At 67.3% G+C, this 56924-nt stretch carries 46 protein-coding genes, 1 other RNA gene and 2 pseudogenes (1 of these 49 running past the window's edge); 20 read left to right on the forward strand and 29 right to left on the reverse strand.

All coding sequences use genetic code 11. From position 1 onward, the window contains the following. On the reverse strand, positions 1 to 752 hold a 752-nt coding region (locus OMP44_RS21360; protein WP_280311083.1), incomplete at its 3' end, for a pyridoxal-phosphate dependent enzyme. A gap of 124 nt (positions 753 to 876) precedes the next feature. Between OMP44_RS21360 and rpiA the strand changes: the two genes are divergently transcribed. Continuing rightward, positions 877 to 1551, forward strand: coding sequence for a ribose-5-phosphate isomerase RpiA (gene rpiA, locus OMP44_RS21365; protein ID WP_187981062.1), 675 nt, complete (start codon positions 877 to 879; stop codon positions 1549 to 1551). A gap of 269 nt (positions 1552 to 1820) precedes the next feature. Here rpiA and serA read toward each other — a convergent pair whose 3' ends face one another. Then, on the reverse strand, positions 1821 to 3050 hold the full coding sequence (serA, locus tag OMP44_RS21370; RefSeq protein WP_017639986.1) for a phosphoglycerate dehydrogenase: 1230 nt from the start codon (positions 3048 to 3050) through the stop codon (positions 1821 to 1823). Positions 3051 to 3288: 238 nt separating this feature from the next. Here serA and OMP44_RS21375 point away from each other — a divergent pair, with 238 nt between their 5' ends. The 3 genes from OMP44_RS21375 to OMP44_RS21385 all read left to right on the forward strand — a co-directional run bounded on the left by OMP44_RS21375 (position 3289) and on the right by OMP44_RS21385 (position 5992). Further along, entirely contained in the window at positions 3289 to 3954 is a 666-nt protein-coding gene (locus OMP44_RS21375; protein ID WP_133862247.1) for a fumarylacetoacetate hydrolase family protein, read from the forward strand. 138 nt (positions 3955 to 4092) lie between these two features. After that, entirely contained in the window at positions 4093 to 4998 is a 906-nt protein-coding gene (locus OMP44_RS21380) for an SdiA-regulated domain-containing protein (RefSeq protein WP_263259571.1), read from the forward strand. A gap of 70 nt (positions 4999 to 5068) precedes the next feature. Beyond that, positions 5069 to 5992, forward strand: a complete 924-nt coding sequence (locus OMP44_RS21385) for an SdiA-regulated domain-containing protein (RefSeq protein WP_280311087.1) — start codon at positions 5069 to 5071, stop codon at positions 5990 to 5992. Positions 5993 to 6779: 787 nt separating this feature from the next. Here the strand turns inward: OMP44_RS21385 and OMP44_RS21390 are convergent. Next, positions 6780 to 7304, reverse strand: a complete 525-nt coding sequence (locus OMP44_RS21390) for a gamma carbonic anhydrase family protein (RefSeq protein ID WP_187981057.1) — start codon at positions 7302 to 7304, stop codon at positions 6780 to 6782. 304 nt (positions 7305 to 7608) lie between these two features. Between OMP44_RS21390 and OMP44_RS21395 the strand changes: the two genes are divergently transcribed. The 4 genes from OMP44_RS21395 to OMP44_RS21410 all read left to right on the forward strand — a co-directional run bounded on the left by OMP44_RS21395 (position 7609) and on the right by OMP44_RS21410 (position 12430). Continuing rightward, positions 7609 to 9060, forward strand: coding sequence for an anion permease (locus tag OMP44_RS21395; RefSeq protein WP_280311090.1), 1452 nt, complete (start codon positions 7609 to 7611; stop codon positions 9058 to 9060). A gap of 250 nt (positions 9061 to 9310) precedes the next feature. Continuing rightward, positions 9311 to 10846, forward strand: coding sequence for a succinyl-CoA:acetate CoA-transferase ScpC (gene scpC / locus OMP44_RS21400; RefSeq protein WP_280311092.1), 1536 nt, complete (start codon positions 9311 to 9313; stop codon positions 10844 to 10846). A 242-nt stretch (positions 10847 to 11088) separates the two neighbouring features. Beyond that, positions 11089 to 12000 (forward strand): D-alanyl-D-alanine endopeptidase, encoded by a 912-nt coding sequence (pbpG, locus tag OMP44_RS21405; protein WP_037006760.1) that lies wholly within the window; start codon positions 11089 to 11091, stop codon positions 11998 to 12000. Positions 12001 to 12187: 187 nt separating this feature from the next. Further along, a complete protein-coding gene (locus OMP44_RS21410) occupies positions 12188 to 12430 on the forward strand; it encodes a hypothetical protein (protein ID WP_133862253.1) in 243 nt (80 codons plus the stop codon). A 12-nt stretch (positions 12431 to 12442) separates the two neighbouring features. On the opposite strand, the gene OMP44_RS21415 is transcribed toward OMP44_RS21410, so the two are convergent. The 9 genes and pseudogenes from OMP44_RS21415 to OMP44_RS21445 form a co-directional block, all read right to left on the reverse strand. Next, positions 12443 to 12868, reverse strand: a complete 426-nt coding sequence (locus OMP44_RS21415; RefSeq protein ID WP_280311095.1) for an NUDIX hydrolase — start codon at positions 12866 to 12868, stop codon at positions 12443 to 12445. After that, the gene (locus OMP44_RS21420) at positions 12868 to 13878 is read right to left on the reverse strand and encodes an AI-2E family transporter (protein WP_133862255.1); all 1011 of its coding nucleotides are present in this window, start codon (positions 13876 to 13878) and stop codon (positions 12868 to 12870) included. The genes OMP44_RS21415 and OMP44_RS21420 overlap by 1 nt, the downstream gene beginning before the upstream one ends. A gap of 292 nt (positions 13879 to 14170) precedes the next feature. Next, positions 14171 to 15109 (reverse strand): diguanylate cyclase domain-containing protein, encoded by a 939-nt coding sequence (locus OMP44_RS21425; RefSeq protein ID WP_273807146.1) that lies wholly within the window; start codon positions 15107 to 15109, stop codon positions 14171 to 14173. Next, on the reverse strand, positions 15106 to 19962 hold the full coding sequence (locus tag OMP44_RS21430; protein ID WP_280311098.1) for a PAS domain S-box protein: 4857 nt from the start codon (positions 19960 to 19962) through the stop codon (positions 15106 to 15108). Before OMP44_RS21430 ends, OMP44_RS21425 begins: the two co-directional genes overlap by 4 nt. Positions 19963 to 20306: 344 nt before the next feature. Continuing rightward, positions 20307 to 21071: a methyl-accepting chemotaxis protein gene (locus OMP44_RS25155; RefSeq protein WP_374941207.1), complete on the reverse strand. Its 765-nt coding sequence runs from the start codon at positions 21069 to 21071 to the stop codon at positions 20307 to 20309. A gap of 93 nt (positions 21072 to 21164) precedes the next feature. Further along, positions 21165 to 22229: pseudogene (locus OMP44_RS25160) on the reverse strand (HAMP domain-containing protein); the annotation flags it as partial. 87 nt (positions 22230 to 22316) lie between these two features. Beyond that, a complete protein-coding gene (locus OMP44_RS25165) occupies positions 22317 to 23081 on the reverse strand; it encodes a methyl-accepting chemotaxis protein (RefSeq protein ID WP_431312669.1) in 765 nt (254 codons plus the stop codon). A gap of 93 nt (positions 23082 to 23174) precedes the next feature. Then, a pseudogene (locus OMP44_RS25170) lies at positions 23175 to 24209 on the reverse strand (HAMP domain-containing protein); the annotation flags it as partial. 183 nt (positions 24210 to 24392) lie between these two features. Further along, complete coding sequence (locus tag OMP44_RS21445; RefSeq protein WP_405046460.1) at positions 24393 to 25334, reverse strand: AEC family transporter; 942 nt, start codon at positions 25332 to 25334, stop codon at positions 24393 to 24395. A gap of 333 nt (positions 25335 to 25667) precedes the next feature. Between OMP44_RS21445 and OMP44_RS21450 the strand changes: the two genes are divergently transcribed. The 9 genes from OMP44_RS21450 to OMP44_RS21490 all read left to right on the forward strand — a co-directional run bounded on the left by OMP44_RS21450 (position 25668) and on the right by OMP44_RS21490 (position 36563). Further along, positions 25668 to 28100 (forward strand): glucose/quinate/shikimate family membrane-bound PQQ-dependent dehydrogenase, encoded by a 2433-nt coding sequence (locus OMP44_RS21450; protein WP_280311104.1) that lies wholly within the window; start codon positions 25668 to 25670, stop codon positions 28098 to 28100. A 440-nt stretch (positions 28101 to 28540) separates the two neighbouring features. After that, a complete protein-coding gene (pqqF, locus tag OMP44_RS21455) occupies positions 28541 to 30925 on the forward strand; it encodes a pyrroloquinoline quinone biosynthesis protein PqqF (RefSeq protein ID WP_280311106.1) in 2385 nt (794 codons plus the stop codon). Positions 30926 to 31109: 184 nt separating this feature from the next. After that, positions 31110 to 31181 (forward strand): pyrroloquinoline quinone precursor peptide PqqA, encoded by a 72-nt coding sequence (gene pqqA / locus OMP44_RS21460; protein ID WP_003243383.1) that lies wholly within the window; start codon positions 31110 to 31112, stop codon positions 31179 to 31181. A gap of 55 nt (positions 31182 to 31236) precedes the next feature. Then, positions 31237 to 32148 carry a pyrroloquinoline quinone biosynthesis protein PqqB gene (gene pqqB / locus OMP44_RS21465; protein ID WP_280311108.1) on the forward strand — a complete coding sequence of 304 codons (912 nt, stop codon included), beginning with the start codon at positions 31237 to 31239 and terminating at the stop codon, positions 32146 to 32148. Between the two features lie 5 nt (positions 32149 to 32153). Continuing rightward, positions 32154 to 32903: a pyrroloquinoline-quinone synthase PqqC gene (gene pqqC / locus OMP44_RS21470; RefSeq protein WP_187981046.1), complete on the forward strand. Its 750-nt coding sequence runs from the start codon at positions 32154 to 32156 to the stop codon at positions 32901 to 32903. Beyond that, on the forward strand, positions 32900 to 33175 hold the full coding sequence (pqqD, locus tag OMP44_RS21475; RefSeq protein ID WP_133862265.1) for a pyrroloquinoline quinone biosynthesis peptide chaperone PqqD: 276 nt from the start codon (positions 32900 to 32902) through the stop codon (positions 33173 to 33175). Before pqqC ends, pqqD begins: the two co-directional genes overlap by 4 nt. A 22-nt stretch (positions 33176 to 33197) precedes the next feature. Next, on the forward strand, positions 33198 to 34349 hold the full coding sequence (pqqE, locus tag OMP44_RS21480; protein WP_280311249.1) for a pyrroloquinoline quinone biosynthesis protein PqqE: 1152 nt from the start codon (positions 33198 to 33200) through the stop codon (positions 34347 to 34349). 163 nt (positions 34350 to 34512) lie between these two features. Further along, positions 34513 to 35037 (forward strand): GNAT family N-acetyltransferase, encoded by a 525-nt coding sequence (locus OMP44_RS21485; protein WP_280311124.1) that lies wholly within the window; start codon positions 34513 to 34515, stop codon positions 35035 to 35037. Positions 35038 to 35156: 119 nt separating this feature from the next. Further along, positions 35157 to 36563, forward strand: a complete 1407-nt coding sequence (locus OMP44_RS21490) for a YncE family protein (RefSeq protein ID WP_280311126.1) — start codon at positions 35157 to 35159, stop codon at positions 36561 to 36563. A gap of 965 nt (positions 36564 to 37528) precedes the next feature. On the opposite strand, the gene pcaC is transcribed toward OMP44_RS21490, so the two are convergent. From pcaC to OMP44_RS21530, 8 genes are all read right to left on the reverse strand, one after another. Then, positions 37529 to 37924, reverse strand: a complete 396-nt coding sequence (pcaC, locus tag OMP44_RS21495) for a 4-carboxymuconolactone decarboxylase (protein WP_280311128.1) — start codon at positions 37922 to 37924, stop codon at positions 37529 to 37531. Positions 37925 to 37935: 11 nt separating this feature from the next. After that, positions 37936 to 38724, reverse strand: coding sequence for a 3-oxoadipate enol-lactonase (gene pcaD / locus OMP44_RS21500; RefSeq protein WP_280311130.1), 789 nt, complete (start codon positions 38722 to 38724; stop codon positions 37936 to 37938). A 16-nt stretch (positions 38725 to 38740) separates the two neighbouring features. Beyond that, positions 38741 to 40099, reverse strand: a complete 1359-nt coding sequence (locus OMP44_RS21505; protein WP_280311132.1) for a 3-carboxy-cis,cis-muconate cycloisomerase — start codon at positions 40097 to 40099, stop codon at positions 38741 to 38743. Between the two features lie 23 nt (positions 40100 to 40122). Continuing rightward, positions 40123 to 40198: non-coding RNA, sX9 sRNA (locus tag OMP44_RS21510), on the reverse strand. Positions 40199 to 40259: 61 nt separating this feature from the next. Then, positions 40260 to 41552 carry an MFS family transporter gene (locus OMP44_RS21515; protein WP_158891708.1) on the reverse strand — a complete coding sequence of 431 codons (1293 nt, stop codon included), beginning with the start codon at positions 41550 to 41552 and terminating at the stop codon, positions 40260 to 40262. Between the two features lie 264 nt (positions 41553 to 41816). Next, the gene (gene pcaF, locus OMP44_RS21520; RefSeq protein WP_187981042.1) at positions 41817 to 43031 is read right to left on the reverse strand and encodes a 3-oxoadipyl-CoA thiolase; all 1215 of its coding nucleotides are present in this window, start codon (positions 43029 to 43031) and stop codon (positions 41817 to 41819) included. Then, the gene (locus tag OMP44_RS21525) at positions 43028 to 43813 is read right to left on the reverse strand and encodes a CoA-transferase subunit beta (RefSeq protein WP_280311136.1); all 786 of its coding nucleotides are present in this window, start codon (positions 43811 to 43813) and stop codon (positions 43028 to 43030) included. The genes pcaF and OMP44_RS21525 overlap by 4 nt, the downstream gene beginning before the upstream one ends. Before the next feature lie 3 nt (positions 43814 to 43816). Then, positions 43817 to 44665: a CoA transferase subunit A gene (locus OMP44_RS21530; RefSeq protein WP_280311138.1), complete on the reverse strand. Its 849-nt coding sequence runs from the start codon at positions 44663 to 44665 to the stop codon at positions 43817 to 43819. A gap of 207 nt (positions 44666 to 44872) precedes the next feature. Here OMP44_RS21530 and OMP44_RS21535 point away from each other — a divergent pair, with 207 nt between their 5' ends. Continuing rightward, the gene (locus OMP44_RS21535) at positions 44873 to 45112 is read left to right on the forward strand and encodes a VF530 family protein (RefSeq protein ID WP_280311139.1); all 240 of its coding nucleotides are present in this window, start codon (positions 44873 to 44875) and stop codon (positions 45110 to 45112) included. On the opposite strand, the gene OMP44_RS21540 is transcribed toward OMP44_RS21535, so the two are convergent. The 3 genes from OMP44_RS21540 to OMP44_RS21550 all read right to left on the reverse strand — a co-directional run bounded on the left by OMP44_RS21540 (position 45109) and on the right by OMP44_RS21550 (position 47893). Next, positions 45109 to 45963, reverse strand: coding sequence for an SPFH domain-containing protein (locus OMP44_RS21540; protein ID WP_158891698.1), 855 nt, complete (start codon positions 45961 to 45963; stop codon positions 45109 to 45111). The genes OMP44_RS21535 and OMP44_RS21540 overlap by 4 nt on opposite strands. A 27-nt stretch (positions 45964 to 45990) precedes the next feature. Beyond that, positions 45991 to 46434 carry an NfeD family protein gene (locus OMP44_RS21545; protein WP_158891696.1) on the reverse strand — a complete coding sequence of 148 codons (444 nt, stop codon included), beginning with the start codon at positions 46432 to 46434 and terminating at the stop codon, positions 45991 to 45993. 511 nt (positions 46435 to 46945) lie between these two features. Next, positions 46946 to 47893 (reverse strand): class I SAM-dependent methyltransferase, encoded by a 948-nt coding sequence (locus tag OMP44_RS21550; protein WP_280311143.1) that lies wholly within the window; start codon positions 47891 to 47893, stop codon positions 46946 to 46948. 233 nt (positions 47894 to 48126) lie between these two features. Between OMP44_RS21550 and OMP44_RS21555 the strand changes: the two genes are divergently transcribed. Further along, a complete protein-coding gene (locus tag OMP44_RS21555) occupies positions 48127 to 50253 on the forward strand; it encodes a TonB-dependent siderophore receptor (protein ID WP_280311145.1) in 2127 nt (708 codons plus the stop codon). A 156-nt stretch (positions 50254 to 50409) separates the two neighbouring features. Here OMP44_RS21555 and OMP44_RS21560 read toward each other — a convergent pair whose 3' ends face one another. The 5 genes from OMP44_RS21560 to OMP44_RS21580 all read right to left on the reverse strand — a co-directional run bounded on the left by OMP44_RS21560 (position 50410) and on the right by OMP44_RS21580 (position 55851). Next, the gene (locus tag OMP44_RS21560) at positions 50410 to 51207 is read right to left on the reverse strand and encodes an ABC transporter ATP-binding protein (protein WP_133862279.1); all 798 of its coding nucleotides are present in this window, start codon (positions 51205 to 51207) and stop codon (positions 50410 to 50412) included. Then, entirely contained in the window at positions 51204 to 52262 is a 1059-nt protein-coding gene (locus OMP44_RS21565) for a FecCD family ABC transporter permease (protein WP_280311147.1), read from the reverse strand. Before OMP44_RS21565 ends, OMP44_RS21560 begins: the two co-directional genes overlap by 4 nt. Next, positions 52259 to 53377 (reverse strand): ABC transporter substrate-binding protein, encoded by a 1119-nt coding sequence (locus OMP44_RS21570; RefSeq protein WP_280311148.1) that lies wholly within the window; start codon positions 53375 to 53377, stop codon positions 52259 to 52261. Before OMP44_RS21570 ends, OMP44_RS21565 begins: the two co-directional genes overlap by 4 nt. A gap of 125 nt (positions 53378 to 53502) precedes the next feature. Beyond that, positions 53503 to 54879 (reverse strand): 4-hydroxybenzoate transporter PcaK, encoded by a 1377-nt coding sequence (gene pcaK, locus OMP44_RS21575; RefSeq protein WP_252977260.1) that lies wholly within the window; start codon positions 54877 to 54879, stop codon positions 53503 to 53505. A gap of 117 nt (positions 54880 to 54996) precedes the next feature. Then, on the reverse strand, positions 54997 to 55851 hold the full coding sequence (locus tag OMP44_RS21580; RefSeq protein WP_280311150.1) for an IclR family transcriptional regulator domain-containing protein: 855 nt from the start codon (positions 55849 to 55851) through the stop codon (positions 54997 to 54999). A 143-nt stretch (positions 55852 to 55994) separates the two neighbouring features. Here OMP44_RS21580 and OMP44_RS21585 point away from each other — a divergent pair, with 143 nt between their 5' ends. Next, positions 55995 to 56513, forward strand: coding sequence for an Mpo1 family 2-hydroxy fatty acid dioxygenase (locus OMP44_RS21585; protein ID WP_280311153.1), 519 nt, complete (start codon positions 55995 to 55997; stop codon positions 56511 to 56513). On the opposite strand, the gene OMP44_RS21590 is transcribed toward OMP44_RS21585, so the two are convergent. Beyond that, positions 56498 to 56924 carry the 3' portion of an ABC transporter ATP-binding protein gene (locus tag OMP44_RS21590; RefSeq protein ID WP_280311154.1) on the reverse strand. Its footprint extends 338 nt past the window's final position, so only the last 427 of its 765 coding nucleotides appear in the window; its start codon lies off the right edge, out of view — the gene reads right to left on this strand; it ends in the stop codon at positions 56498 to 56500. The two genes, OMP44_RS21585 and OMP44_RS21590, sit on opposite strands and share 16 nt — an antisense overlap.

Below are 56924 nucleotides of genomic sequence, written 5' to 3' on the forward strand. Positions count from 1 at the left end.
TCATCGACATAACGCCGGCAGATCTCGAAGGTATGGTGGCCGATCTGGGCCACGGCCACGCCATCGGCGAACAGTCCTACCCGCGGCAAGACCACTCGCTCACCCGCCGCCATGGCCTGCTGCAGGCAGTTGGAGTCGTCCGGTTCGACGCCGATGACCCTGATCTCGGGCCGCAGGTATTTCACATAGGCGGCGATACCGGCGATCAGGCCACCCCCGCCCACGGGGACGAAGATGGCGTCGAGCCGCCCCGGATGCTGGCGCAGGATCTCCATGGCCACGGTGCCCTGGCCGGCGATGACGTCCGGATCGTCATAGGGCGGCACGAAGGTGTAGCCCTGCTCCTCGACCAGGCGCAGCGCCTCGGCCAGGGCCTCGGGAAAGGCGTCGCCGTGCAGCACCACTTCGCCACCGCGCGATTGCACGCCGATGACCTTGAGCTCCGGCGTGGTGCGCGGCATGACGATGATCGCCCGCACGCCCAGCTCGCGGGCCGCCAGGGACAGGCCCTGGGCGTGGTTGCCGGCGCTGGCGGTGATCACCCCGCGGGCCTTCTCGCTGGCCGAGAGGCTGGCCAGCTTGGTGTAGGCGCCGCGGATCTTGAAGGAAAACACAGGCTGCAGGTCTTCGCGCTTGAGCAGCACCTGGCAGCCCAGCCGCTCGGACAGCGCCCGCGCCGGTTGCAGGGGCGTTTCGATCGCCACGTCGTAGACGGGGGCGAGCAGGGTCTTCTTCACGTACTGTTCGAGCATCGGCGGTGCGATCCGGTAGGTGCGGCGGGGGCGAAAAGTCTACTACGGGCACCCCCGGGTGGGTTAGCCAGGCCGTCCGAGCGGCTATAATCGGCGACCCTCCACCCGTTTCGCGGATACCCCCATGAATCAGGACCAGCTCAAGCAGGCCGTCGCCCAGGCCGCGGTCGACCTCATCCTTCCCCAACTCTCCCGCGACAGCGTGATCGGCGTGGGCACCGGCTCGACCGCCAACTTCTTCATCGACCTGCTGGCCAAGCACAAGCTGGAATTCGATGGCGCCGTGGCCAGCTCCCAGGCCACCGCCGACCGGCTGAAGAGCCATGGCATCACCGTCTATGACCTCAACGGTGTCAACCACCTGGAATTCTACGTGGACGGTGCCGACGAAGCCGACGGCCACCTCAACCTGATCAAGGGCGGCGGCGCGGCCCTGACCCGCGAGAAGATCGTCGCCGCCGTGGCGCGCACCTTCATCTGCATCGCCGACGCCAGCAAGCGCGTCGAGGTGCTCGGCGAATTCCCGCTGCCGGTCGAGGTCATCCCCATGGCCCGCAGCTATGTGGCCCGCGAACTGGTCAAGCTGGGCGGCGACCCGGAATACCGCGACGGCGTGGTGACCGACAACGGCAACGTCATCCTCGACGTGCACAATATGCACATCGTCGATCCAGTGGGCCTGGAAGCCAAGATCAACAACATCGTCGGCGTGGTCGCCAACGGCCTCTTCGCCGCCCGCCCGGCGGACGTGCTGCTGCTGGGCACCGCCCAGGGCGTGGAGCGCCTGGAGCGCAGCTAAGCCACCCGTAGCGTGGAAAACCGCGCCAGCGTTTTCCACAGGTGAGCTCAAGCACGGCCAGTGGATAAGGCTGCGCCGTTATCCACGCTACGGCGTTTATCGCGGCCATGGCGGTCCGCCGATGCGGCCGCTCCTACAAAAGTATCATCCCTGTAGGAGCGGTCGCTACGACGCACCGGCATGGCCGCGATGAAACCTCCGCCAGCACGAAAGCAAAAAAGCCCCGGTCAGGCGAACCCGACCGGGGCTTTTTCATGGTGCATTAACGCTTAGAACAGCACGCGGCAACGGATGGTGCCCTTGATGTTCTGCAGCTTTTCCTGGGCCAGGTCGGAGTAGTCGGCGTCGACGTCGATCACCACGTAGCCGACCTTCTCGTCGGTCTGCAGGTACTGACCGGAGATGTTGATGCCGCTCTCGGAGAAGACGCGGTTGATCTCCGACAGCACGCCCGGCACGTTCTGGTGGATGTGCAGCAGGCGGTGCTTGCCCGGGTGCGACGGCAGGGCCACTTCGGGGAAGTTGACCGAGGACACCGAGGTGCCGTTGTCGCTGTACTTGACCAGCTTCTCGGCCACTTCCAGGCCGATGTTGGCCTGGGCCTCGGCGGTGGAGCCACCGATGTGCGGGGTCAGGATGACGTTGTCCAGGCCGCGCAGCGGCGAGACGAACTCGTCGTTGTTGGAGCGCGGCTCCACCGGGAAGACGTCGATGGCGGCGCCGATCAGGTGCTCGTCCTTGATGGCGGCGGCCAGGGCGTCGAGGTCGACCACGGTGCCGCGGGCAGCGTTGATCAGGATGCCGCCCTTCTTGATGGCGCGGATCTCGCGCTCGCCCATCATCAGCTGGGTGGCGGGGGTTTCCGGCACGTGCAGGGTGACGATGTCGCTCATGCCGAGCAGTTCGGTCAGGGAGCCGACCTGCTGGGCGTTGCCCAGGGGCAGCTTGGTGATGACGTCATAGAAGAACACCTGCATGCCCAGGCCTTCGGCCAGCACCGACAGCTGGGTGCCGATGGAGCCGTAGCCGATGATGCCCAGCTTCTTGCCACGGATCTCGAAGGAATTGGCCGCGCTCTTGATCCAGCCGCCCCGGTGGCAGGAGGCGTTCTTGGCCGGGATGCCGCGCAGCAGCAGGATGGCCTCGGCCAGCACCAGCTCGGCGACCGAACGGGTGTTGGAATAGGGCGCGTTGAACACGGCGATGCCGCGCTCGCGGGCGGCCTGCAGGTCGACCTGGTTGGTGCCGATGCAGAAGCAGCCGACGGCGACCAGCTTCTTGGCGCAGTCGAACACCTCTTCGGTGAGCTGGGTGCGCGAGCGGATGCCGATGAAGTGGGCGTCGGCGATCTTTTCCTTGAGCTGGGCATCCGGCAGGGAGCTGGTGACGTACTCGATGTTGCTGTAACCCGCGGACTTCAGGATATCCACGGCGGACTGGTGGACGCCTTCCAGGAGAAGGAAGCGGATCTTGCTCTTGTCGAGGGAAGTCTTGCTCATCTGCGTTGAATCCAGAGTGTCCAGGGAGAAGGATGCCGGCGCGGCGCAGGCCAGTTCAGCCAGCGGCAAAGGGGGCGCTATCTTAGCATGAGCCGTCGCATGCAGGTCCGGTTGCGACCTGAAGCTTTCTCAGGGCGACCATGAGCGCCTTGCGACCAGGACCGCGCCGCGGTCCGCGCTTTTGGTTAAGATCGTGAGGTCAAGATCGCCCGCAGACGCCACTCACCAGGAGCACCAGATGGCCTACCAGCACCAGTACCTCGATGGCACCAAGATCCACTTCCCCCTGGGCAAGGTCGTCTGCATCGGCCGCAACTACGCCGAGCACGCCAAGGAGCTGAACAATCCGGTTCCCACCGAGCCCCTGCTGTTCATCAAGCCGGCCAGTTGCGTGGTGCCGGTGGCCGAGGGCTTCGCCATCCCCACCGATCAGGGTTCGGTGCACTACGAGGCCGAGATCGCCGTGCTGATCGGCAAGCCGCTGTCGAAGAAGCCGTCGACCGAAGAGGTGCGCGACGCCATCTCCGGCTTCGCCCCTTCCCTGGACCTGACCCTCAGAGAGGTGCAGAGCCGGCTCAAGGAAAAGGGCTATCCCTGGGAGATCGCCAAGAGCTTCGACGGCGCCTGCGTGCTCGCGCCCTTCGTGCCGGGCGATGCCTTCGAGGACCTGGCCGACATCCCGGTGCGCCTGACCATCAATGGCGAAGTGCGCCAGGACGGCAACAGCCGCGACATGCTCAATCCCATCCTGCCGCTGATCCAGGCCATCGCCGGGCATTTCTCTCTGCAACCGGGCGACGTCATCCTCACCGGCACGCCGGTGGGTGTCGGACCTCTCAACGTGGGCGATGACCTGGTACTGGAGCTGCCGGACGTTAGCCGCTTCGAAACGCGCGTGCTATAACCCCGCCACCCACCGTCTCCCGGCCGGTGCCGGGCGACGGTGTGCCGGCGCGGCCACGACGCTCCAGGCCTTGCCTGAAAAGTGCCTACGCTCGGCGACTTTGCAGACAAGCCATAACAAGAAGCCGTACGAGCCCGCATGTCCAGACTCCCCCGCCTCATCCTGTCGCGCCTCCTTCCCGCCTTCGTCCTGCTGGTGCTGATCGTCCTCACCTTCGTCTGGCACTGGAACGACCGGGCGCTGCTCTGGTGGCAGGAATACCGCACGCCGCCGGAAATCCGCGCCCAGGCGGTCTGGCTGCCGGACTACCAGGCGGTGATCCAGGGCAAGCAGCTGCCGGGGCTGGCCGAAGCCGAGACCTCCGATCTCACCTACGACCCCCGTACCCGCACCCTCTTCGCCGTTACCGGCAGCACCCCCTACCTGGTGCAGCTGAGCCTGACCGGCGACATCCTCAGACGCATCCCGATCCGCAACGTCTCCAACCTGGAAGGCGTGACCGCCCTGGAAGACGGGCGCCTGGCCATCGTCGACGAACGCCAGCGGCGGCTGTCGCTGTTCCAGCTGAAGGACGACACCCGGGAGCTGGATGCCAACACCTTCGAGCACCACGACCTGGGCTTTCCCGACGCCGGCAACAAGGGCTTCGAAGGCATCGCCTGGGACCGGCGGCACCAGCGCCTGATCCTCAGCAAGGAGCGCGACCCGGCCGCCCTCTTCACCCTGGCCAGCGACGGCCGCGGCGTTACCGGCAGCCTGCAACCCTTTCCGCTGAAGCAGCTGGTGATCGACTACTCCGCGGTGGCGGTCGATCCGCGCACCGGGCACCTACTGGCGTTGTCCGACCAGTCCCATACCCTGGTGGAGCTGACCGCCGAGGGACAACCGGTCAGCTTCATCAGCCTGAGACGTGGCCTGCACGGCCTGGACGCGACCATGGAGCAACCGGAAGGCGTGGCCCTCGACGAAGCCGGCAATCTCTACCTGATTGGTGAACCCAATCTCTTCCACGTGTTTCACAAGGTGTCCAAAGCGGCGCAATGAGCGCCTATTCAGCTTGAATTCAGGGTGGCGCCCTTAGGCTGCGCGGCATTACCGCCTCAGGACCCTGTCGATGTTTCCGCTGTTTTCCCCTCGCACCCTGGGCGCCTTGCTGAGCGGCGCCCTGCTGCTGGCCCTAACCCTGGTGGCCCAGCAGCACCGGCTATTCGAGCGGCTCCTGTTCAACGTCCAGAGCCAGCTTCAGGCCGAGAGCCGCCAGGCCCGTTCGCTGTGGCTGCCGAGCTACCGGGTCACCGTCGAAGCCCGCCCCATTGGCGAGGGCATCACCGATGTCTCGGCACTGAGCTTCGATCCGGATCGCCGCACCCTGGTCAGCGTCACCAACAAGCCGGCGCGCTTTCTCGAACTGGACCTGGACGGCCGGCTGCTGCGCCAGGTGGAGCTCAGGGGCTTCAGCGATCCGGAAGCCATCGAGTACATCAAGCCGGGTGTCTACATGATCAGCGAAGAGCGCCGCCAGCGCCTGGTGCGGGTACGGATCGGCGCCGACACCCGGGTGGTGGACGTCGACGACCGCCAGGTCAGCCATCCCTTCAGCCTCAGCGACGTGCAAAGCGACAACCGCGGCAACGAAGGCCTGGCCTATGACGCGGCCCGCGAACGCTTCTTCGTCGCCAAGGAAAGCGATCCGGTACGCATCTACGAGATCGACGGCCTGGGCAGCGAAGCCTTCGAAGGCCTGCAGGCGCTGTCGCTGCGCACGGATCCACAGCGTGATCGCCGCCTTTTCGTGCGCGATCTCTCCAGCCTGCAATTCGACCCCGGCACCGGCCACCTGCTGGCGCTCTCGGATCAGTCGCGCCTGGTGCTGGAACTGGACGACGACGGCAAGCCGATCAGCTCGCTGTCGCTGCTGCGCGGCCAGCACGGTCTGAGCCGCAGCGTGCCCCAGGCGGAAGGCGTCGCCATGGACGACCAGGGCCGGCTGTACGTGGTCAGCGAGCCCAATCTGTTCTATCGGTTCGAGAAGCCGTGAGGGTGGGGCTATTGCTGGAGCCATAGGCCTGCGCGGACAGCCCCCTCTCCCTCCGGGAGGGGGTTGGGGTGAGGGCACGTCTGGCAACGAATGCCCCTGTGGAAAAGGCTGCGCCGTTTTCCACGCTACGCAGCCGGTATTGGGTAGAACGCAGTGAAGCCCAACGAACCGGAGCGGCTTTTCCCTCACCCCAGCCCTCTCCCCGAGGGAGAGGGGGTGGTTCTGCACTAGCGGATGGGGTGGCGACAACGGATCGCGGCCCATCTGGACCGTTAGACCCAAACGCTTGCTCGGACAGCCCCCTCTCCCTCCAGGAGAGGGTTGGGGTGAGGGCACGCCTGGCAACAACTCTTTAGGTGGAAAAGGCTGCGCCGTTTTCCACGCTACGGCTTCGGCCGGGGCGCTCTGCCTACCTTGTAGGTTGGGTTGAACGCAGCGAAGCCCAACGGACCGGCGCGGCTTTTCCCTCACCCCAGCCCTCTCCCAAGGGGAGAGGGGGTGGCTCTGCGCTAACGGATAGCCGGGCGACAACGGATCGCGGCCCGTCTGGACCGTTAGACCCAAACGCTTGCTCGGACAGCCCCCTCTCCCTCCGGGAGAGGGTTGGGGTGAGGGCGCGTCTGGCAACAACTCTTCAGGTGGAAAAGGCTGCGCCGTTTTCCACGCTACGCAGCCAGTATTGGGTTGAGCGTAGCGAAGCCCAACGGACCGAAGCGGCTTTTCCCTCATCCCAGCCCTTGCTCGGAGGCAGAAGGTCATCCAGCGCGGGGCGCGGCTCCCGATCGCCCTACTCCCCCTGCTCGAACAACTCTTCCAGATAGCGCCGCGCATTGGCCACATAGACCTGGGCGTTGGCCGCCAGCTGCGCCTGCTGAGCCTCGCTCAGGGTGCGCACCACCTTGGCCGGCGAACCGAGCACGAGAGAGCCGTCGGGAATCACCGCGTTCTCGGTGACCAGGGCATTGGCGCCCACCAGGCAGTTGCGCCCGATGCGCGCGCCGTTGAGCACCACGGCGTGGATGCCGATCAGGCTGCCGTCGCCGATTTCGCAGCCATGCAGCATGGCCTGGTGGCCGACGGTGACGCCACGCCCCAGGGTCAGCGGCGAGCCGGGATCAGTGTGCAGCACGGCGCCGTCCTGCACATTGCTGTCCGGGCCGATATGGATCAGCTCGTTGTCGCCACGCAACACCGCGCCGAACCAGACGCTGGCGCCCTCTTCCAGGCGTACCTTGCCGATCACCGCAGCGGTAGGCGCGACCCAGCTGTGCGGATGGGCGTCGACACGGTGTTCTCCCAGGCGGTACTTCATGGCGGTCATCCTCGTGTTATCAGGGTTGGCGGAAAGTCCGATTGTTCGCCGAGGTGAACGACGGGCGCAATCGGCAACGACCGGCGTCTTCGCGTTGTTGCAAGTCATTCTCGATAGCGAAAGAATGCCCTCAGGGAACCTAAGACCGCAGGACTGCGACGAATGACCACGGCCAGAGCGCTGGGAAAGCAGCCCGGCCTTTGCAAAGCTGGCTGCCGCTGACCGCGCAGCCCTCTGGCACAGTACCGTCAGCCATCCCGGCCCAGGCCGGTTTCCCGAGACCACCGGAATCTGCGAGCGCCCGATGCGTACCACCTGGAAATTCCTGCTGCCCCTCGCCGTCACCGGACTGCTGGCGCTGCTGCCGGCACCGGAGGGCCTGCCCGCTCATGCCTGGCTGTACTTCGCCCTCTTCGCCGGCGTGGTGGTGGGACTGATCCTCGAACCTCTGCCCGGCGCAGTGGTCGGCCTGATCGGGGTGGCCGTGGCGGCGCTGCTGGCGCCCTGGGTGCTGTTCAGTCCGGCGCAGCTGGCGACACCGGGCTTTCGCGCCCCCCAGGAGGCGCTGAAATGGGGTCTGGCGGGCTTTTCCAACAACACCGTCTGGCTGATCTTCAGCGCCTTCATGTTCGCCCTGGGCTACGAGAAGACCGGGCTCGGGCGACGCATCGCCCTCTTGCTGGTCAAGGCCATGGGCCGTCGCACCCTGACCCTGGGCTACGCGGTGATGCTGGCCGATCTGGCCCTCGCGCCCTTCACTCCGTCCAACACCGCCCGCAGCGGCGGTACCGTCTACCCGGTGATCCGCAACCTGCCGCTGCTCTACGATTCCAAGCCCAACGATCCCAGCGCCCGGCGCATCGGTTCCTACCTGATGTGGGTGGCGATCTCCTCCACCTGCGTCACCAGCACCCTGTTCCTCACTGCCCTCGCCCCCAATCTGCTGGCCGCCGCGCTGATAGAGAAGACCGCCCAGGTGCACATCAGCTGGGGCCAGTGGTTCATCGCCGCCGCGCCCATGGGCATCTTGTTGCTGGCCCTGCTGCCGCTGCTGGCCTACTGGCTGTATCCGCCGGAGATCAAGCGCAACGATCAGGTGCCGCTGTGGGCGGCCAAGGAACTGGCCGCACTCGGCCCGCTGACCCGCGATGAAAAGCTGCTGCTGGCCCTGGTGATCGGTGCCCTGGCGCTGTGGATCTTTGGTGCCGCCTGGGCCGATCCGGCGCTGGTGGGCATCCTGGTGATCGTGCTGATGCTGCTGCTGAAGGTCATCACCTGGAACGACGCCCTGGGCAACAAGGCCGCCTGGAACACCTTCGCCTGGTTCGCCACCCTGGTAGCCCTGGCCGACGGCCTGACCCGGGTCGGCTTCGTCGCTTGGTTCGGCCAGTGGGTCGCCGGCCACCTGGGCGGCTTCCACGCCGGTACTGCCATGGTGGTGCTGGTGGCGGTCTTCTATCTCGCCCACTACCTGTTCGCCAGCTCCACCGCCCACACCACGGCGCTGCTGCCGGTGATGCTGGCCGCCGGCATGGGCATCCCCGGCATCGACCTGCCGGTATTCGCCCTGCTGCTGGGCACCTCGCTGGGGCTGATGGGCATCATCACGCCCTACGGCACCGGGCCGAGCCCGGTGTACTACGGCAGCGGCTACCTGCCTAGCGCCGACTACTGGCGACTGGGGACCCTTTTCGGCGCGCTGTTCCTGCTGGTTCTGCTGGGGATCGGGGTGCCGTGGATCATGATGGTGGTGTGAGGCCGAGGCCCGGGCGGAGTACCATAGGCTGGGCTTCGCTACGCTCAGCACCAACCTACGAATGCCGATGTTTGGGATGACCAGGCACCGTTGGGCTTCGCTGCGCTCAACCCAACCTACCGAACCCAACCTACGCCCCACTCCCAAAGATTTCCCCGCCCACCCGACCTTTTGCTTAGGGACCTAAGCATCCCTTCGGCGTAGAATCCACATTCTTAGTGTGCTTTCGATAACACCCGCAGAGGTCGTCATGTCCCACCGTATTCGCCATCCCGGTTTCGCCGCCAAGCGCCAGAGCGCCGAGCAGGCCGCGCAGTTCATTCGTCACGGCATGACCGTGGGCATGAGCGGCTTCACCGGGGCCGGTTACCCCAAGGCCGTGCCGGGCGCCCTGGCCCAGCGCATCACCGCCAGCCACGGCGCCGGCGAGCCCTTTCGCATCAAGGTGCTGACCGGCGCGTCCACCGCACCGGAGCTGGACGGCGCCCTGGCGCGGGTCGATGGCATCGAGTTGCGGGTGCCCTTCCAGTCCGATCCGGAGTTGCGCAGTCGCATCAACGCCGGTGGCCTGGAGTACATGGACATCCACCTGGGCCAGCTGGCGGAAAAGGTGCGCTATGGCTTCTTCGGCAAGATCGACGTGGCGGTGGTGGAGATCGCCGCCATTCGCGAAGACGGTCTGCTGGTGCCCTCCTCCTCGGTGGGCAACAACAAGACCTGGCTGGACATGGCCGATGCGGTGATTCTCGAGGTCAATCGCTGGCAGCCCGACGCCCTGGACGGCATGCATGACATCTACACCGACGGCGCCCTGCCGCCCCGCCGCACGCCGATTCCCCTGGCGCATCCCGGCGACCGCATCGGCTCGCCCTATCTGGAAGTGCCGCTGGACAAGGTGGTGGCCGTGGTGGAGACCGATGCCCCCGACCGCAACAGTCCGTTCAAGGCCCCGGACGCCGCCTCCCAGGCCATCGCCGCGCACCTGCTGGACTTTCTGCGCTTCGAGGTACGCCAGGGCCGTATCCCGGCCAATCTGCTGCCCATCCAGTCGGGGGTCGGCAACATCGCCAACGCCTTCATGCAGGGTCTGGCCGAGAGCGAGTTCGCGGGGCTGACCGCCTTCACCGAGGTGATCCAGGACGGCATGCTGGAGCTGCTCATCAGCGGCAAGATGGAGCTGGCCTCGGCCACCTCCTTTTCCCTGAGTCCGGCGGGCATCGAGCGCTTCGTCGAGCACGCCGAGTCGCTGCGCCAGCGCATCATCCTGCGCCAGCAGGGCGTGAGCAATCATCCGGAACTGGTGCGGCGGCTAGGCTGCATCGCCCTGAACGGCATGCTCGAAGCCGACCTCTATGGCAACGTCAACTCCACCCACCAGATGGGCACCGGGATGATGAACGGCATCGGCGGCTCCGGCGACTTTGCCCGCAACGCCTATCTGTCGGTGTTCATGGCGCCGAGCATGGCCAAGAATGGGCTGATCTCGACCCTGGTGCCCATGGTCAGTCACGTCGATCACACCGAGCACGATGTCTCGGTGATCGTCACCGACCAGGGCCTGGCCGACCTGCGCATGCTCAGCCCCAAGCAGCGCGCCCGGGCCATCCTGGAGCACTGCGTGCACCCGAGCTTTCGTCCGGCGCTGGAAGATTATTTCGAACGCGCCCTGGCCGGCAGCCACGGCAAGCACACCCCGCACCTGCTGCCCGAGGCTCTGGCCTGGCACGAACGCTACCTGGTCACCGGCAGCATGCTCGGCCCCACCGCCCAGGAAGCCCACGACTGAAAGGCAAGGCGTCCGAGGCCTCTCGGGCGCCCTTTCGCTCCGCCATCCCCGCCGTCCGTCGCCCATATGCAACTTATTGTGACTTTTTGCCAGCGCGCTGTGTAAAAAGCTGCCTTGTCGGATTCCCAGCCGACATTCCGGGTGATAAAAGACGTGAAATCTCTGAGCAATGTCCTTGATCTGCAAGGGGCATTGCCGTTCGCGGTTGTTCTAACCCCGCCCCCCTTTTGAGAGCTGCCACCGTGAAGATCTGTCATCAACTTGCTGGCCTGTTGCTGGCTGGCTTGGTCGGGCTGAGTCCGGCCGTCCTGGCCCAGACCCCACCGAAGGTCAAGGCCGCGGCTGCCGCCACCGCCCAGCGCCTGGCTTCGAACCACGCCCTGGTCGTCGACCTCAAGACCAACCAGGTACTCTTTTCCCAGAATCCCGACCAGGTCGCCCCCATCGCTTCGGTGACCAAGCTGATGACCGCCATGGTGGTGCTCGATGCCCGGCTGCCGCTGGAACAGACCATCGACATCGACATCAGCGAGAATCCGGCCATGCGTGGCATCTTCTCGCGGGTGCGCCTGGGTAGCCAGCTGACCCGGCGCGACATGCTGCAACTGGCGCTGATGTCCTCGGAAAACCGCGCCGCCACCAGCCTCGCTCATCACTATCCGGGTGGCCAGCGGGCCTTCGTCGCCGCCATGAATGCCAAGGCCCGCGCCCTGGGCATGAGAAACACCCGCTACGCCGAACCCACCGGCCTGTCGCCGCTGAACGTCTCCACCGCGCGTGACCTGGTCACCCTGCTCAAGGCCACCGAGCACTATCCGCTGCTCGGCCAGCTCAGCACCACCCCGGAAAAGACCCAGGCCTTCCACAACCCCAACTATGTGCTGGGCTTTCGCAACACCAACCACCTGGTCTACAACGCCGACTGGAGCGTGCAGCTGACCAAGACCGGCTACACCGACAAGGCCGGTCACTGCCTGGTGATGCGTACCGTGATGGCCGGTCGTCCGGTGGCCTTCGTGGTGATGGACGCCTTCGGCAAGTTCACCCACATGGCCGACGCCACCCGCGTGCGCCGCTGGCTGGAAACCGGCGCGCTGAGCCCCCTGCCGGGCGCGCCCAAGGCCGGTCGCAGCACGGTGCTGGCGCGGCAGTAAGTCCTGTCTGGCACGCCAGGAAGCCGCGTCTCGACGCGGCTTCCTGCTGTCCAGCACCTGGCGCTCGAAGAGCAGCGGACGCCTGCCGCCCCCGGCGAATGGGCCTCCTGGACTCCTTTGACCGCCGAGACGGGCACCCCGGGCGTAAGGCGCGGTCTAGGGCTGTATCCCCTACCTGGAACGCCCTATGAGCAAAGACGCGATCGCCCACGAGTACTACGAAACCATCACCGGCCGCTGCTGGCTGGATGACGTGCGCGAATGGCGCCGCCTGCAGGCCGAGGCCCAGGCCGCCGCCGACCGCTACCTGGCCTGCCCGGAGGACCTGGGCACGCCCGAGCGCGAACGCTTGGAGCAGCGCTGGCGCGCCATCAATGAGGAGGCCGGTGCCTTCTGGCAACGCATGTGGGCGAATCTGGATCGTCAGTGAGGGGCCGCGGCTTCAGGCGAGAAGCGCCAGCAGGCCTTCGGGTACCAGCCGACAGCTGTCGTCGAAGGAATCGAGCGAGCGCCAGGTAGCCATGAAGGCCTCACCATCGCTCTCCTGACCAGGCAGCTCGGTCTGCGCATAGAGCTGCCGATCAACGAATTCGGCGGCGTAGACCAGCACCACCTCGTGGCCCGGCCGCCCGGCGTAGCTGAACAGCGATTCCAGGGTGCCCAGCAGCCTCACCTCGGCCAGTTCGACGCCCAGTTCCTCGCGCATCTCGCGCCGCACGGCCGCCAGACTGGTTTCGCCGAATTCCACGCCACCACCCAGGGGCCGACAGAAGCTTCGGCCATCCTGCGGATCCTGCGTCTCGCGCACCAGGATGCGCTTGCCCTGACGCAGGATGCAGAGTGCCAGGACGCGAATCTGACCGCTCATCAAACCAGCCCTTCCGCCCTCAACTCGCTCTTGAGATAGGCGTAGTACACCGGCGCCGCCACCAGCCCGGGCAGGCCGAAGGCCGCCTCGAACACCAGCATGGCCACCAGCAACTCCCAGGAACGGGCGCTGATCTGGCCGCCGACGATACGGGCGTTGAGGAAGTACTCCAGCTTGTGGATGGCGATCAGGTAGCCCAGCGCCGCCACCGCGACCCAGATCGACAGCGACAGGCCGGCGATGAAGATCAGGGTGTTGGACATCAGGTTGCCGATCACCGGCAGCAGGCCAAGGATGAAGGTGAGGATCACCAGGGTCTTGGCCAGCGGCAGATGGACATCGAACAGCGGCAACACGCCGAGCAGGAAGATGCCGGTCAGGGTGGTGTTGAGCAGCGAGATCTTGATCTGGGCGAAGACTATGTTGCGAAAGGCCTGGGCCACCAGGCCGAGACGCACCAGCAAAGCGCCGGACAGCGGGCGCAGGCGCTCGGGATCGGGGGTGGGCTGCAGGGCAACGATGGCACCGAGGATCATGCCGATCAGCACGATGACGAAGGTCCGTGCCGCGTCGCGACCGAACAGCTGCAGTTGCGCCACATGGGCGCGCACCCATTCCACCAGCTCCTGCTTCATGCTGTCGGCGTTGGCCGGCAGGTAGGCATCCAGCGAAGGCGGCAACTGGGCACGGGCGCGCTCGGTGAGCACCATGAACTTGTCCAGCAGGCGTCCGGGGTTCTGGACTTCCTGGATGATGAAGCTGGTGAACCAGACGAAGAACAGCGTCAGCAGGCTCACCACCAGGGCGCCGAGCAGGGCCACGGCGAGCCAGCGCGCGCCGCCGCCGGGCATTTGCCGCTGCAGGCGCCCGGCCAGGGTGTTGACCAGTTCGTACACCAGCAGGCCGGCCAGCAGGCTGGGCAGGAGCTTGAGCGGGAGAACCAGATAGAGCGCGGTGAAGACGATGATCCAGCTGGCCAAGATGGCCTGGCGTTGCGTGAAGGCGTACATAGATTACCGGCGGCAGAATCCCTGCCCGCAGTCTGACAGTCTGCCGCCTCGCCGCCCAGCCTAGTGTGGTGTTTCAAAAGTTATCTAGGCAATTTTGCCGGCGCCTTTTATCCCTGGACGTCGTTGCCCCTGCTCGCCATAGCCCTGCCATGACTCGTCCCGGCGCCTAGCCCATGAACAAAAAGCACTCGCCAATTCCTGCGCGAACTTCTGAAACACCATACTAGACAGCGAATAAAGGCCGGACCTCTGTTACCCGGCGTTACCCGAACGGGCCTTACGAAGGATGGCCTCAGCCAGCCAGTTCCGCGGCACAGACCCGGGCGCGGCCCTGGTGCTTGGCCGCATAGAGCTGGGCATCGGCGGCGGTGATCAGGGCGGCCGGATCGACGGCGGTGGGCGGTAGCGCGGTGGCCACGCCCAGACTCAGGGTGACGTAGCCGGTCACCGAGGAATAGCCGTGGGTCAGGCGCTGGTCGTGCACCTGCTGCAGCAGCCGCTCGGCGACCTGGGTGGCGCCTTCCAGGTCGGTCCCGGGCAGCAGGCAGCCGAATTCCTCGCCACCGTAGCGCGCCAGCAGGTCATAGGGACGGAACAGGCCCTGCCCCAGCGCCTGGGCGACCTGGCGCAGGCACTGGTCGCCGGCCAGGTGGCCATAGTGGTCGTTGTAGGCCTTGAAGTGATCGATATCCATGAGGATCAGCGAAAACGGCGTGCCTTCGCGCTGACTCTGGCGCCAGCCACGCAGCAGTGCTTCGTCGAACTGGCGGCGATTGGCGACGCCGGTGAGGCCATCGACCAGGGCGATGCTGCGCAGGGCGTCGCGCTGCGCCTTGAGGGTCAGCTGGGTGCGCACCCGGGCGCGGACGATGACCGGATTGATCGGCTTGCTGATGAAGTCCACCGCGCCGAGTTCCAGGCCGGTCACCTCTTCGTCGGGGCCTTCCTGGCCGGTGACGAAGATCACCGGGATGGCGGCCGTGGCGGGCTCGGCCTGCAATCGCCGCAGGACCTCGTGGCCGTCGAGCTGGGGCATCATCACGTCGAGCAGGATCAGATCCGGCTGCTGGGCCAGGGCCAGTTGCAAGGCCTGGGCGCCGCTGGTGGCCATCAGCGTCTCGCAATCCTGGCGAAAGAGTTCGTGGAGGATGCGGATGTTCAGCGGTTGGTCGTCGACGATCAGCAGCTTGGGCTTGCTGCGTCCGGCGGCCTGCGCGGTCGGCGGAGTCATAGGGCTTCCTTCAGATCAGGCAGGGTGATGAGCGCCGCGGTGAAGTCGAGGGTCTCGACCTGGGCGCGCAAGAGGTCGTAGCGCACCTGAGCTTCGGCGCGACAGTGCACGGGCAGCTCGGCGATCAGTTCCAGGGCGTCGAGATTGCCCTGGCTGAGCAACTGTTCGAGTTCGTCCAGGCGGGCGCGCCAGTCGACCTGGGGGTCGGTGTGGGTTGCGCTTGCGGTTGCGGCAATGGCGGGCGGTGGCAGGAGCTCGGCCAGGGCGCTGCGCAATTCGACCAGGGCTTCGTCGAGCAGCTGTCGCAGGGTCGTCAGTTCCATCGCCACCTCCGGGGGGACACCCGCTCCGGCCTTGCCGGCGCGTTCGCCCTCGGCGGCGCGCGCGGCCAGGCGCTGCGCACCCATGGTGCCGGCGCTGCCCTTGAGGGAGTGTAGTACGGCCACCGCTGCCTCGCTGTCGGCGGCGTGCCAGGCTCGGGCGAGTCCTTCCAGCAGGCTGACGGAGTCCTCGGCAAAGCGTTCCAGTAGCGAGCCGAACAGCCGGGCATCGCCACCGAAGCGGCGCAGGACGAGACTCAGGGGTTCCACCTGGCGATCCTCGCCGACCGGCGCGGCAACGGGCGCGACGCTGACCTCCTGGCCGGTCAGGCGCTGCAGGCGGGCGACCAGCAATTCCAGGTCGATGGGCTTGCCGATATGGTCGTCCATGCCGGCGGCCAGGCAGGCGTCGCGGTCGGTATGGGAGGCATTGGCGGTCATCGCCAGGATCGGCAGGGTACGGAAACGCCCGTCGGCGCGGATGCGGCGGGTGGCTTCCAGGCCATCGATGTCGGGCATCTGCATGTCCATGATGACCACGTCCAGCGGCGCGCCGGAGAGCACCCGCTCGACGCCTTCCAGTCCACCCTCGGCCAGTTCCACCTGGGCGCCCTGGGCCAGCAGCAGCTCGGCGGCCACCTGGCGGTTGAGGGCATTGTCTTCCACCACCAGCAGGCGCAGGCCGGCCAGCCGGTGGCTCTCGTCGACCACCGCGGCGGCGTGCACCCCGGCCGGGATCTTGGCGCCCAGGGCCCGCTCCACCACCTCGACGATCTGCGCCGGGGTCACCGGCTTGGTCAGGTAGTCGTCGAAGGGCGCATCGGCGCTCTGCTGGGTTTCGGACAGGAAGTCGCGGCCGAAGCCGGTGAGCATGATGACCTTGGGTCGGTTGTCGGCCTGCCGCTCGCGCAGCTGTCGGGCCGCCAGCAGGCCATCGCCGTCAGGCATGCGCCAATCCATGAGCACTGCCTCATAGGGCTGTGCCTGCTGCTGGGCCTGGACGACCCGCGCGAGGGCGGCGGCGCCGCTGGTGACCAGGTCCACCTGCCAGCCGAGGGCGGCCAGGGTTTCCACCAGCACCTCGCCGACCAGGGTGTTGTCGTCGGCCAGCAGCACCCGCCGGCATACCGGCGCCAGCTGGGTCTCGCCCTGGCTGTCCACCGCCAGGGCGGCATCGAACCAGAAGCGGCTGCCCACCCCCAGCTCGCTTTCCACCTGCAACTGGCCATCCATCAGCTCCACCAGGCGCTTGCAGATGGCCAGGCCCAGCCCGGTCCCGCCAAAGCGCCGGCTGATCGAGGCCTCGGCCTGGGTGAAGCCCTGGAACAGCTGCTCCTGGTGCGCCGGGCTGATGCCGATGCCGGTGTCCTGCACCGAGAATTCCAGGCGCAGTTGGCCGCCGTCCCGCGACAGCTGGCGCACGCTGACCAGCACCTGCCCCGCCTCGGTGAACTTGAGGGCGTTACCGGCCAGGTTGATGAGGATCTGCTGCAGGCGCAGGCTGTCGCCGATCAGGGCGGTGGGCAGCCCGGCATCCAGGTGGTAGTTGATCTCGACGTTCTTCTCACCGCTGTTGCCGGAGAGCACCACGCCCAGGTTGCGCAGCACCTGCTCCAGGCTGAAGGGATGGACATCCAGCTGCAGCTTGCCGGCTTCGATCTTGGAATAGTCCAGCACGTCGTTGAGCAGCCCCAGCAGCGAACGCGCCGCCTGCTGGGCCTTGGTCAGGTAGTCGCCCTGGCGCGCATCGAGCGTGGTGCGCTGCAGCAGCTGCAGCATGCCCAGCACGGCGTTCATCGGGGTGCGGATCTCGTGGCTCATGTTGGCCAGGAAGGACGACTTGGCCTGGCTGGCCAGGTCGGCGCGGGTACGCTCCTCGCGCAACCGGTGTTCCAGCTCCAGCTGTTCGGTGATGTCGCGGTTGATGCCCACCACCCGCAGCACCCGGCCGCGCGGATCGCGCTCGGTGCGGGCGCCAGCGATGATGTGCCGCAGCGAGCCATCCCGACGGCGGATGCGGAACACCGGATCGAACACCGCGCGTCCGGCCATGGCGGCGCCCAGGCGCTCTTCGGCGCTGCCCAGGTCGTCGGGGTGCACGCGGTCGCGCCAGTCGTTGTAGGTGATGCCGCGAGTGCGCTGCTCCTCGTTCCATTCGTAGAGATCGAACATCCGCTCGTTGCACTGCACCTGGCCGGTGTCGGGCTGCCAGCACCAGATGCCGAGCTGGGCGACGTCGGCGGCCATGGTCAGCTGATCGCGGGTCTGCACGAGCGCCTGGCGCTGGCGACTCTGTTCGGTGATGTCGGCGATGATGGCCACCGCCAGGCGCTCGCCATCGGTCCACATCACCCCCAGGCTCAGGGTGATCGGGAAGACACTGCCGTCCGCCCGGCGCCCCTCCATTTCCTGGCCCTGTTGAGCGGAATTGTCGTCGGGCACCGCCTGCGAGCAGCTGAACAGCGCCTCGTAGCCGGCCAGATAGCCGGGAATCAGCCGGCGGACGGGTTGACCGATCACCTCGGCCGCGCGATAGCCGAAGATGCGTTCGCCGGCCGGGTTGAAGGAGCGCACCAGGCCATTGCTGTCCACGGTGACGATGGGGCTGACCGCGGTGTCCAGGATCGCCCGGGTCAGGGCGAGGCTGGCAGCCAGCTCCTGCTCGGCGGCCTTGCGCTCGGTGACATCGGAGGCGATGCCCAGATAGCCGCTGACCTGGCCAGAGACATCGCGCATGGTGGTCACCACCAGGCTGACGTCGCGGTGTTCGCCGTCGCGCCGGACGAAGGTCCACTCGCGGGCGTCGGCACCGGCGCGTTCGGAGCGCTCCACGAGCACCCGGAAGCCGGCGACCGGCAGCCCGTATTCGGCTTCCAGGGCCGCGCCCTGAGTCGCCAACTCTTCCGGCAGATGGAAGTCGCTGGCCTGCCAGAGCCCCACCACCTCGGCGGCGCGGTAGCCCAGCAGGCGCTCGGCGCCTTCATTGAACAGGGTGATGCGACCTTCGTGGTCGGTGGCGATGATGCCCACCTCGGAGGCCGCGCGCAGCACGTCGCCGAGCAGGCGGTTGGTCTGGCTGAGTTCGACGGTGCGCTGGGCCACCTGCTCTTCCAGCCGGGCATTGAGCGCCAGGATCTCGGCCTGGGCGGCCTTCTGCAGCGAGATGTCGCGCACCGTCTTGGAGGCGCCGATGATCCGGCCGTCACGGCCGCGCATGGGCGAGACGCTGACCAGGACATCGATGAGGCGGCCGTCGCGGTGCTGACGACGGGTCTCGAAGTGCGGCACCGGCTCGCCGCGGCCGATGCGGGCGAGCACCGACCATTCCTCGTGCTCCAGCTCGGTGGGCACCACCAGGTCGAGCAGGCGCTGGCCCACGGCTTCGCTGGCGCTGTAGCCGAACAGCTCTTCCGCCGCGTGGTTCCAGCTCAGCACCACGCCCTGGAGGTCCTTGCTGATGATGCCGTCGGACGAGCTTTCCACCACCGCGGTGAGGTTGGCCTGGTCCTGCTGATACTGACGGCGCCGCTGGCGCGTGGTCATCACGGCGAAGGTGAGGCCGGCGGCCAGCAGGCTGAACAGCTTGCCGAACAGATGCACCAGCGGCACCGAGACGAGGTGCTGGGCGGCGACGAAGGTCGGGGTGGCGGTGAGCGCCAGTTGCCATTGGCGGCCATAGACCTCCTGCACCAGCCGCCGCTCGGTCGGCGCCTCGGCGCCCTGCTCCTCTTCCTCACCCTGGCGATAGAACAGGCTGGGGGCCTCGGGAACGGTCACGTCGCTCAGCCGGATGATCAGCCCCGGGATGTTCAGGCGCATGCTGCCGAACATCTCATCGATGCTCAGGGGCACATAGGACCAGCCGATGGTCGCCGCCTCGCGGGCCATCGGATCGGCCGGCGCCTGCCCGCCCTGGTAGATGGGCAGCAGCATCAGAAAGCCCGGTTCCGGGGGCTGGGAGGCCTGCAGCTGCAACGGACCGGTCAGGTGGATGTCGGCATGCCGCATGGCCAGCACGGCGGCCTCGCGGCGGGTGGGATCGGAGGCCGTATCCAGGCCGATGGCCTTCAAATTGCGCCAGGCGGGTTCGAGATACTGGACGACGTAGCGATCGCCGTCGTGCGGCGCGAAGGCGCGGATGCTGAAGTTGGGCCAGCCGTCGGCACGGGCCTCACGCAGAAAGCGGGCCTCGTCGGCCTGAGGCACACGGCGAATGAAGCCGACGCCACGGGCACCGCGAAACTCCTGGCCCAGGTCATGGACCCGCCCGTAATCGCCGAGCAGCTCGCGCGACAGGTTGCCGCCGGCGACCACCACCACATCACGCATGCCGATCAGGCTGTATTCGTAGATGCGCAGCCGATCCAGCACCTGATCGCGAACGTCATCGGCGACGTCGTCCAGGGCGCTGCGCAGCTGCTGTTCATTGCGCTCGGTCAGATGGCGCATGGTCAGGCTGGTCAGCAGAACGCCGAACAGAAAGACGCCGAGACTCCAGCGTACGCGAGAGGATTTGCACAGCCTGCTGAACATGAAGCCCCTGGTGGCAAAGGGTGCCACGCCGTAGGTTAGGCGGTGCCAGGAGCGGGAAGCGCGGACGGAGCAGGGCCTCCACCAGACCTGGCGGTAACAGCTAGCCCATCGGCGGGAAAAAAGGCTTTCTTGATACCGCGGATCGGTCGTCGGGCCGAGGCGCAGTGGGCGATCCGCGCAAAGCGGCAGGCCAGAGCAAGTTCACGCGCTAATCAGTTTTACTGTTTCTGACGAGTGGTCTAGGCCCAATCAGTGTCCGGGGGCGATTTGCTGACCTGTCGGACAGCAAAAAGGGAGCGCCGACCTGACGTCGGCGCTCCCTTTTCAAGGACCTGTCGCGCGGACTAGATGCGGAAGCCGCCCACCAGCCGCTGCAGGCGACCGGCCTCGGCTTCCAGGGCGGTACAGGCCGCCAGGGTGGCCTGGAGGTTGTCGACACCCTGCTGGTTCAGCAGGTTGATCTCGCTGATGTCCATGTTCAGGGTCTCCACCACCGAGGTCTGCTCCTCGGTCGCGGTGGCCACCGACTGGTTCTGGCCGTCGATCTCGCCGATGCGCTCGGTCACGCTGCCCAGCCGTTCGCCGGCGCTCTTGGCCACCTGCATGCTGTGGGCGCTCTGCCGCTGGCTTTCCTGCATCAGCGCCACGGCGTCGCGCGAGCCGGTCTGCAGTTCCTCGATCATCTGCTGGATCTGCTGCGCCGAACTCTGGGTGCGGCTGGCCAGGGAGCGCACCTCGTCGGCCACCACGGCGAAGCCGCGCCCGGCCTCACCGGCGCGGGCCGCCTCGATGGCGGCATTGAGCGCCAGCAGGTTGGTCTGCTCGGAGATGCCACGGATGACTTCGAGGATCTGGCCGATGTTGGCGGTCTTGCCGTTGAGTGCCTCGATATGCTCGCAACTGGTGCCGATCTTGGCCGACAGCGCCTGCATGGCGTGCAGGGCCTCGTCGAGCACCTCGCGACCCTCTTCACCCTGGGCACGGGCGGTGCTGGCCTCGCCCGAGGCATGGGCGGCATTGCGGGCGATCTCCTGGGCGGCGGCGCCCAATTCGTTGATGGCGGCGGCCACGCTGGTGGTGCGCTGGGCCTGCAGATCCGACTGCTGCATGGAGGATTGCGATGACTCCAGCACCCGGCGCGTGCCCTGATTCAGCTCGCCGGTGCTCTGGGCCACGTCGCGGATCGAGGTGTGGATGCGCGCCACGAACTTGTTGAAGGCCTCGGCCAGGGCGCCGAATTCGTCGCGGGCCTGCACCGGCAGGCGGCGGGTCAGATCGCCCTCGCCTTCGGCGATGTCGGCCATGGCGCGGGTCAGGTCGTGCAGCGGCCGCAGCAGCACGCGGATCAGCAAGCCCAGCAACAGGATGATGGCGACCACCGCCACCAGGGTGGCGACGATGGCCAGGTTGCGCGCCTGGGTGACCGGGGCATAGGCCTTGGCCTGGTCGATGGACAGGCCCAGGTACCACTTGACCGAGGGCAGGCCCGCGACCGGGGTGAAGCTCACCAGGCGCTCGCTGCCATTCTGGGTGACGGCATGCAGGCCCGGCTGCAGGGACGGCGTCTGCTCGGGGAAGACGTCCTTGAGGGTCTTGAGCACCTGCTCGGGATGGCTGCTGACCAGCACCTTGCCGTCGCCGTCGACCAGGAAGGCTTCGCCCAGGCCGCCGACGTTGAGCGAGGTGATGATCTCCACCAGCGCCGAGAGGTTGAGGTCGCCGGCCACCACACCGGCCAGTTGGCCGTCGCGCTGCAGCGGGGTGGCGATGGTCACGCCCAACTGGCCGGAAGAGGCGAAGATATAGGGCGGGGTCAGCACCGTGGCGCCGGCGGCGGTGGCGGCCGCGTACCAGGGTCGCTTGCGTGGATCGTAGCCGGCCGGCAGGGTGCGCAGCGGACGGGTGGTGTAGGTACCGTCCACCTCGCCCAGGTAGGTGGAATCGAAGGTACCGGTGTAGATCTTCTGATCCAGCAGACCGACCAGGCCGTCGGGCGAACGATCGCGTGCCAGGGTCTGGGCTTCGCCTTCGATGAGCTTGACCCGCGCATCCAGCCAGTAGGCGACGTTGCCGGCGGTGACCCGGCCGGTTTCCGCGAGGTTGGCACTCAGGCTCTGGTCGATGGCCTGGCGTTGCAGATAGGCATTGAAACCGGCGGAAGCGGCCAACGCGGTGGTGATCACCAGCGCCGCGACCAGCAGGATCTTGTGGCTGAATTTCAGGTGTCGCTTCATACAGGTCTGCGTCCGTGGCCAGGGTGGAGCCATGCCGGATTCAGGGCATGGCGGTCACTCGTTATCGGGCACGTACGTTACGACTTGAGCGGAGCGGCAACCTCTTTTCGGGGGCCCGCGCTAGATGCGGAAGCCACCCACCAGCCGCTGCAGGCGACCGGCCTCGGCTTCCAGGGCGGTACAGGCCGCCAGGGTGGCCTGGAGGTTGTCGACGCCCTGCTGGTTCAGCAGGTTGATCTCGCTGATGTCCATGTTCAGGGTCTCCACCACCGAGGTCTGTTCCTCGGTCGCGGTGGCCACCGACTGGTTCTGGCCATCGATCTCGCCGATGCGCTCGGTCACGCTGCCCAGCCGCTCGCCGGCGCTCTTGGCCACCTGCATGCTGTGGGCGCTCTGCCGCTGGCTTTCCTGCATCAGCGCCACGGCGTCGCGCGAGCCGGTCTGCAGTTCCTCGATCATCTGCTGGATCTGCTGCGCCGAACTCTGGGTGCGGCTGGCCAGGGAGCGCACCTCGTCGGCCACCACGGCGAAGCCGCGCCCGGCCTCACCGGCGCGGGCCGCCTCGATGGCGGCATTGAGCGCCAGCAGGTTGGTCTGTTCGGAGATGCCGCGGATGACTTCGAGGATCTGGCCGATGTTGGCGGCCTTGCCGTTGAGCGCCTCGATATGTTCGCAACTGGTGCCGATCTTGGCCGACAGCGCCTGCATGGCGTACAGGGCCTCGTCCAGCACCTCGCGGCCCTCCTCGCCCTGGGCGCGGGCGGTGCTGGCCTCGCCGGAGGCATGGGCGGCATTGCGGGCGATCTCCTGGGCGGCGGCGCCCAGTTCGTTGATCGCCGCGGCGACGCTGGTGGTGCGCTGGGCCTGGATATCGGACTGCTGCATGGACGACTGCGAGGCTTCCAGCACCCGGCGCGTGCCCTGATTCAGCTCGCCGGTGCTCTGGGCCACGTCGCGGATCGAGGTGTGGATGCGCGCCACGAAGTGGTTGAAGGCTTCCGCCAGGGCGCCGAATTCGTCGCGGGCCTGCACCGGCAGGCGGCGGGTCAGGTCGCCCTCGCCTTCGGCGATGTCGTCCATGGCGCGGGTCAGGTCGTGCAGCGGCCGCAGCAGCACGCGGATCAGCAAGCCCAGCAGCAGGATGATGGCGACCACCGCCACCAGGGTGGCGACGATGGCCAGGTTGCGTGCCTGGGTCACCGGGGCATAGGCCTTGGCCTGGTCGATGGACAGCGCCAGGTACCACTTGACCGAGGGCAGGCCCGCGACCGGGGTAAAGCTCACCAGGCGCTCGCTGCCGTTCTGCAGCACGTGATGGAAACCGGGGGCCAGGCTCGGCGTCTGCTCCGGGAAGACCTCCTTGAGCGATTTCAGCACCTGGTCGGCGTGGCTGCTGACCAGGATCTTGCCGTCACCGTCCACCAGGAAGGCTTCGCCCAGACCGCCGGCGTCCAGCGAGGTGATCATCTTCATCAGGCTGTCCATCACCAGGTCGCCAGCCACCACGCCGATCAGCTTGCCGTTCTGCAGGACCGGCGCGGCGATGGTGATGCACAGGAAGCTCTGCGGCGGCGCGGTGAGATAGGGCTCGGTGAGGATGGGGCCGCCGGCGCTGACCGCAGCCTTGTACCAGTCGCGCTGGCGGGCGTCGTAGCCGGCCTCCATGGGGGTATGGGGGCGGTCGGTGAAGGTACCGTCGACCTCACCCAGGTAGGTGGAGTCGAAGTTGCTGGTATAGAGCTTCTCTTCCAGCAGGCCCACCACGTTGGCCGGGCTGCTGTCGCGGCTGAGCGCCTGGGCCTGGCTGTCGATCAGCTTGACCCGCGCGTCCAGCCAGTAGGCGATGTTGCCGGCGGTAATGCGCCCGATCTCGCCCAGCGAAGCTTCGAGACTCTGGGTGATCGCCTGACGCTGCAGATAGGCATTGAAGCTGGCGAAGCCGGCCAGGGCGATGGTCACCACCAGGGCGGCCGCCAGCAGGATCTTGTGGCTGAATTGGAGCGAGCGTTTCATGGATACCACGCGTAAGGCTTGGGTAGTGAGCAGCCGCTCTCCTCGCAAGTAGATAGTGCGATAATTATAGAGAGGGCAAGACGACCTGGGACGGGCGACGTCGCACTATTACGCTCAAATCTGACTTTTAGCTGGCGCCAACCGATAAACGTTCTCACAACGCCGATGTCTGGCCGGCGCGCCCTACAGCAGGCTGAATGCTTTCAGCAGGAGCAGGCCCAGGTTGGTGGTCAGCATCCCGCCGAGGGTACTGAGCACCACGATGGTCGCCGCCAGCTGGGCATTGCTGCCGGCGGCGCGGGCCATGACGAAGCTCGAGGCGGCCGTCGGGCACCCCAGGTAGAGAAAGAGGATGCCCAGTGCCGGTCCCTGGATGCCCAGCGCCAGGGCGCCCAGCACGCCCAGCAGCGGAATCCAGACGATCTTCCACAGGCTGGCGCCCAGCGCCAGGCCGCTGCTCTCGCGCAGCGAGGTCAGTGACAGGGTGGCGCCGATGCACATCAGCGCCAGCGGCAGGGTGAGACCCGCGAAGTAGCGCGCCGAGGTGTCCAGCCAGCGCGGCAGCTGCCACTGGAAATAGGCGAAGGGAATCGCCAGCAGGATGCCGATGATCAGCGGATTGCCGAGGATGCTGCGCAGGAGGGTGCGCCAGTTGGCTTCCAGGTGCGGACTGTAGATCGCCAGCACGATGGCCGAAAGCACGTTGTAGAAGAGGATGACCATGCCGGCCATGATCCCGCCCACCGACAATCCATAGTCGCCGTACTGGGTCGTCGCCAGGGCCAGGCCGACGATGCCGCAGTTGCCGCGGAAGGCGCCCTGCACATAGACCCCGCGATCGGCATGGGGACAGCGCCAGATCGCCCAGCCCCAGGCGGCCAGGAAACTCGCCACCGTGGCCAGGGCGAAATAGCCCAGCAGCAGCGGCTGCAGCGCCTCGCCGAGATCGGCCTTGAGGATGCCGAGAAACAGCAGGGTCGGCATGGTGGCGCGAAACACCAGCGCCGAGGCGGTGTTGATGAAGGGGGTGTCGATCCAGCCCAGTCGCCTGAGCACGCAGCCCAGCAGCACCAGGGCGAAGACCGGAGCGGTGACGTCGAAGGTCGCCTGGACCAGGGCAAGCACGTCGGACATGGCAGGAGGCATCGCGGAAACGGCTCGCGATGTTAGCAGGCACGGCGCGCCACGGGTCCCTTCCTTCCGTCATCGCGAAGTGACATCAGTCAATGCTTAGCTTACTATCTACCCGCCCGATTCAGACGACGCCCCCGATCCATCCCCCGCTTCGCCTCAGCGCGACCGCTCTAGCTTCCTGCCAGGGAAGCCGGCGAAGGGGTGGAACAATAAGACAGACAACAGGTTCAGACGTAGCAGACGACAGATCCGCATGCGGTTCCGATTTGCGATGTCGTCGATCGAGTCGAAGTCTCTTTTCACGATTGCATTGCGAGCGCTGCCATGACTGTCACTTCCAACGCGAGACCGGGAGGCCTGCCTGCCAGGTTACTCGGCATCCTGTTCATCCTCCTGGGCCTCGCCCTGCTGGGGCTGGGCATCAAACTGGCCACCCTCGGGGGCTCCCTGTATTACCTCGGCGGCGGCGTGCTGCTCGCCCTGAGTGGTTACCTGCTGTGCATCCGGCGGGCCAGCGGGGTCTGGGTCTATGCCTTCTTCCTGGTGGTCTCCACCGCCTGGGCCGTACTGGAAGTCCAGTTCGACTGGTGGCAACTGGTGCCGCGCCTGGCGCTCTGGTTCGTCCTCGGCCTGGTGCTGCTGATCCCGGTGTTCCGCCGTCCGCTGGACAGCCGTAGCGGCGGCCTGCCGCTGGTCGGCTCCCTGGTAATCGCCGCGGTCGTCGCCCTGATCGCCCAGTTCGTCAACTACAACCGTCTGGACGGTGACCTGGGCCGCGATACCGCTGGCGTCGAAAGCGCCGCCCCGACCGCCGCCGATGGCGACTGGCCGTCCTATGGCCGCACCGCGTTCGGTGATCGCTACTCGCCGCTCAAGCAGATCGACGTCAACAACGTGAAGGAGCTGCAACCGGCCTGGACCTTCCGTACCGGCGACATCCCCGGCCCGAACGATCCCCAGGAGACCACCGCGGAAAACACCCCGCTCAAGGTCAACGGCAAGCTCTATGTCTGCACGCCGCACAGCCAGGTGATCGCCGTGGACCCCGACAGCGGCAAGGAAATCTGGCGCTTCGATCCCAAGCTGAGCACCCAGCACGCCGACAGCTTCAAGGGCTGGGCGCACATGACCTGCCGCGGCGTGGCCTACCACGACGACGCCACCTACGCCGGCACCACCACCGCAGGCCAGAGCCCGGCTACCGGCAGTGCCGTCCCGGTCGACGAGCAGAGCACCCCGGCCGCCAGCAGTTGCCCGCGCCGCCTGTTCCTGCCCACCGCCGACACCCGCCTGATCGCCATCAACGCCGACACCGGCAAGGTGTGCAGCGACTTCGGCGACAACGGCCAGGTCGACCTGACCGCCAACATGGGCAGCTTCACGCCCGGCGGCTACTACTCCACCTCGCCGCCGGCGGTGACCCGCAACCTGGTGATCATCGGTGGCCACGTCACCGACAACGTCTCCACCGACGAGCCGTCCGGCGTGATCCGCGCCTACGACGTGCACACCGGCAAGCTGGTGTGGAACTGGGACAGCGGCAATCCGGACGCCACCGCGCCCATCGCCGCCGATGGCATCTACACCCGCAACTCGCCCAACATGTGGTCGATGATGGCCGTCGATGAAAAGATCGGCATGGTCTATCTGCCCATGGGCAACCAGATGCCCGACCAGTGGGGCGGTGACCGTACCCCGGCCTCCGAGAAGTACAGCGCCGGCGTGGTCGCCCTCGACATCGCCACCGGCAAGGTGCGCTGGAACTACCAGTTCACCCACCATGACCTCTGGGACATGGACGTGGGCGGTCAGCCGACCCTGGTGGACATCAAGACCGAAGGCGGCGTGAAACCCGCGCTGATGGCCTCGACCAAGCAGGGCAGCATCTATGTGCTGGACCGCACCAACGGTCAGCCCATCTACCCGATCAAGGAAACCCCGGTGCCCCAGGGCGCGGTGGAAGGCGACCACACCTCGCCGACCCAGCCGGTCTCCTCGATCAACCTGGCCGCGCCGACCCTCAAGGAAAGCGACATGTGGGGCGGTACGCCCTTCGACCAGGCGCTGTGCCGCATCGCCTTCCGCGAGCACCGCTACGAGGGCATCTACACCCCGCCGTCCACGCAAGGGTCGATCGTCTACCCGGGCAACTTCGGCGTGTTCGACTGGGGCGGCCTCTCGGTCGATCCGGTGCGCCAGATCGCCTTCCTCAACCCCAGCTACATGGCCTTCACCTCCAAGCTGGTGCCGCGTGAAGAGATTGCCAACCAGCCGGCGCGCAAGAGCGAGACCGAGGGCATCCAGCCCAACAAGGGCGCGCCCTACGGCGTGATCCTGTCGGCCTTCCTGTCGCCGCTGGGCCTGCCTTGCCAGGCACCCGCCTGGGGCTATGTGGCAGGTCTCGACCTGACCACCGGCAAACTGGTCTACAAGCACAAGAACGGCACCGTGCGCGACAACTCGCCGGTTCCGCTGCCCCTGCCCATGGGCGTGCCCAGCCTGGGTGGCACCGTCACCACCGCCGGTGGCGTGGCCTTCCTGAGCGGCACCCTGGACCAGTACCTGCGTGCCTATGACGTAAAGAACGGCAAGGAATTGTGGAAAGGCCGCCTGCCGGCCGGTGGCCAGACCACCCCCATGACCTACACCGGCAAGGACGGTCGCCAGTACGTGCTGGTCTATGCCGGCGGCCATGGCTCGCTGGGCACCAAGCAGGGTGACTATGTGATGGCCTTCGCCCTGCCCGAGAAGAAGTAAGGGCGCCCGCGCCTGAGCTCCCCTCTCCTCTGGGAGAGGGTAAGGGGCGAGGATGCTTCGAGCATTTTTGACATCCTGTTGGAACCCCCCTCGCCCCACCCCGAAATCCCGGCCCAGCCGGGATTTTTTTCGCCCGGGTTTTTTCTTTCTATGAAAAGAGCCCCCTGGCACCCAGGGCCCAGCGGAAAAGGCTGCGCCGTTTTCCACGCTACGGGGTCAAGACCGTGCCTCGAACGCTCCCTCTCCTCCCGGCAGAAGGCCAAGGTTAGGACCAACCCGGGCACCCCACCCGCTCCTCCCCCTCTCCCTCGGGGAGAGGGCCGGGGTGAGGGCCAAACCAGGCACGGCTCTCGCTCTTCCCCCTCTCCCCCAGGGAGAGGGTCGGGGTGAGGGCACGCTCCGCTCCATCACCCTCCCCTGGACTCGGTTAAGCTATCCCCATGCCCAGCTCTCTTTCCCAACACCGCCGACTGCGCCTGGCCAATGGCCTGGCCGTCGCCCTGCTGCACGATGCCGAGCTGCCCCAGGCGGCCGCCCTGGTGCGCATCGGCGCCGGCAGCCATCAGGCACCGCGGGCCTTTCCGGGGCTGGCGCACTTTCTCGAACACCTGTTCTTTCTCGGCAGCCATAGCTACCCGGCGGCGGACGGCCTGATGCCGCTGGTGCAGCGCCTGGGTGGCGAACTCAACGCCAGCACCCGCGAGACCACCACCGACTTCTTTTTCGCCCTGGCCCCCGAGCATCTGGCCGCCGGGCTCGCCCGACTGCTGGACATGCTCGCCGCACCGCTGCTGGCACCAGGCGCCCAGCGCCGCGAGCGCGAGGTACTGCACGCCGAATTCATCGCCTGGTCGCGCAGCGCCGATACCCGCCGCGACCTGGCCCTGGCGGCCGCCCTGCCCGCGGACCATCCCGCCGCCGGCTTTCACGCCGGCAATCGCTATAGCCTGCCGCTGCAGAGCCCTGCCTTCCAAAGGGCGCTGCGCGCTTTCCAGCACCAGCACTACCGCGCCGATAACGCTCTGCTGGTGCTGGCCGGGCCACAATCGCTGGCCGAACTGGCAGACCTGGCCCGCGAACAGGGTGCCGTCCTGGCATCCGGTCCTGCGTCCGCAAATGCAACGCCCCCGCCACTCCCGGCCAGGGGTGAACACTGGCAGACCATTACCGCCACGCCGCCCAGGCTGGCGCTGCAATTCGCTCTCGACGACCTGCCGCCCGGCAGCTGGGAAGCGGCGGAGCTGCTGGAGACCCTGCTGCTCGGCGACCATCCCGGCGGCCTGCCCGCCCTCCTGCGCCAGGCGGGCCAGGCCGCACGGCTCAGCCTCGCCTGGCCCTATCGCCAGGCAGGCCAGGGCCTGCTCCAGCTGGATCTCTCACCCGGTCCTCAGGCCAGCCCCGGCCACCTGACCAGCCTCCTGTTCGCCTGGCTGGACACCCTGCGCCAGACACCCCTGTCCGCATTGCAGCAGAGCCACGCCGAACGCATCCAGCGCCTCTGGGCCACCCTGCCCGCCCTGGCGCTGGCAAGACGCCTGGTTGAACGCCTCTGGCTGGATCGACGAGGAGACGCCTGGCCACAACCGGCCCTCTCGCCCGCCGCCCAGGCCGCCTGGCCGCGGCTGCTCGCGCAACTGGTCCCGGAACGCCTCAGCGGTTTCGCCGCCGGCCTGGCCGATGCAGCGAACCGGGCGTCGCCCGTCGCCGCTCCCTTTACCCTGCCACCGCCCAATCCTTTGCTCGTTGACCCCGTACCTTCGAGCGCCCCGGCGCTGCAACCCTGGCCGACCAGCCAGGCCCTTGCCCCGCAGCAGCGCGAAGGCCTGCTGTTCCTGCGCTGGCGATGGCCGGGACAGGTTGCGCCCGATGCCCAGGTACTAGGCGCGCTCCCCCGGCGGGCCGCCGAGGCGGGCGTCAACCTGCGCTGGAGTCCACCGGGGGCGCCCTGGGAGTTGCGACTGCAAGGCTGGGCCGCGGCGCTGCCGGCGGTGCTGGAGCAGGCGCTCGGCCGCCTGACGGCGGAGCGGGATAACGGCAGCCCGGCACCCGCGGTACCGCCAGAGCCCATGCTGATCCGCCAGTTGCTCAAGGTCCTGCCCGAGCGACTGACTGCGGTCACGCCGCTGACGGAGATTACCGAAGGCCCGCGTTGGCAAGCCCTGGCCTGCGGCCTGCCGCAGACGGCGCAGGCATCCCTGGCTGCCGTCACCCCGCCGCCCCAGCCCCAGGCCGGGCCGCAGGGCGAATTGCCCAGCTTCACCGGTCGCCACTGGCACCCCGAACCCAGCGCCGATGCCCAGCAGGCGCTGCTGCTGTTCTGTCCGCAACCCAACGCGCGCGCCACCACCGAAGCCGCCTGGCGGCTGCTGGCGGCGCGCCTGCAGGGACCGCTGTTCCAGCGCCTGCGCAGCGAGCGGCAACTGGGCTATGCGGTGTTTTCCGCCTATCGCCAGCTGGGCGATCACGGCGGTCTTTTGATCGGTGTCCAGTCACCTCATGCCCGGGCGGCGGAGATCCTGGCGGAAATCGAGGGTTGCCTGGCTGAAAGCCTGGCCGCCATACAGGCCGAGGGCGCTACGCTTTCACAGAACATCCGCCAACTGGTGCGCGACTTCAGCCCCGGCACCCCTCAACGCGCAGCTCTGGCCGAGCGCCTCTGGTGGGGCTTCCAGCGCAGCGGTGCGCTGGATCTTGCGCCCCTGCAACACGCCCTGGCCGCCCTGGACGACAGGGCCCTGCAGCAGGCCTGGCAGCAACTCATCGCCAGCGACGCACCGCGCTTCGCCCTGGCCAATGCCGACGCGCCATCCGGCTGGATGTCATAGCTTTCAACACTTTCCCGGGAGCGTCGGCTGCTGCCGGCGGTCAATCTGTTGCAGGATCGGTAAGACTGTTATGTCCGCCGGACCACCAGCGATTCGTCGCGGCAAAAACCCTTAGCTAGATAACATTTGTTAGACTTGACGACCGGATCCATCCGGCTTTCGCAGTCAAAAGAGGAGACCTCCCATGTGGACCAAGCCTGCTTACACTGACCTGCGCATCGGCTTCGAAGTCACCATGTACTTCGCCAACCGTTGATGCGCCCCACGCCCCGGTTCACCGGGGCGTACTTTTTCCAGGTTTAGCCTTTCCCATGCATATCCAGATTCTCGGCTCCGCCGCCGGCGGTGGCTTTCCCCAGTGGAACTGCAATTGCGTCAATTGCGACGGCTTCCGCAAGGGCACCCTCAGGGCCCAGGCCCGTACCCAGTCCTCCATCGCCCTGTCCGACGACGGGGTGAACTGGATCCTGTGCAACGCTTCGCCCGACATCCGCGCCCAGCTGGCCGGCTTCGCCCCGCTGCAGCCGGCGCGGGCCCTGCGCGACACCGGCATCCGCGCCATCGTCCTGCTGGACAGCCAGATCGACCACACCACCGGCCTGCTCAGCCTGCGTGAAGGCTGCCCCCACCAGGTCTGGTGCACCGAGATGGTCCACCAGGACCTCACCACCGGCTTTCCGCTGTTCAACATGCTGGAACACTGGAACGGCGGGCTCAGCTGGCAGCCCATCGCCCTGAGCGGCAGCTTCACCATTCCGGCCTGTCCGAATCTGGAATTCACGCCCTTTCCGCTGCGCAGCGCCGCGCCGCCCTATTCGCCCCATCGCCACGATCCGCACCCGGGCGACAACCTGGGGCTGCTGGTCCATGACAGGCGCACCGGCGGCAAGCTGTTCTACGCCCCGGGCCTTGGCCAGCCGGACGCCGCCCTGCTGGAGCTGATGGGCCAGGCCGACTGCCTGCTGGTGGACGGCACCCTCTGGACCGACGACGAGATGCAGCGTCGCGGCGTGGGCACCCGGACCGGCACTGAGATGGGCCACCTGCCGCAGAGCGGTCCCGGCGGCATGCTGGAGGTGCTGGCCGGCTTCGAACGCCAGCGCAAGGTGCTGATCCACATCAACAACACCAATCCGATCCTGGACGAAGACTCCCCCGAACGCGCCATCGTCGCGCGCCAGGGCGTGGAAGTCGCCTGGGACGGGATGTCCATCGAGTTGTGAACGCCATGCCCAACGCCCTCACGCCCGCCGAATTCGAAGCCGCCCTGCGCGCCAAGGGCGACCTCTACCATATCCACCACCCCTATCACGTGGCCATGTACCAGGGTCGCGCCAGTCGCGAGCAGATCCAGGGCTGGGTGGCCAATCGCTTCTACTACCAGGTCAACATCCCGCTCAAGGACGCCGCCATCCTGGCCAACTGCCCGGATCGCGAGATCCGTCGGGAGTGGGTGCAGCGCATCCTCGACCATGACGGCGAGCCCGGCAGCGAAGGCGGCATCGAGGCCTGGCTGCGCCTGGCCGAGGCCACCGGCCTGGATCGCGAGCAGGTGCTCTCCCAGGAACTGGTGCTGCCCGGGGTGCGCTTCGCGGTGGACGCCTACGTCAACTTCGCTCGCCGCGCCTCCTGGCAGGAGGCCGCCAGCAGCTCCCTGACCGAGCTGTTCGCGCCGCAGATCCACCAGTCGCGGCTGGACGCCTGGCCACAGCACTACCCCTGGATCGATCCGGCCGGCTACGAGTACTTCCGCACTCGCCTGGGCCAGGCGCGGCGCGACGTCGAGCACGGCCTGCAGATCACCCTGCAGCACTACACCACCTGGGAATCCCAGCAGCGCATGCTGGAGATCCTGCAGTTCAAGCTGGACATCCTCTGGAGCATGCTCGACGCCATGAGCATGGCCTACGAACTGCATCGCCCGCCCTATCACAGCGTCACCGCCGAGCGTCGCTGGCACCGAGGAATCGACCTATGAGCTTCGACCGTACCCAGGTGCCGCGCTGGCGTCCCGGCTACCGCTTCCAGTTCGAGCCGGCGCAGGACGCCCATGTGCTGCTCTATCCCGAGGGCATGATCAAGCTCAACGACAGCGCCGCCGCCATCGGCGGGCTGATCGACGGCCAGCGTGACGTGGCCGCCATCATCGAAGCCCTCGACGAACGCTTCCCCGGCGTTCCCGAACTGGGTGCGGACGTCGAACAATTCATGGAGGTCGCCCGTGCCGAGCACTGGCTCCTGCTCGGCTGACACCAGCCTGCCGGGCACGCCCATGCAGTTGCCGCAGCCGCCCACCGTTGCTGCGCCCAGCATTGGCCTGCCCCTGTGGCTGCTGGCCGAGGTCACCTATCGCTGCCCGCTGCAGTGCCCCTACTGCTCCAATCCCCTGGACTTCGCCGCCCAGGGGCGCGAGCTGACCACCGAACAGTGGTTCAAGGTCATGGCCGAGGCACGGGAGATGGGTGCGGCCCAGATCGGCTTCTCCGGGGGCGAACCCCTGGTGCGCCAGGACCTCGCCGAGCTGATCCGCGAGGCGCGCCGGCTGGGCTACTACACCAACCTCATCACCTCCGGCATCGGCCTCACCGAGGCGCGCATCGCCGAGTTCAAGGAAGCCGGCCTGGACCATATCCAGATCAGCTTCCAGGCCAGCGACGAACAGGTGAACAACCTGCTCGCCGGCTCGAAGAAGGCCTTCGCCCAGAAGCTGGCCATGGCCAAGGCGGTCAAGGCCCATGGCTACCCGATGGTGCTCAACTTCGTCACCCACAGGCACAACATCGATCGCATCGACCAGATCATCGACCTCTGCCTGGCCCTGGAGGCCGACTTCGTCGAACTCGCCACCTGCCAGTTCTATGGCTGGGCCGAGCGCAATCGCGCCGGTCTCCTGCCGACCAGGGCCCAGCTGGAGCGCGCCGAAGGCATCACGAACGAGTACCGCGCGCGCCTCAAGGCCGAGAATCATCCCTGCAAGCTGATCTTCGTCACCCCGGACTACTACGAAGAGCGCCCCAAGGCCTGCATGGATGGCTGGGCCAAGCTGTTCCTGACCATCACGCCGGACGGCACCGCCCTGCCCTGCCACGGCGCCCGGCAGATGCCCATCGCCTTCCCCAACGTGAAGGAGCAGGATCTGCGGCACATCTGGTACGACTCCTTCGGCTTCAACGTCTACCGCGGCTACGACTGGATGCCCGAGCCCTGCCGCTCCTGCGACGAGAAGGAAAAGGACTACGGCGGCTGCCGCTGCCAGGCCTTCATGCTCACCGGCGATGCGCGCAACGCCGATCCGGTCTGCGCCAAGTCGCCGCACCACGACCTCATCCTCGCCGCCCGCCAGGAAGCCGAGACCGCGACCCAGCGGATCGAGGACCTGCAATTCCGCAACGAACGCAATTCGCGGCTGATCGCCAAGGCTTGAAGCCAGCGGCGGCGCCAGACATGCCAAGGTCGTCGGCGGAATCCGGTTCCTCGTGCCAGGGTGCAGGCTTGTCAGCGGGACTCACCACCCACGGCTCCGAGGCATTTGCCTCCCGGCCGGGCAGTGACCATACTGCCCGGCCGGACCTTTTCGCCTCGTCGTCATGCCCTCGATACGCCCGCTGCGCCCCGCCGATATCCCCGCCGTTCTCGATATCCAGGCGGCCACCTACCCCGCCGACCTGCTCGAAGACCGCGCCTTCTACGTCAATCGCCTGGAGCTCGCCCCGGAGCACTGCTGGGCGGCGACCGACGCCGAAGATCGCCTGCGCGGCTATCTGATCGCCTATCCCTGGGACGACGGCCTGCCACCGGTGTTGGGGGCTCGCCTGGAGCAGCTGCCGAGCGAGGCTTCCACTTGGTTCCTGCACGATTGCGCGGTGCACCCCGAGGCCCAGGGCCAGGGCGTGGCCGGTCGCCTCTATCGCCACGCCAAGGGCCAGGCCCGGCGCGCCCGCCTGCGCCAGGGGCGGCTGGTGTCGCTGTCCAACGCCATCGGCTACTGGCAGCGCCACCACTATCATCCGGTTCCCGCCGACGCCGCACTCAAGGCCAAGCTGGCCGGCTATGGCGCCGGTGCCTGCCTGATGCAGCGCACCCTCGACACCCCGGATGCCGAGCACGCCTAAACCTTGCAAATCTAAATGCAAGTATTTCGCTTTCGCCTTAACATGACCTAGCCCAGGAGGGCCTCTGCCGCCCGGCGCTCTGGCGCGGGTATCTTGATCGCCGCTACAAGGAATCCCTGATGAACATCGCTCCAGCGTCTTCGGCCAAGGGCCGGCGCGTCTTTTCCGTTACCTTGTTGGCCACCCTGCTGGCGCTGGGTGGGCAAGCCGCCCAGGCGCGCTCCAGCTTCGAAGCCCCCGATCCGGACTACCACGGCGAGATCAAGGCCAGCCCCGTCACCGGCACCGCCATCCTGGCCGGCAGCGAGGTGGCGCTGGACGGTCGCGGCTTCACCCCCGGTCAGCGGATCACCCTGTCCCGCGGCGGCGTAGCGCTCAACCCCGACGCCGCCTACGTGGCCGACGCCCAGGGCAACTTCAAGGCGACCCTGCGCATCCCCGAAGACGCCGCCCCCGGGCAGCACCCCATCGTCATCAGCACCGCCCAGCCCTCGGGCGCCGCGGTCTTCCCGCTCAAGGTCTCGCCGGTGGTGCCGCTATCCGGCGCCGACGCCTATAGCCTCACCGCGGTCAAACTGGTCCCGGGCCTCTACCAGGTGGACAGCAGCGCCAAGACCGGCGCCCTCTTCGTCACCTCGGCCGTGGGCCGCCCACCGGTCAAGGTCTCGCAGCTGCTCAAGCTCGATCCCAAGGACCTGGCCATCGAACGCCAGCTCACCCCGGCCGCCGCCCCCGGCGCGGATGCCGGTGTCTACGCCGTCTACGGCGTGGGCGTGGACGATCGCAACGGCACCGTCTGGACCACCAACACCCGGCAGAACACCGTGGCGGTCTATCGCCAGAGCGACCTGGGTCTGGTCAAGCAATTCGAACCCGGCCTCGTGCCCCATGCCCACACCGTGGTGGTCGACGAGAAACTCGAACGCGCCTTTGCCTCGGCGGCCATGACCCCGGACATCGTCAGCTTCGACGCCAAGACCCCGGCCGTGCGCAAGCACATCACCATCGAATCGGGCGTGCGCGGCGAGCAGTTCGCCGTGGTCGGCATGCACCTGGACCCGACGGTGCACAAGCTCTACGCCGTCAGCCTGAAGACCAACGAAGCCGCGGTGATCGACGCCAAGACCGAGCAGGTCGAGAAGGTCTTCCCGATCCAGGGCGCCAAGACCCCCATGGGCGTGGCCCACGATCCCCAGACCGATCGCCTGTTCATCACCGCCCAGGGCAGCGACAACCTGCTGATCGTCGACGCCAAGACCGGCCAGACCCTGCACAACGTCACCACCGGCGCCGGGGCGCTGAACGTGGCCTTCGACCCGGTCAAGCGCCTGGCCTACGTGACCAACCGCGGCGCCGGCACCCTGACCGTGGTCGACCCGGACGGCACCATCAAGGCCAACCTGGAGCTGGGTACCTATCCCAACCACGCGGTGGTGGATGGCAAGGGTGTGGTCTACGCGGTGAACAAGGCCAAGGGGCAGGATGATGCCGAGGGGGATCGGATTACGCGGGTGATGGCGAAATAACAAGCCTACGCCCTCGGTCTTAGGCTAGGGGCCGCTTTTGTAGGTTGGGTTGAGCGATAGCGAAGCCCAACTCTCTGGCCTATTGGTGCCTCAGCTGTTTATCAAACGCCTTCATGCTTTTTGTTTCGCCCACCCGGGCGACTCACTTTTTTCAAACGCGAAAAAAGTAAGCAAAAACGCTTGCCCCGACCATCCGGCCCTCCGCTTCGCTCCGGGTGCGCTCGCACCAGCGCCGTTCCGGGGTCGGTCCAGATGGGCCGTCCATGGCCCACTGGACCTCTCGCCGCATCCATGCGGCTCGACCCACTCCACGACACTGGCGTTCGCCCTCCTGAACGGGGCGATTCGCTAGCCTGAAAGTGTTGGTTGAAGAGCCACAAAAAGCCCGTAGCCGTAGCCGTAGCCGTAGCCGTAGCCGTAGCCGTAGCCGTAGCCGTAGCCGTAGCGTGGACAACGGCGAAGCCTTGTCCACTAAGCATGGCCATGCGTATCAGTGGAAAACGCTACGCGGTTTTCCACGCTACAAACCTTTAAACACCCAAGCCTCAGGCTGTCGCCCCGCCCCGTCAGTGAGGCCGAGTGTAGGTGTCGCGGAGGGGGATGCGAGGCAGGACGCCGAGCAAGGCGCGAGGGGCAGGAAGCCCCTTCGTGCCGTGCCCCTGGAGCGGCACCGGAGCGAGGGGACCCGGAGCGCACCGCAGGGCCGAAACGTGGGGCAAGCGTTTTTGGTTACTTTTGCCGCGATTGGCAAAAGTGACTCGCCCGAGGGGGCGAAACAAGGACCTCCTCTAGACTTCGATAAGCAGCTAGGGCACCAGCAGGCAAAGCCAGGTATCGAGGGCTAACCCCGTGATGTTGGGCTTCGCTAACGCTCAACCCAACCTACGCCTTACGCCTCATTCAAAACCAATAACGCCCACCAAATCCAAACCGGCGGGCTTCATCCAAGGGGCCCAAGGGAAAACTCACCCCCCCAACGACTCCACCCCCAACTCATCCCACACCGCCTCCGCCAGGTGGAAGGTGGCGTTGGCCGCCGGGATGCCGCAGTAGATGGCGCTCTGCATGATCAGCTCCTTGATCTCCTCCCGCGTCACCCCGTTGCTGCGGGCGGCACGCAGGTGCAGGCGGAGTTCGCCTTCGCGATTCATGCCGATCAGCATGGCGATGGTGATCAGGCTGCGGGTGTGCCGCGGCAGGCCCGGGCGGGTCCAGATGTCGCCCCAGGCGTGGCGAGTGATCATCTCCTGGAATTCTTCGTTGAAGGGAGTCAGCTTTTCCAGGCTGCGATCGACGTGGACGTCGCCCAGCACCGCGCGGCGGACCTGCATGCCGGCTTCATAACGTTCTCTTTCGTCCAAGATAGACTCCTTCAGGCGCTCAGAAAGGCCAGCACGCGCTGGGTAAAGGCAGCGCCCATCTGCACGTTGGACAGGTGGGCGGCGGGAAACTCGACGTACTCGGCGCCCGGGATGCGCTCCTGCAGGAAGCGGCCGTCGGCCGGGGTGGTCACGGCGTCGTGGCTGCCGGCGACGATCAGCGTCGGCGCACGGATGGCATCCAACACCTCGCGGAAGTCGGCATCGCGCACCGCCGCGCAGTTGGCCGCATAACCCTGGGGCGAGGTGCCGGCGAGCATGGCGACGATGCGGTCGACCCGGTCCGGCTCGGCGCTGGCGAAATCAGGGGTGAACCAGCGACCGATGGAGGCGTCGCGCAGGTCGCGCATGGCCTGCTCGCCGCCGGCTTCAACGGTCTGGATGCGCCCGTTCCACACCTCGGGGGTGCCGATCTTGGCGGCGGTGTTGCACAGCACCAGACGGGTGACCCGCTCGGGGGCGTTGATGCCCAGCCACTGGCCGATGGAGCCGCCCATGGACAGGCCGCAGAAGGCGAATTGGTCGATACCTAGGGCGTCGGCCAGGGCCAGGACGTCGCGACCGTTCCCGTCCATGCGATAGGGGCCGGGCGTCACCAGGGAGGCGCCATGGCCGCGGGTGTCGTAGCGCAGCAGGCGAAAGCGCTCGCTGAAGGCGGCGGCCTGGTCGTCCCACATGGCCAGGTTGGTGCCCAGGGAGTTGGACAGGATCAGCACGGGGGCGCCCGCGGGGCCCTCCAGTTGGTAATTCAGGTCGCCATCGGCGAGACGTACGCTGGGCATCAGGCAGTCCTCTGGTCTAGGAATGGGCAAGCAAAGTGCGGTGTTCGGCCAGGGCGCGAGCCACCCAGGCCCGGGCCTGGCCCTGGTAATGGGCGGGGTCCAGCAGTCGATCCAGCTCGACGCTGGAGAGTTCGGCGGTCACTTCCGGCGTATCGCCCAGTACCTGGCGCAGGTGGCGACCCTCCTGGACAGCGCGCTTACAGCTCTGCTCCACCAGGTGGTGGGCGGCCTCGCGCCCCAGGCGCCCGGCCAGGGCGATGCTGACCGCCTCGGCCAGCACCAGGCCGTGGGTCAGTTCCAGGTTGGCCTGCATGCGTGCGGCGTCGACCTCCAGCCCGGCAACGATGGCCTGAGCCTGTTGCAGGGCGCCGGAAACCAGGCAGAACAGCTCCGGCAGGGTTTCCCACTCGGCGTGCCAGAGCCCCAGGCTGCGCTCGTGCTCCTGGGGCATGGCGGAAAACAGGGTGCTGACCAGACCCGGCGCGCGGGTGGCAGCGGCGATCAGCACAGCGGCGCCCACCGGATTGCGTTTGTGCGGCATGGTGGAAGAGCCCCCCTTGCCCGGCGCCGAGGGCTCGAAGACCTCGGCGGCTTCGGTCTGCATCAGCAGCGACAGATCGCGGCCCAGCTTGCCCAGGCTGCCGGCCACCAGGCCGAGCCAGGCGCCGACCTCGACCAGGCGATCGCGCTGGGTGTGCCAGGGTTGCTCCGGCAGGCTCAGCGCCAGCTCCCGGGCGAGGGCCTCGGCCACCGGCAGGGCCTGATCGCCCAGGGCGGCCAGGCTGCCCGAGGCACCGCCGAATTGCAGCACCAGCACCCGCGGCCGCAGTTCGGCCAGGCGCTGGCGGTGCCGGGTGATGGCGCCCAGCACCCCGGCCAGCTTCATGCCCAGGGTCACCGGCGTCGCGTGCTGCAGCCAGGTGCGGCCGGCCAGCACGGTATCGGCATGGCGCTCGGCCTGGGCGGCCAGGGCCTCGGCCAGGTGCGCCAGGTCGGCGTCCAGCAGGTCCAGCGCCTGGCGGATCTGCAACACCAGGCCGCTGTCCATGGCGTCCTGGCTGGTGGCGCCACGATGCACATGGCGCTCGGCCTCGGGGTCCTGGGCGGCGATCTGCCGGCCCAGCGCCTTGACCAGCGGAATGGCGGAATTGCCGGCGCTGACCACGGCCCGGGCCAGCTCGGCCGCGTCATACCGCTCGGCGCGGCAGGCAGCGGCGATGGGCGCCACCGCCGTCTGCGGGATCACCCCCACCGCCGCCTCGGCGCGCGCCAGGGCCGCTTCGAAGTCCAGCATGCCCTGCAGTCGGCCGTGGTCACAAAACACCGCGCGCATGGTGGCGCTGGTGAAGTAGGCGTCGAATAGCAGGTTGGACATGGGGCTTCCTCAAGTGGCGGAGCGGCCAACAAAGCGTAGCGAGCGGTTGTCAGGCGGGTGCGCGCGGCGCGCAGGAACCGGAATGTACAAGTGGTACATGAGGATTCCGAGCACTGCACGCGCCCGCCTGGCGGACGCGCAGTAGTTTTGTTGGTTGCTCCTAGTGGTCGTGATGCAGGTAGGTGGCCTGCCGCGGCAGCCGGAGGCTGACCAGGAAGGCCACCGCCAGCATCACCGAGACATAGATGTAGAAGACTTCTTCATGCCCCTGGGTCTTGAAGCTCAGGGCGACGAATTCCGCCGAACCGCCAAAGATGGCATTGGCCACCGCATAGGACAGGCCCACGCCCAGGGCGCGCACCTCCGGCGGGAACATCTCCGCCTTCACCAGGCCGCTGATGGAGGTGTAGAGGCTGATGATGGCCATGGCCAGGCAGATCAGCAGGAAGGCCACGAAGGGACTCTGGACGCTGGCCAGCGCCGTGAGGATCGGCCAGGTGCAGACCGTGCCCAGGCCGCCGAACAGCAGCATGGAGGCGCGCCGACCGATGCGGTCGGAGAGCATGCCGAACAGCGGCTGCATGAGCATGAACACCAGCAGGGCACAGGTCATCACGGCACTGGCGGTCTTGGCGTCCATGCCGCTGGTGTTGACCAGGTACTTCTGCATGTAGGTGGTGAAGGTATAGAAGATCAGCGAGCCGCCGGCGGTGTAGCCGAGCACGGTGAAGAAGGCCGCCTTGTGATGCTTGAACAGGCCGCTGAGGGTACCGGCCTCCTTGTTGGCGCGGGTCTCGGCGGTGGTGGTCTCTTCCAGCGAGCGACGCAGGAACAGCGAGACCACGGCCGCGGCGGCGCCGACCAGGAAGGGAATCCGCCAGCCCCAGGCACGCAGGTCGGCATCGCTCAGGACCTGCTGCAGGATCACCACCACCAGCACCGCCAGCAGCTGGCCGCCGATCAGGGTGACGTACTGGAAGGAGGCGAAGAAGCCGCGCTGGCCACGCAGCGCCACCTCGCTCATGTAGGTGGCGGTGGTGCCGTATTCACCACCCACCGAGATGCCTTGCAGCAGGCGCGCGAGCAGCAGCAGGGCCGGCGCCGCGACGCCGATGCTGGCATAGGTGGGCAGGCAGGCGATGGCCAGGGAGCCGGCACCCATCATCAGGATGGAGATGACCATGGAGGTGCGTCGGCCGTACTTGTCGGCGACGCGCCCGAAAATCCAGCCGCCTAGGGGGCGCATGAGAAAGCCCGCGGCAAAGACGCCGGCGGTACTCAGCAGCTGCACGGTGGGATCGCTCTTCGGGAAGAAGGCGGCGGCGAAATAGATGGAACAGAAGGCGTAGACGTAGAAGTCGAACCATTCCACCAGGTTGCCGGACGAGGCGCCGACGATGGCGAAGATGCGCTTCTTGCGCTCCTCGAAGCTGTAATGCGGGTGAGTGCTCATGGAGATCCTTAATTATAGGTATGGATGGACGGGGGACAGCCTACCGCCATCGGACCAGGAGAGACACACGCGGTTACAGGGGGTGTGGGCATGGATTGAGGCTAGCAGTGGATGAAATCTTGGTAGGTTGCCGAGGCGGCCGCTCTAGGATCAGCTCTGGCTATCGCGGCCATGGGCCGCTCCTACAGGTACGCCACGTGTAGGAGCGGCCGCATCGGCGGACCGCCATGGCCGCGATTGCCTAAGCGCCCAAGCGCCAAAGCCTCAGATCCCGTCCACCCGCTCCACCGCCAGCGCCAGCCCCTGGCCGACGCCCACGCACATGGTGGCGAGCCCCAGGCGGCCGCCGGTCTTTTCCAGGTGGTGCACCGCGGTGAGCACCAGGCGGTTGCCGCTCATGCCCAGGGGATGACCCAGGGCGATGGCGCCGCCATTGGGATTGACCTTGGGGCTGTCGTCGGCCACGCCCAGTTCGCGCAGGACGGCGATGCCCTGGGCGGCGAAGGCCTCGTTGAGCTCGATGACGTCGAAGGCCTCGATGGACAGGTCCAGTTGCTGCAGCAGCTTGCGCACCGCCGGGGTCGGACCGACGCCCATGATGCGCGGCGCCACCCCGCCGCTGGCCATGCCCAGTACCCGGGCGCGGGGCGTGAGGCCGTGCTTCTGCACCGCTTCCGCCGAGGCCAGGATGATCGCCGAAGCGCCGTCGTTGAGACCCGAGGCGTTGCCCGCGGTTACGGTCCGGTCCGGGCCGTTGACCGGCTTGAGCTTGGCCAGGCCTTCTGCGGTGGTGTCCGGACGCGGATGCTCGTCCTGCGCCACCACCAGGTCGCCCTTCTTGCCCTTGATCGTCACCGGGACGATTTCCTCGGCGTAGTAGCCGGATTCCTGGGCCGCCGCGGCGCGCTGCTGGCTGCGCAGGCCGAAGGCGTCCTGGTCGGCGCGGCTGACGCCATAGTCGGCGGCGACGTTGTCGCCGGTGACCGGCATGCTGTCGACGCCGTAGGTCTCTTTCATCGCCGGATTAACGAAGCGCCAGCCCAGGGTGGTGTCTTCCAGTTTCTGGCCGCGACCGAAGGCACTGTCGGCCTTGCCCATCACATAGGGAGCGCGGGTCATGGATTCCACCCCGGCGGCGATCACCAGCTCCATCTCGCCGAGGGCGATGGCGCGATAGGCCTGGCCCACCGCCTCCATGCCCGAGGCGCAGAGGCGGTTGAGGGTCACGCCCGGCACCGTTTCCGGTAGTCCCGACAGCAGCACTGCCATGCGCGCCACGTTGCGGTTGTCTTCCCCGGCCTGGTTGGCGCAGCCCATGAACACCTCATCCACCGCCGTCCAGTCCACCTGGGGATTGCGCTCCTGCAGCGCCTTGAGCGGAATGGCCGCCAGGTCATCGGCACGCACCGCCGAGAGACCGCCGTTGAGCCGGCCGATGGGGGTCCGAATGGCGTCGCAGATATAGACGGGGCGACTCATTCCTCAGCTCCTTTCTGGCCGCCGTGGGCGGCATTGGTCCGGGCCTGCAGATCACGCAGGGCCGCGAGTTCGGTTGCCGTCGGCGCCGCGCTGGTGGCGACCTGGTCGGCGAAGCGGATGGCCCAACCGGTGGCGGCCACCACCTGTTCGCGGGTCACTCCGGGATGCAGGGCGGTCACCACGAATTCGTGGGTGTCGGTTTCCGGCTCCATGATGCAGAGGTCGGTGATGATGGCGGTCGGCCCCTTGCCCGGCAGACCCAGCTGCTGGCGATGATCGCCACCCTCGCCGAAGCCCACCGAGGTGATGAAGGCCAGCTTGTCGACAAAGCTGCGGTGCGACTGCTTGAGGATGATCAGCACCTCCTTGGCCGAACCGGCGATCTCCGGCGCGCCGCCGGCGCCCGGCAGCCGCACCTTGGGCTGGTGGTAGTCGCCGATCACCGTGGTGTTGATGTTGCCGAAGCGGTCGACCTGGGCCGCGCCGAGGAAGCCGACATCGATGCGTCCGCCCTGCAGCCAGTAGCGGAAGATCTCGCCGGTGGGCACCACGGTGTCGGCGGTCTCGGCCAGTTCGCCGTCGCCGATGGACAGCGGCAGCACCGAGGGCTTGGCGCCGATGGGGCCGGATTCGTAGATCAGCACCACGTCCGGCGCATGGGTCAGGCGCGCCAGGTTGGCCGCGGTGGACGGCAGGCCGATGCCGACGAAGCAGACGCTGCCATTGCCGAGGCGGCGCGCGGCGGCCACGGTCATCATTTCATTGGTGGTGAAGTCGCTCATGATTCAGGCCTCCGCAGCCAGCTTCGCCTGGAAGGCGGCGAAGTCCGCGGTACCGCGGATGTAGGTGTCGATCCACTGGGTAAAGGTGTCGCGATCGCGAGCGATCGGATCCCAGGCCTGGTAGAAGCGGTTGTCCCGCTCGTAGTAGCCGTGGGCATAGGACGGATGCGCCCCGCCCGGCACCACGCAGACCGCGCTGAGCGCCCAGGTCGGCAGCACGCAGGCGTTCATCGGTGCCTGGAGGTCGTCGACGAGCTCTTCCACGGTGACGATGCAGCGCTGGGCGGCCAGCGCCGCTTCCTTCTGCACGCCGAGGATGCCCTGGATCAGCACGTTGCCCTGGCGGTCGGCCTTCTGCGCATGGATGACGGTGACGTCGGGACGCACGCTGGGCACCGCGGCGAGCTGCTCGCCGGTGAAGGGGCAGGCGATGAACTTGATGTCCGGATTGACCTTGGCCAGGTCCGAGCCCTGGTAGCCGCGCAGGACGGCGAACGGCAGGTTGGAGGCACCGGCGACATAGGCATTGGCCAGGGCCGCGTGGCTGTGCTCGGAAATCTCCAGCGGGTGCGGCCAGCCCTTTTCCACCGCATCGCGCAGCCGGTGCAGGGAACCGACCCCGGGGTTGCCACCCCAGGAAAAGATCAGCCGCCTGGCGCAGCCGGCACCGATCAGCAGGTCGTAGACCAGGTCGGGGGTCATGCGCACCAGGGTCAGGTCGCGCCGATTCTGGCGGATCAGCTCGTGGGCGGCGGCGGTCGGAATGAGATGGGTGAAGCCTTCGAGGGCGACGGTCTCGCCATCGTGGACGAAGCGCTGGATGGCTTCGCTCAGGGACAGGATCTGGGCCATGGATTGTCGACTCGCGTCTTTGTTGTCGGCGCCGCCCGGTGCGGCGGTCTGGAGCCAGACTACAAAGCCCTACCCATGCAAACAATCCGATAATCGACTAACAGTTCGATTATCGAACAGCATCGTCTGCCAGCCTCGCGAGGATCGCGACGCGCAGCGAGTCGTCGCAGCGGCTACACTGCCCTGCCCTCACCCAGAGCCCTGCCGATGTCCGACAAGCCCCGCGCCTCCCTGGAAGGGATCACCCTCGAAGCCCTGCTCACCCGCCTGGTGGCGCATCACGGCTGGGAAGAACTCGGGCGGCGCATCCCGCTGCGCTGCTTCACCCATGAGCCCTCCATCAAGTCCAGCCTGACCTTCCTGCGCCGCACGCCCTGGGCACGGGAAAAGGTCGAGCAGCTCTATCGGCGATTGCCTAAGCAGGCCTCGCGACAACTGCCGGACTAGGACTTGGTCCCCAGCAGGCCACGCAGCGTCTGCTGGATATCGGCCGGCAAGACCACCGTCTTCGCGTTGTCGCTGGTGGCCAGCTTTTCCATGGCGTTGATATAACGCTCGCCCAGCAGATAGAGCACCGGAGTCGGTTCGCTGCCCACGGCTTCGGAGATCTTGCTCAGGGCGGCGGCGGAGGCCTGCGCCAGGGTCACCTGGGCCACGCCGTCGCGCTTGGCGGCTTCGAGACGGGCATCGGCCTCCAGGATGGCGGCCTGCTTGGCGCCCTCGGCGCGGGTCACCACGGCCTTGCGCTCCCGCTCGGCGGCCGCCTGCATTTCCATCGCCGCCTGCATTGAGGGCGTCGGCTTGAGCTCCTGCACTTCCACCGCCTTGACGGTGATGCCCCAGTCCACGGTCTGCTCGGCCATGCTGACCCTCAGCCGCGCCTTGATCTCGTCTCGCGAGGACAACGCCTGGTCCAGTTCCATCTCGCCAATGATGGCGCGCAGCGAGGTCATCGCCAGGCTGGTGATGGCCTGGGCGTAGTCTTCCACGCCATAGGCCGCCTTGGCCGGATCGACGATCTTGGCGAAGCACAGGGCGTTGGCCAGGATCACCGCGTTGTCGCGGGTGATGACCTCCTGTTGCTGCACATCGAGGATCAGGTCCTTGGTGCTGAGGCGGTAGCTGACCTGATCCATGTAGGGGATGAGGAAATTCAGCCCGGGCTTGAGGGTGGTGCGGTACTTGCCGAGGCGCTCGACGATCCACTCCTGCCCCTGGGGCACCAGGCGCACGCCCTTGGCGACGGTGACGACGATGAAGACCAGCAACAGCAGGGCGACGATAAGACTGACACTCATGGACGATGTCCCTATGGATGGAAGACGTCAGGATTGACGGGCGACCTTGACCAGGTTGCCTTCGAAGGCGAGCAGTCGAACCCGCTCGCCGGCCGCGATCTCGGCATCGGCCAGGCAGGGCCATTCATCGCTGCCGAGGATGGGTTTCTGGAAGCGCACGCGGCCACGGGCGAAGGGGCCGACCGCCGCGACCAGCAGGCCGATCTCGCCCAGATGGACGTCGGCGCTCCAGTCCTCACCGGGCTTGCCACGGTCCTTGCCATAGCGAAACCAGAGAAATACCGCCACCAGCGAGGCCAGACTCCAGACCAGCAGCTGCACGGCCAGCGCCAGGGCCGGCAGTACCAGCAGCAGTACGCCGACCAGCAGGGCGCCCAGGCCGAACCAGATCAGGAAAAAGGCCGGCACCACCAATTCGCTCAGCATCAGGCCGACGCCCAGCACCAGCCAGTACCACCATTGCACGTCCATTGCCGCTCCTTCCAGGTAACGCCACAGCATGGCTGCTGCTGCGCTCATCCGCCACCAGGGCCTCCGAGTGGTACCGAGCGCCCGATGAAATGGCGCCCCGTCGCGCAGGTGGGGTTGAGCCGGCGCCACTGTCGAAGCCCAAAGAACTGAAGTTGAACCTGGGGACTGTTGGGCTTCGCTGTGCTCAACGCCAACCTGCGGGCGGATTCGTAGGTTGGGTTGAGACGGCTCCACCGTCGAAGCCCAACAAGGCGGGGTCGCGCCTGAGCACCGTTGGGCTTCGCTGTGCTCAGCGCCAACCTACGGGCAGGCTCCGTAGGTTGGGTTGAGACGGCCTCATCGTCGAAGCCCAACGGGCCGGGGTCGAGGCTGGGCACCGTTGGGCTTCGCGGCGCTCAGCGCCAACCTACGGGCGGATTCCGTAGGTTGGGTTGAGACGGCTTTATCGTCGAAGCCCAACAAGGCGGGGTCGCGCCTGGACACCGTTGGGCTTCGCGGCGCTCAACCCAACCTACGACGCCTGGTCCTGCTGGAACACCAGCACCTTGAGACCACCTTCGGCGTCTTCGTCGGCGAATTCCGGTGGATTGGCCAGGCGCTCGACGAAGGCCAGTCCGGGGGCCTCCTGGGCCATGCCGGCGATGAGAAAATCCGCGCCGACGCCGGGGTCGTTGACGCAGGCCAGCACCCGGCCGCCGGGGCTGAGCAGTTCGGGCAGGCGGCGCAGGATGCGGGCGTAGTCCTTGGTCAGGGCGAAGCTGCCCTGCTGGAAGCTGGGCGGATCGACGATCACCAGGTCATAGGGCCCCAGCTTGCGCACCTTGCCCCAGGACTTGAACAATTCGTGGCCGAGAAAGCTGACCTTGCCCAGGTCGTGGTCATTAAGTCGGTGATTCTCGCGACCTCGGGTCAGGGGCCCGCGGGCCATGTCCAGATTGACCACCTGGTCCGCGCCGCCGGCCAGGGCGGCCACCGAGAAGCCACAGGTGTAGGCGAACAGATTGAGGATGCGCAGACCGGCGGCCTGCTCGCGCACCCAGCGGCGGCCCAGGCGCATGTCGAGGAACAGCCCCATGTTCTGGTGGCGGGTGAGGTCCAGGCCGAACTTCAGGCCGTCTTCATGGATGACGTGCTCGCCCACCGGCGCACCGATCAGCGCCTCGCTGGCGGCGTCCAGGCGATAGCGATGCTGCAGGAGCAGGCTGCGGGTGCCGCTGGCGCGCCACGCCGGGGTCTCGCCCAGGACGGTCAGAGTCGTGCGCAGGCCATCCAGCTCGGCGGCGGGCAATTCGCGAAACAGCCCTACCCGCACCACGCCTTCCAGCCAGTCCACGGTGAGTTGTTCCAGCCCCGGCAGCAGCCGGCCACGGCCGTGCACCAGCCGGCGCGCCTCGGCGGGTGGCGAATCGAGGGCGGCGAGCAGCAGCGCGGAGAGGTGGGCAAGGGTGGCGGTATTCATGGGCGGTCACGACGGCAAAGGAGCGGCATGCTACGGCAAAAGTACCGGGCTCGCCTCCCGGCGCAAGCCCGCCAGGTGTCTGCCGGCGATTGGCTACGACGGTATTTGGGCGCGCCGTCGCCAACGAACCGACCAGTCCGATGAAAATATGTCTCAGGCGGTAACGACTCGCAGTTGTATCCACTTTGTAAGCCGCTCTAGAATCCGCCTCTCCGAACTCCAGGACGATAACAATGCGCCGGCTGGCCCCTGCTCTCTATCTGCTGCCCCTCTGTGCCCTCCCCCTCGCCGGTCATGCGCAGGAGCAGACGGAAGATTCGCCCCAGGCGCTATCCGACCTCACCATCGTCGGCACGGCCGAATCACCCACCGGTCCGGTGCAGGGCTACAAGGCAGAGCGTTCCAGCAGTGCCACCCGTACCGACACCCCGCTGCACGAAACGCCCCAGTCGGTGAGCGTGGTCTCCCGCGAAGCCCTCGACGACCTCTCCGCTACCCGCCTGCAACAGGCGCTGGACCAGGCCGGTGGCGTCGGCCGCGGCAACAACTTCGGCGGCCAGGGCCTGACCAGCTACACGGTGCGCGGCTTCACCAGCTCCGAGTATTTCCGCAACGGCTTCCCCATGAATCGTGGCTATCCCAGCGCGCCGGATGCCGCCACCCTGGAGCGGGTCGAGGTCCTGCGCGGCCCGGCCGCGACCCTCTATGGCCGCAGCGATCCGGGCGGCACCTTCAACGTGGTCACCAAGCAGCCGCTGGGCGAGCGCAAGACCACCCTTGGCAGCCAGTTCACCGACCAGGGCCAGAAACGCGGCACCCTGGACACCACCGGCCCGGTGGACGAGGACGGCCGCCTGGCCTATCGCCTCAACCTGATCGCCGAGGGCGGCGACACCTTCCGCGACGACGTGCACACCGAGCGCTACGAAGTCGCCCCGGTGCTGAGCTGGCAGGCCACCGACGCCACCCTCATCACCTTCGAGGCGGACATCATCCGCAGCAATGCCCCGCTGGATCGCGGCCGCACCAACTACCTGACCCAGCACGCCGAGGCCAGTCGCTCCACCAATGCCTGGGAAAAGGGCACCACCAACCTGCTGCACAGCGACAGCGAGGCCTATCAGCTGCGCTTCGAGCACCAGTTGAACGACGCCTGGACCCTGGCCGGCGGCTTCCAGTACCTCGACGGCAGCCTCAAGGGCAATGCCGTGGAAGCCAACGGCGTGCAGGCCGACGGCGTGACCCTCAGACGCAACTTCAACTACCGCAAGCTGGAGTGGAGCGACCGCGACCTGCAACTGAACCTGACCGGTCGCTTCGACACATTCGGCCTCGGCCACACCCTGATCACCGGGATCGAGGTGGAAGACTACGACTATCAGTCGATCATCCAGCGCTCTGACCCAGCGGTCTCGCCTTATCCAGTTAACCTGCGCAACCCCGTACTCGGTCAGCCGCGCCCGGCCCTGACCCTCATCCCCACCCACGACCACGAGACCCTCAAGACCTGGGCGGCTTTCGTGCAGGACCAGATCGCCCTCACCGAGCGCCTCAAGGTGCTGGGTGGCGTGCGCCTGGAGCGCTTCGAGCATGACTACGATAACTTCGTCGCCGGTGGTCAGAGCTGGTCCAACGCCGACAACGCCGTCACCCCACGCCTGGGCGTCAGCTATGACCTCACCCCGGAACTGGCCCTCTACGCCAGCGCCTCCAAGTCGTTCAAGCCCAACACCGGCGCAGCGTTCCAAGGCGGCGGTTTCGATCCCGAGGAAGGCAAGGCCTACGAGGTGGGCATGAAGTGGGCGGCACTGGACGGCCGCCTCAGCGTCGACACGGCGATCTTCCATACGGTCAAGGAAAACGTCCTGACCCCGGACCCGGCCAACACAAACTTCAACATCGCCGCCGGCGAGGTGCGCAGCCGCGGCTTCGAAGTCAACGTGACCGGCGACCTGACGCCCAGCTGGCGCATCCTCGGCGGCTACGCCTTCACCGATGCCGAGGTCACCAAGGACAACACCCTGGCCCGCGGCACGCGCCTGACCAACATCCCGCGCAATGCCGTCAACCTGCTCAACGTCTACGAATTCCACGACGGTGCACTGCGCGGCCTGGGCCTGGGTGCCAACCTCAAGTACGTGGGTGAGCGCGAAGGCCAGAAGACCATCGCCAGCGACTACACGATGGACAGCTACACGGTCACCGACCTCTTGAGCTTCTACAAGGTCGACGAGCACCTGCGGCTGAACCTGGACGTGCGCAACGTCTTCAACAAGGGCTACGACGAGAGTTCCTGGAACGCCTACAGCTATCCGGGCGAGCCGCGGACGGTACAGGCCGGTTTCACCTACACCTTCTAAGAGCCTGCTCATAATCTGCTGCGCGTCGGCCAAACCGCGTTGAGAAGGCCTTCGGAATGCTCATTTACGCTATGTAAACTCCGCTTCCTCAGGCCTTCTCGCCTTGTTTGGCTCTAGCTCGCGAGATTATGAACAGGCTCTACGACCCATTGAAAATCAGGCCTCGCTGAAGGCCTGACCGGTCAGCGGCTGCACCACCGGGCGGCCCTGGCGGTCGTGGAGGATGTCCACCGCCACGCCGTAGGTGGCTTCCAGCAGGTCGGCGGTGACGATGGCGGCGGGTCGGCCGGCGGCCAGCAGGCCACCGTTGACCAGCACCAGCAGCGAATCGGCGTACTGGCAGGCCAGGTTGAGATCGTGCAGCACCACCACGGTCACCCGCTGGTGCAGCCGGGTCTCGTGGCGCACGCGATCGAGCAGGTTGATCTGGTGCCGCAGATCCAGGGCACTGACCGGTTCGTCCAGCAGCATCACCTCGGGTTCGCGCATCAGCACCTGGGCAAAGAACACCAGCTGCCGCTGACCGCCACTCAGGGCGCCCAGCTGGCGCGAGGCCAGATGGCCGATACCCACCTCGTCGAGCTTGCCCAGCGCCCGTTCCAGCAGCTCATCGTCCAGGTGCAGGGTCAGCCGTTCCAGGCTGCCCATGGCCACCGTCTCCAGCACCGACAGCGCCGCCTCGGCATGGGAATCCTGGGGCATGTAGGCCACGCCCTGGCGCCAGCCCTCGCGCTGACCGCGCAGCGAAGCGCCCGCCACCAGCCGCCTTTCCCCACGCTCGATATGACCCGCCGCCAGCGGCAGGTCACCGGCCAGGGCGCGCAGCAGGGTGGTCTTGCCGGTGCCATTGGGGCCGAGGATCACATGCACCTGCCCTGCGTGCAGCTCGGTGCAGAGTCCGGAGATCACGGTGCGGTCGCCGCGCTTCAGCGCGAGGTCCTGGAGGCGGATCATAGGCTGGACCTGCGCGGGGCGAAGATGAGCCAGAGCAGGAAGGGCACCCCGACGATAGCGGTGACGATGCCCACCGGAAACAGCGCCCCGGGCAGGATCGACTTGGACAGCACCGAGGCAGAGGACAGCATCAGGGCGCCGCAGATGGCCGACAGCGGCAGCAGGAAGCGCTGATCCTCGCCCACCTGCCAGCGGGCGATATGGGGCGCGACCAGGCCGACGAAGCCGATCACCCCGACGAAGCTGGTGGCCGTGGCGGTCATCACCGCCACCAGGATCAGCACCTTGAGGCGCAGGCGGCGGATGTCCACGCCGAGGCTCTCGGCACGGGCCTCGCCCAGGCGCAGGGCGGCCAGTTTCCAGGCATCGCGCAAGAGCAGGAGGCAGCACAGCAGGGTGACCCCGGCGACGATGGCCAGGGTGGTCCAGGTGGCGCGGCCGAGGCTGCCGAACAGCCAGAAGAGGATCTGCTGGGAGAGCTCCGGCGAGGAGAGGAATTGCACCAGCGACAGCAATGACTGGAAGAGGAACAGCAGGGCGATGCCGCCGAGGATGATGGTGTCGCTGCCGGTGCGCTTGAGCGAGGCCAGGGCGAAGAGAAACAGCGCCGCCAGCATGGCGAAGGCGAAGGCGCCCAGCGGCACCCCGATCAGCGCGCCCAGGCCGAAGCTGCCCAGTGCCAGGCTGAGAGCGGCGCCACAGCCGGCGGCGGCGGCCATGCCCAGGGTGTAGGGGCTGGCCATGGGGTTGTTGAGCAGCGTCTGCATCTGCGCCCCGCCCGCACCGAGGGCGGCGCCCACCGCCAGGGCCATCAGCGCCACCGGCAGGCGCAGGTCGCGGACGATGGCGTCGGTCATCGGCTGCCGCGCGCCAAGGCCGGTCAGCGACTTGAGCACCTCCAGCGGCGAGAGCAGCGAGGGCCCGGTGGCGATGTCCAGCACCAGAGCCGCCAGGGTCAGCAGCAGAAACACCCCGCAGGCGCGCCAGCGGCGGCGCTCGCGGGCGCGCTGCTCGGCGATGGCGTTGCCGTGGCTGGCGCTCGCGGCCTCGCTCATGGCGTCAGACCTATGGCGAAGGTGCCCTGGGGCTGGATCGGCATGTAGCGGCGATAGTATTCGCGGTAGTTGGCCATGGGATCCACGTCCTGGAACAGATCCGGATAGAGCTGCTTGGCGATGAACTGCAGCATGGCGAAGTCTTCCAGGCTGCGCGAGGCGCCCTGGTAGACGCCATACAGACGCCCGTCGCGGATCGCCGGCAGATTGGCCCAGCCCGGTCGCTGCATGAAGGCGCGCAGGTGACTGCGGGCGTCGTCGGCGCTTACGCCGGGGCCCATGGGCAAGGCGGTGGGATTGCTGTTGTCCTCGCGCCCGGAGATGAAGATGACCTCCGGCTGGGCCATGAGCACCTGCTCCGGATTCATCACCCCCCACCACTGGATGAAGGGCGCGGCGATGTTGTCGCCACCGGCCAGGGTGACCATGGCGCCCCACATGTTACGGCCATAGGTGAAGGAGTATTCGGCCGGACCCTTGTTGCCGAACTCGGCATAGACCCGCGGCTTCGGACGATTGGCCGCCGCGATGCGGGTCTGGATGTCCTCCACCACCTTCGCATAGAAGTCAGCCAGCTCGGCGGCGCGCGCCTCCTGGCCGGTGATGACGCCGAGCAGGCGGGTGGAGGCCAGGTGGCGCTCCAGGGTCTGGGCGTTGTAGTCGATCGCCACCACCGGGATGCCGAGCTGTTCGAGGCGCTTGACCTCGCTGTCCAGCGCCTGGAATTGCCAGGCGGCCAGCACCACCAGATCCGGCTTGAGGGCGAGGACCTTTTCCACCGAGAAGCTGTTGTTTTCCGTCTCCCCCACATCGGGAAGGCTGGCCAGGGAGGGTCGGTGGGCGACATTGAGCGCCCAGTTGGCCGGCACCTTGCGTTCCCAGGCGCCGCGGGAGACACCGACCACCGCGTCGAAGGCCTGCTCGCCACCGACCGCCAGGTAGTCGCCATAGTGGAAGCCCAGCACCACCCGCTTGGCCGGTGCCTCGATCGTCACCGTGCGCCCGAGAACGTCAGTGACCTGGCGGGTCTCGGCAAAGGCCGGAGCAATCAGAAAGCAAGCGATAAGCGTTACCAGCCGGACAGCCCACTGCCCGCTGCGCGCGAAACCTTTCATGGAACCCCTTGGACGTCTGCACCCGCTCTAAACGGGTGACTGCGGAGCATGCAAAGGGTGCAACTTTACGCGGTGGCAGCGCCTGCGCCTAGCGCCTGCCACCGGCAAAGGGGAAGCCGTCGACGCTAGGTGGCATCGGCGTGGCTGACCACGCCCTTGATCAATACCGCCAGGGCGGCAAGACCGGCCGGCAGGAGCAGCGCGGTGAGCACCTGGGTGAAGGTCCAGCCCAGGCCCAGCAGGGTCGCGCCCATCCAGGCGCCGGTGATGGCGCCGAAGCGGCCGATGCCGAGCATCCAGGACACCCCGGTGGCGCGGCCATGGGTCGGGTAGTAGCGCGCCGCCAGCGACGGCATGGCCGACTGGGCGCCGTTGATGCACATGCCGGCCACCAGCACCAGGGTGGCGACCAGGGCGACCTGGCCCAGGCTCTGGCCCACGCAATAGGCGAAGATCCCAGCCAGCACATAGAACAGGCCGATCACCTTGTGCGGATTGAATCTGTCCATGGCCCAGCCGACGAACACCGCGCTGAGCACCCCGCCGAACTGGAACAGCGCGCCGATCAGGGCGGCCTGCTCCAGGCTGGCGCCGGCGTCGCGCATCAGCGTCGGCAGCCAGCTGGTGAGCAGGTAGACGATCACCAGGCCCATGAAATAGGTCAGCCACAGCAGCAGGGTGCCGGCGCTGTAGTTGCGGTTGAAGATCACCGCGAAGACGTTGCCGGTCTTGACCGACTTCTGCTCGGGCACCACGAAGTGCCGGGCCTCGGCGGCCTCGCGGCCGATGGGCGCCAGCACCCGGCGGATGCGCTCGGCGCTCTTGCCGTGCACCACCAGATAGCGCGCCGATTCCGGCAGCCAGAGCAGCAGCACCACGGCCAGCGCCAGCGGCAGCACGCCGCCCAGCACCAGCAGGCTGTGCCAGCCATAGGCCGGGATCATCCAGGCCGAGACGAAGCCACCGCCGGCCATGCCCAGGTTGAAGCCGCAGAACATGCTGGTCACCAGCAGCGACTTGAGGCGCTCGGGGGTGTATTCCGAGAGCAGCGTGGTGGCGTTGGGCATGGCGGCGCCCAGGCCCAGTCCGGTGAGGAATCTCAGGATCACCAGCTGTTCGAGGTTGGCGCTGAAGGCCGAGAGCAGGCTGAAGCCGCCAAAGATGAAGGTGGCGACCACCAGCACGCCCTTGCGACCGAAGCGATCGGCCAGGGGCCCGGAGCCCAGGGCGCCAAAGACCATGCCGCCCAGGGCCGCGCTCATCACCGGCCCCAGGCTGGCCCGCGGGATGCCCCACTCCACCGACAGCGCCGGGGCGATGAAGCCCATGGCCGCGGTGTCGAGGCCGTCGAGAAAGACGATGAGAAAGCACAGGGCGACGATGCGCCACTGGTAGGCGGACAGCGCCTGGCGATTGATGAAGTGCTGGACATCCAGGGTGCCGGCTGTCGCCGTGGCCGAAGAATCGGCCAGGGGCACGGCGCCCGCGAGGGTTTGTGTCATGGTGGTCTGCTCGTGTTGTTGTTATCGGCGTAGTGCGCCACTGCGCCGACGTTAAGCCCACCCCGAACAGCTGACAATTCGATTATCGGCGATATGGCCGATAATCGACCGGATTCGCTAGTGAAACAGCCGGGTGCTCAATTCCTGGCTGGCCGCCAGCAGCACCGGCAGGAAGCGCGTCTCCAGTTCCTGGCGACTGACCCGACTGGCGTGGGTGCCGACGTTGAGCGACGCCAGCACCTGGCCGGCGGCGTCTCTCAGGGGCACCGCCAGGGATCTCAGCCCCACCTCCAGCTCCTGGTCGACGATGACGTAGCCCTGCTGGCGCACCTGGCCCAGGCACGCGATGAGCGCCGGCGGCTGATAGAGGGTGCGGCTGGTCTTGGCCTGCAGGTCGGCGTGCTCCAGGTAGTCGTGCAGGGCGGCATCGTCCAGGGCGGCGAGCAGGATGCGGCCCATGGAGGTGCAATAGGCCGGCAGCCGGCTGCCGACGCTGAGGTCCACCGAGATCAGTCGCTGCGGCGTCGCCGAGCGGGCGATGTAGAGGATCTCGTCGCCCTCCAGGGTGGCCATGGAGCAGGCTTCGTGCAGTTGCTCGCTCAAGCGATCGAGCACCGGCTGGGCGGTAACCGCCAGCGGCGTCGACGACAGATAGGCGTGCCCCAGGGTCAGCACCTTGGGTAGCAGCGAATAGGTGCGGCCGTCGGTGGTGACGTAGCCCAGCTTCATCAGGGTATGCAGGCAGCGGCGCACCGCGGCGCGGGGGATCTCGGTGCGATGGCTGATCTGGGCGATGGTCAGCTGGCGCTTGCGCTCCTGGAAGGCGTGGATGACCGCCAGGCCGCGGGCCAGGGAGGTCATGAAGTTCGGGTCGCCGGTGAAGGCTTCGATGCGCTTGGCCGGCGAGGCGATGATGGGCGGCGCGGCCAGTGGCAGCAGGCCCGTGGCGTGAGCGGTGCGGTTATCGTCCATCTGGCCGGTCCTCGGCAGGCTTTTGATCGATTATCGAGCGAGGGGGCGATTATCGCAATCGCATTTCTCCTGGTGCCCACTGACGCGCAGGGTCTTCCCGGTGCATGCTGAGGCTTCCCGCCCAGCCGCCTGGATGCCTGCCGATGAAGACCCTGGAAGATCATCTCAGCCAGTACGCGAGCTACCACCGCGATCCGCGCAACATCGCCAGCCACTTTCCCGGCATCCTGCTGATCGTGCTGGCGGTGGCCATCCTGCTGTCGCGACCGGTCTTCAGCCTGGCCGGCTGGCCGCTGTCGCCGGCGGTACCGGTGGCCGGGGCGGTGGCGGTCTTCTACCTGCGCCTGGATCGGCCGCTGGGGCTGCTGATGGGCGTGCTGCTTGGTCTTGCCCTCTGGCTGGGTGCCGCGCTGGCGGCCCGGACCACGGGCGTCTGGCTGGGCTGGGGGCTGGGTCTGTTCCTGGTCGGCTGGGCCATCCAGTTCGTTGGTCACCACTACGAGGGGCGCAAGCCGGCCTTTCTCGACGACCTGGCCGGCCTGGCCATCGGCCCGCTGTTCATCGCCACCGAAGCGGTCTTCTGGCTGGGGGGGCGCCCGCAGCTCAGGCAGGCGATCGAAGAGCGGGCCGGCCCGGTGCGGCGCCGTCAGCCCAGCCGATAGCGGATCGTCGGCCGACCGTCGGGGCCGTCCAGCGTCACCTGCGCCTTCACCCCCCAGACCTGCTGGATCAGCGCGGCCGTCAGCACCGCGGCCGGAGCGCCTTCGGCGACCAGGCGACCGTCGCGCAGCACCGCCAGGCGATCGCAGAACAGCGCGGCCAGATTGAGATCGTGGATCGCCAGCACGCAGGTGGCCGGCAGGCGGCGGACCAGGTCGAGGATCTCCAGCTGGTGCTGGATGTCGAGGTGATTGGTGGGTTCGTCCAGCAGCAGTTCGCTGGGCTCCTGGGCCAGGGCGCGGGCGATCTGGGCGCGCTGGCGCTCGCCACCGGAGAGGCTGTGCCAGCGCCGTGCCGCCTTGTCGACCAGGCCGACCTGGGCCAGGGCGCGCTGACAGATCTCGGCGTCGCGC

The sequence above is a fragment of the Pseudomonas flavocrustae genome, from assembly GCF_029872515.1.
Taxonomy (GTDB): Bacteria; Pseudomonadota; Gammaproteobacteria; order Pseudomonadales; family Pseudomonadaceae; genus Chryseomonas; species Chryseomonas aestiva.

Excerpts from the sequence above, each read along its gene's own strand:
- rpiA (WP_187981062.1), top strand. The coding sequence starts at position 877 with ATGAATCAGGACCAGCTCAAGCAGGCCGTCGCCCAGGCCGCGGTCGAC.
- serA (WP_017639986.1), bottom strand. The coding sequence starts at position 3,050 with ATGAGCAAGACTTCCCTCGACAAGAGCAAGATCCGCTTCCTTCTCCTG.
- OMP44_RS21375 (WP_133862247.1), top strand. The coding sequence starts at position 3,289 with ATGGCCTACCAGCACCAGTACCTCGATGGCACCAAGATCCACTTCCCC.
- OMP44_RS21380 (WP_263259571.1), top strand. The coding sequence starts at position 4,093 with ATGTCCAGACTCCCCCGCCTCATCCTGTCGCGCCTCCTTCCCGCCTTC.
- OMP44_RS21385 (WP_280311087.1), top strand. The coding sequence starts at position 5,069 with ATGTTTCCGCTGTTTTCCCCTCGCACCCTGGGCGCCTTGCTGAGCGGC.
- OMP44_RS21390 (WP_187981057.1), bottom strand. The coding sequence starts at position 7,304 with ATGAAGTACCGCCTGGGAGAACACCGTGTCGACGCCCATCCGCACAGC.
- OMP44_RS21395 (WP_280311090.1), top strand. The coding sequence starts at position 7,609 with ATGCGTACCACCTGGAAATTCCTGCTGCCCCTCGCCGTCACCGGACTG.
- scpC (WP_280311092.1), top strand. The coding sequence starts at position 9,311 with ATGTCCCACCGTATTCGCCATCCCGGTTTCGCCGCCAAGCGCCAGAGC.
- OMP44_RS21410 (WP_133862253.1), top strand. The coding sequence starts at position 12,188 with ATGAGCAAAGACGCGATCGCCCACGAGTACTACGAAACCATCACCGGC.
- OMP44_RS21415 (WP_280311095.1), bottom strand. The coding sequence starts at position 12,868 with ATGAGCGGTCAGATTCGCGTCCTGGCACTCTGCATCCTGCGTCAGGGC.
- OMP44_RS21420 (WP_133862255.1), bottom strand. The coding sequence starts at position 13,878 with ATGTACGCCTTCACGCAACGCCAGGCCATCTTGGCCAGCTGGATCATC.
- OMP44_RS21425 (WP_273807146.1), bottom strand. The coding sequence starts at position 15,109 with ATGACTCCGCCGACCGCGCAGGCCGCCGGACGCAGCAAGCCCAAGCTG.
- OMP44_RS21430 (WP_280311098.1), bottom strand. The coding sequence starts at position 19,962 with ATGTTCAGCAGGCTGTGCAAATCCTCTCGCGTACGCTGGAGTCTCGGC.
- OMP44_RS25155 (WP_374941207.1), bottom strand. The coding sequence starts at position 21,071 with ATGCAGCAGTCGGATCTGCAGGCCCAGCGCACCACCAGCGTGGCCGCC.
- OMP44_RS25165 (WP_431312669.1), bottom strand. The coding sequence starts at position 23,081 with ATGCAGCAGTCCGATATCCAGGCCCAGCGCACCACCAGCGTCGCCGCG.
- OMP44_RS21450 (WP_280311104.1), top strand. The coding sequence starts at position 25,668 with ATGACTGTCACTTCCAACGCGAGACCGGGAGGCCTGCCTGCCAGGTTA.
- pqqF (WP_280311106.1), top strand. The coding sequence starts at position 28,541 with ATGCCCAGCTCTCTTTCCCAACACCGCCGACTGCGCCTGGCCAATGGC.
- pqqB (WP_280311108.1), top strand. The coding sequence starts at position 31,237 with ATGCATATCCAGATTCTCGGCTCCGCCGCCGGCGGTGGCTTTCCCCAG.
- pqqC (WP_187981046.1), top strand. The coding sequence starts at position 32,154 with ATGCCCAACGCCCTCACGCCCGCCGAATTCGAAGCCGCCCTGCGCGCC.
- pqqD (WP_133862265.1), top strand. The coding sequence starts at position 32,900 with ATGAGCTTCGACCGTACCCAGGTGCCGCGCTGGCGTCCCGGCTACCGC.
- pqqE (WP_280311249.1), top strand. The coding sequence starts at position 33,198 with ATGCAGTTGCCGCAGCCGCCCACCGTTGCTGCGCCCAGCATTGGCCTG.
- OMP44_RS21485 (WP_280311124.1), top strand. The coding sequence starts at position 34,513 with ATGCCCTCGATACGCCCGCTGCGCCCCGCCGATATCCCCGCCGTTCTC.
- OMP44_RS21490 (WP_280311126.1), top strand. The coding sequence starts at position 35,157 with ATGAACATCGCTCCAGCGTCTTCGGCCAAGGGCCGGCGCGTCTTTTCC.
- pcaD (WP_280311130.1), bottom strand. The coding sequence starts at position 38,724 with ATGCCCAGCGTACGTCTCGCCGATGGCGACCTGAATTACCAACTGGAG.
- OMP44_RS21505 (WP_280311132.1), bottom strand. The coding sequence starts at position 40,099 with ATGTCCAACCTGCTATTCGACGCCTACTTCACCAGCGCCACCATGCGC.
- OMP44_RS21515 (WP_158891708.1), bottom strand. The coding sequence starts at position 41,552 with ATGAGCACTCACCCGCATTACAGCTTCGAGGAGCGCAAGAAGCGCATC.
- pcaF (WP_187981042.1), bottom strand. The coding sequence starts at position 43,031 with ATGAGTCGCCCCGTCTATATCTGCGACGCCATTCGGACCCCCATCGGC.
- OMP44_RS21525 (WP_280311136.1), bottom strand. The coding sequence starts at position 43,813 with ATGAGCGACTTCACCACCAATGAAATGATGACCGTGGCCGCCGCGCGC.
- OMP44_RS21530 (WP_280311138.1), bottom strand. The coding sequence starts at position 44,665 with ATGGCCCAGATCCTGTCCCTGAGCGAAGCCATCCAGCGCTTCGTCCAC.
- OMP44_RS21535 (WP_280311139.1), top strand. The coding sequence starts at position 44,873 with ATGTCCGACAAGCCCCGCGCCTCCCTGGAAGGGATCACCCTCGAAGCC.
- OMP44_RS21540 (WP_158891698.1), bottom strand. The coding sequence starts at position 45,963 with ATGAGTGTCAGTCTTATCGTCGCCCTGCTGTTGCTGGTCTTCATCGTC.
- OMP44_RS21545 (WP_158891696.1), bottom strand. The coding sequence starts at position 46,434 with ATGGACGTGCAATGGTGGTACTGGCTGGTGCTGGGCGTCGGCCTGATG.
- OMP44_RS21550 (WP_280311143.1), bottom strand. The coding sequence starts at position 47,893 with ATGAATACCGCCACCCTTGCCCACCTCTCCGCGCTGCTGCTCGCCGCC.
- OMP44_RS21555 (WP_280311145.1), top strand. The coding sequence starts at position 48,127 with ATGCGCCGGCTGGCCCCTGCTCTCTATCTGCTGCCCCTCTGTGCCCTC.
- OMP44_RS21560 (WP_133862279.1), bottom strand. The coding sequence starts at position 51,207 with ATGATCCGCCTCCAGGACCTCGCGCTGAAGCGCGGCGACCGCACCGTG.
- OMP44_RS21565 (WP_280311147.1), bottom strand. The coding sequence starts at position 52,262 with ATGAGCGAGGCCGCGAGCGCCAGCCACGGCAACGCCATCGCCGAGCAG.
- OMP44_RS21570 (WP_280311148.1), bottom strand. The coding sequence starts at position 53,377 with ATGAAAGGTTTCGCGCGCAGCGGGCAGTGGGCTGTCCGGCTGGTAACG.
- pcaK (WP_252977260.1), bottom strand. The coding sequence starts at position 54,879 with ATGACACAAACCCTCGCGGGCGCCGTGCCCCTGGCCGATTCTTCGGCC.
- OMP44_RS21580 (WP_280311150.1), bottom strand. The coding sequence starts at position 55,851 with ATGGACGATAACCGCACCGCTCACGCCACGGGCCTGCTGCCACTGGCC.
- OMP44_RS21585 (WP_280311153.1), top strand. The coding sequence starts at position 55,995 with ATGAAGACCCTGGAAGATCATCTCAGCCAGTACGCGAGCTACCACCGC.